The following is a 55,991-nucleotide window of genomic DNA, read 5'->3' as shown; positions in this document are numbered from 1 at the left end:
GACTTCCCTGAACCGTTGTGGCCTACGATAGCAAGCCATTCTCCTTCGTATACCTCCAGACTCACACCGTCCAGCGCCGGTCTTTCTGCATCTTTGCGGTAACGGAATAGAATGTCTTTAACGGATATAAGCTGTTTTTGATCCACGGGCGCCTGGCCTCCTCTCAGCTATAGCTCTGCTTGTCTGTCTCATGATAAAAAGTTCTGATATCTAAAAAAAGGGCATAGATCCAGTTAGAAACTGTCCCGCCCTTCTTTAGATACACAAAAATATGTGATTAAACCAATTCGATGATTGCCATTGGTGCACCGTCACCACGGCGAGGACCAAGCTTCATAATACGTGTGTATCCGCCTTGGCGCTCCTCGTAACGAGTTGCAATGTCAGAGAATAATTTTTGAAGTGCATCTTGGTTATTTTCTTCATTAGCAACCTCGTTGCGAATGTATGCAGCAGCTTGACGACGAGCATGCAAGTCACCGCGCTTACCAAGAGTGATCATCTTTTCAACAACAGAGCGAAGTTCTTTCGCACGTGTTTCAGTTGTTTCAATTCTTTCGTTGATGATCAAATCTGTTGTAAGATCACGAAGCATAGCTTTACGCTGTGAACTCGTACGTCCTAGTTTTCTGTATGACATGTGATGTCCCCTCCTTTAATGGAATGCTGTTTCTAAATAAAAAACACACGAAAATCCTAGTTCACATGGAAACTAGATCAATCGTCTTTGCGAAGGCCGAGTCCAAGTTCTTCTAGTTTCGCTTTCACTTCTTCAAGCGATTTGCGTCCCAGGTTGCGAACTTTCATCATATCTTCTTCCGTCTTGTTCGCAAGTTCTTGAACCGTGTTAATGCCCGCACGCTTCAAGCAGTTGTAAGAACGGACAGAAAGGTCAAGTTCCTCAATCGTCATTTCAAGAACTTTTTCTTTTTGGTCCTCTTCTTTTTCAACCATGATTTCAGCATGCTGAGCTTCGTCAGTTAAACCGACGAATATATTAAGGTGTTCAGTTAAAATCTTTGAACCGAGAGCAATTGCTTCCTTCGGTCCAGTGCTTCCGTCAGTCCAAACATCAAGTGTAAGTTTGTCATAGTTTGCAACCTGGCCTACACGAGTGTTTTCTACCTGATAAGATAAACGAGAAACTGGCGTAAAGATTGAATCGATCGGAATCACGCCGATAGGCTGATCGTCTCTTTTGTTCGAATCAGCAGGTGTATACCCACGTCCTCTTTGTGCAGTAAGGCGAACTCGGAAACTCGCATTCTCACCAAGAGTCGCGATATGAAGATCCGGATTAAGGATTTCAACATCGCTGTCGTGTGTAATATCAGCTGCTGTGACAGTTCCTTCGCCCTGTACATCAATTTCAAGCGTCTTCTCTTCATCAGAGTAGATTTTCAATGCAAGCTTTTTAATGTGCAAGATTATCGTTGTAACATCTTCCACAACGCCTTCGATTGTCGAGAATTCGTGCAGTACACCATCTATCTGGATCGATGTTACAGCGGCACCAGGGAGTGAGGATAAGAGGATACGACGTAAGGAGTTACCCAGAGTTGTACCATATCCACGCTCAAGCGGCTCTACGACAAACTTACCAAATTTGGCATCGTCGCTGATTTCAACCGTTTCGATTTTTGGTTTTTCAATCTCGATCATTACTTAAAACCCTCCTTCAAAACGTCGAAACCTCGAATAGAATCATATGAGATTCCATCCGAAATTCCCCATTGTTTAGTCCCGTATGTGCTCAGGCAACGAGTCGGTGCATTCGTTTCATAAATAACTGTATCATAACCCATTATTGACAGGGACACAAAATCTATACAAACAAATTACACGCGGCGACGTTTTGGTGGACGGCATCCATTATGAGGAACAGGAGTTACGTCTCTGATAGCTGTAACTTCAAGTCCGGCAGCTTGTAAAGCACGGATTGCAGCTTCACGGCCAGAACCTGGTCCTTTAACAGTTACTTCAAGAGTTTTAAGTCCGTGTTCGATTGAACCTTTAGCAGCTGTTTCAGCAGCCATTTGCGCAGCAAAAGGAGTAGATTTACGAGAACCTCTGAATCCTAGAGCTCCGGCACTAGACCAAGAAAGAGCATTACCATGAGTATCAGTGATCGTAACGATCGTGTTGTTGAAAGTTGAACGAATATGAGCGATTCCTGACTCAATATTCTTTTTCACGCGACGTTTACGCGTGTTTTGTTTACGAGCAGCAGCCATTGTTTAGGTACCTCCCTTACTTATTTTTTCTTGTTAGCTACAGTACGACGCGGACCTTTACGAGTACGCGCATTGTTTTTAGAGTTTTGTCCGCGAACAGGCAAACCTCTGCGATGGCGGATTCCGCGGTAGCTTCCGATTTCGATCAGACGCTTGATGTTAAGAGAAACTTCACGGCGAAGGTCACCTTCTACTTTCAGTTTGTCAATAACATCACGGATTTTACCAAGTTCTTCTTCAGTAAGATCACGCACACGAGTATCTTCAGAAACACCAGCCTCTTTCAAGACTTGCTGAGCCGTTGTGCGGCCAATTCCGAAGACATATGTTAAAGAAATAACAACACGTTTGTCACGTGGGATATCTACACCAGCAATACGAGCCATTCTCTGGGCACCTCCTTATTAATTATCCTTGTTTTTGTTTATGCTTTGGATTTTCACAGATCACCATTACTTTTCCTTTTCTGCGAATAACTTTACATTTCTCGCAGATTGGTTTAACTGATGGTCTCACTTTCATGTGTTTCCAACCTCCTTCAGTTTCCGGAGTGCTTTATTTGTAACGGTACGTAATCCTGCCACGAGTTAAGTCATATGGAGATAATTCTACCGTAACTTTGTCTCCAGGTAAAATGCGAATGAAGTGCATGCGGATTTTACCAGATACGTGAGCCAAAACCGTATGGCCATTTTCGAGTTCAACTTTGAACATCGCGTTTGGCAGTGTTTCGACAATCGTACCTTCCACTTCAATTACATCGTCTTTCGCCATTCAAGTGTTCTCCCTTCTTCAAATCAGTAACTTGCTCTCTGACAAATTTCAAAAGAGAAAATCTCAGTTATCCGTTTGTCACACGCCCTGTTTCGTTTATACTGTTCTGAACTTCCGGAGATACGCAATCATAAAGGGTGAATGATTGATATTCTTTTTCTAAGGAGAATGAAATGTACGCTTTTCTCCGTCTGCTTTAGTACACGATGATGAATCTTCATTCCGATGACAGCAGCTAGCCGTTTTTTCTTCCGACCAATTGTAAACCTACAATCTGCCCAGGTGCGGAATGAAAAACATATGTCATGGAATTCATTTCATCATCTAGACTTTTGTCAGTATATCAAAACCCGTTTCCGTAATCGCAATCGTATGTTCAAAATGAGCACACTTTTTCCCATCTACCGTTACAACCGTCCAGTTATCAGCCAATGTTTTCACATATCGGCTGCCAGCGTTAACCATCGGTTCTATAGCGAGAACCATACCAGGCTTCAGCCTAGGTCCTTTGTTTGGCGGACCGTAATGAGGAATTTGCGGATCCTCATGCAAGTCTTGACCAACACCATGTCCGACATACTCCCTAACAACTGAAAACTGCTCATTTTCGACATACGTTTGTATTGCGTGGGAAATATTCGACAAACGTTCACCTGGTTTTGCTTCCTTCAAGCCTTTATATAAAGACTCCTCTGTCACTTCCAGCAGTCGTTTATCATCATCACTGATGTTTCCTACCGGATATGTCCAAGCAGAGTCACCATGATAACCATTTAATTTAGCACCGATATCAATGCTGATAATGTCACCGTCACGCAAAACCCTTTTACCGGGAATTCCGTGAACGAGTTCTTCATTAACTGATACACAAATGCTCCCGCGAAACCCATTATACCCCTTAAAAGATGGGATTGCACCCTGCTTCTCAATAAAACGTTCGGCAATTTGATCCAATTCTTTTGTCGAGATTCCTGGTTTAATGTGCTTTTTCATCTCTTCATGAGTCAAAGCCACGATTCGCCCTGCTTCCCGCATGATACCAAGCTCACGAGGGGTCTTACAGATAATCATTTGCTCAATCCTCCAAGAAGCTCTTTCACATCTTTGTACACGTCGTTAATGTCCTGCTGGCCATTGACGTTGACAAGATACCCTTTCTCAGAATAAAAATCGAGTAAAGGCTGCGTCTGCTTCATGTTGACCTCAAGCCGTTTTGAGACGGTTTCCTCATTATCATCTGCCCGTTGATAAAGGTCTCCTCCGTCTTTATCACAAACACCCGGCGTTTTCGGCGGATTGAAAACCAAATGATAGGTTGTGCCGCAAACACTGCAAATTCTGCGTCCAGTCAAACGTTCCATTAAAGAGTCTTTGTCTACTTTAATGTTAATGACATAATCAATCGGCTTGCCGTATTCCTCAAGAATGTTTTCAAGAGCTTCAGCCTGAGCGACTGTTCGCGGAAATCCGTCCAGAAGAAAACCTCTTTCACAATCATCTTTGCCGAGTCTTTCTTTGACAATGCCGATTGTGACTTCGTCCGGTACGAGCTCGCCTTTATCAATATAAGACTTTGCTTCGAGTCCGAGTGGTGTTTCTTCTTTCATAGCAGCACGGAACATATCTCCCGTTGAGATATGAGGTATCCCATAATCCTCAACAATTCGTTCTCCCTGTGTGCCTTTACCGGCTCCAGGAAGTCCCATTAAGACTAAGTTCATTCGGATTTCCCCCGTCCTCTCTTATTTAGAGGAATGGTTAAAACCAGTCCTCTAATTTTTCATAAATCCTCGGTAATTACGTTTCACTAACTGGCTCTCCAGCTGCTTCATTGTCTCCAAGGCTACCCCGACGACAATTAACAATGATGTTCCGCCAATCTGTGCACTTTGAGGCAATCCAGCGAATTGAATGAAAAAGATAGGAAGAATGGAAATCACGGCTAAGAATATAGAACCCACAAACGTAAGTCGATACAAAATGCTCGTAATTCTATCTTGAGTCATTTTCCCTGGACGAACCCCCGGGATATAGCCACCCTGTTTTTTTAGGTTATCAGCCATTTGTTCAGGGTTTACCTGCACAAAAGCATAGAAGTACGTAAAGGCGATAATTAATGCGACATAAACCGCCATGCCCACCGGATGTGTATTGTCAAAGTTGGCTTGAATCCACTTTGTCACATTGTTTTCTCCGAAAAATGACGCGATAGTACGCGGCGTAATAAGAAACGCAACCGCAAAGATTACCGGAATAACCCCTGCCGGATTCACTTTAAGCGGAAGGTGAGTTGACTGGCCTCCGCCAACAGGTGAACGACCTTGCCCTTTTGCATATTGAATCGCGATTTTGCGTACGGCCTGCTGAATGAAAATAACACCAACAATAACGGCCAAAATCGCAGTCACCAGTAAAGCGATTTTTACAATATGAATAAACAGCTGATCGCTGCTGCCGACAAATTGAGTCTCATAAATCTGCCCAACAGTTTTCGGAATACTAGCCACAATCCCCGCGAAGATGATGATCGAAATTCCGTTACCTACTCCATTGGAAGTAATTTGTTCTCCCAGCCACATTAAAAAAGCAGTTCCTCCAGTGAGTACTAAAGCAATAATCAGATATGTCGATATGCCGGATTTTTCAATCAGCATACCGTTTGCCAGGTTGTTAAACCCGTAAGACATACCTAATGCCTGGATAAAACCAAGCACAATCGTAAAATATCTCGTGAACTGAGCTAATTTACGGCGGCCGACTTCACCTTGCTTAGACCACTCGGTAAACTTCGGCACAACATCCATCTGAAGCAGCTGGATGATGATTGAAGCAGTGATGTAAGGCGTAATTCCCATCGCAAAAATGGAGAACTGATAAAGCGCACCGCCGCCAAATGTATTAAGGAGATCAAAAACCCCCATCGAACTTTGTGTCTGCAACGCCTGAGCATTTACATATGGCACAGGGATAAACGCACCTATGCGAAAGACGATTAGCATGAGTAATGTAAAAATGATTTTATTCCGAATATCACTCACACGCATAAAGTTGGAGATTGTCTTAAACAAGTTAGATCACCTCAGCTGTACCGCCAGCAGCTTCAACAGCTTCTTTCGCAGAAGCAGAGAATTTATTGGCTTTTACAGTTAATTTTTTCTCTAATTTACCGTTGCCAAGAATCTTTACTCCTGCATTAAGTTTGCTAATAACACCAGTCTCAAGAAGAAGTTCAGGAGTGACTTCCGTTCCTTCCGCAAAACCGTTCAATTTGTCTACGTTCACAATAGCGTATTCCTTACGGTTGATGTTTGTAAAACCGCGTTTAGGAAGACGTTGGAATAAAGGCATTTGTCCCCCCTCGAATCCAGGGCGTACACCGCCGCCAGAACGAGCGTTTTGACCTTTGTGACCTTTACCAGCTGTTTTACCGTTACCAGAACCAATACCACGACCTACGCGATTGCGTACTTTACGTGAACCTTCTGAAGGCTTTAATTCATGAAGTTTCATTAGGACACCTCCTTAGCCTATAATTTATTTTTATTGTTCTTTAACAGAAACTAGATGAGATACTTTATTAATCATACCGCGGATCGCAGCGTTATCTTCATGAACGACAGTTTGGTTTGTTTTCTTTAAACCAAGTGTTCTTACAGTAACGCGCTGATCTTCCGGGCGACCGATTACACTGCGTTTGAGGGTAATTTCTAATTTAGCCATTAATGTTCCCTCCTTATCCTAACAGTTCTTCTACAGATTTTCCACGAAGCTTCGCAACCTCTTCGGCACGTTTAAGCTCACTTAAACCTTGAAGTGTTGCACGGATCATGTTGATCGGTGTGTTAGAACCTAAAGACTTAGAAAGGATATCAGCAACGCCAGCAAGCTCAAGTACCGCACGTACAGGGCCTCCAGCGATAACTCCAGTACCTTCAGAAGCAGGTTTCAACAAGATATTGCCTGCACCGAAACGTCCGATGATTTCGTGTGGAATCGTAGTTCCAACCATTGGTACTTCAATCAAATTCTTTTTCGCATCTTCAACAGCTTTGCGGATGGCTTCAGGTACTTCTTGTGCTTTACCAGTACCGAAACCTACGTGACCGTTTTTGTCACCGACAACGACTAGAGCTGCGAAACGGAAACGACGACCACCTTTAACAACTTTCGCTACGCGGTTAACCGTAACTAAGCGTTCTTCTAACTCTAATTTGCTTGGGTCAATACGACGCATAATCATGTGTCCCTCCTTTTTTTATTAAAATTTCAGTCCGGCTTCACGAGCTGCATCGGCCAGAGCTTTTACACGTCCATGGTATAAGTATCCGCCGCGGTCAAATACTACGTCAGAAACACCTTTCTCAGAAGCGCGTTTCGCAACGAGTTCACCGACTTTAGCAGCAGCAGCGCTGTCACCAGTGCTTTCCACGTTCAAATCTTTATCGAGAGTAGAGGCACTAGCAAGTGTAACGCCATTTACATCATCGATGATTTGAGCATAAATGTGTTTGTTTGAACGGAACACATTCAGACGAGGTCTTTCAGCTGTGCCTGAAAGTTTAGCACGAACACGGGCATGTCTTTTTTGACGAGCAGCATTTTTGCTAGTTTTCGTAATCATCCTTAGGTCACTCCTTTCTTCACTTTAAGCGGTCTTACTTAGCAGATTTACCTTCTTTACGGCGAACAACTTCACCTTCGTAGCGGATTCCTTTACCTTTGTAAGGCTCTGGAGAACGTACAGCGCGGATGTTAGCAGCGATAGCTCCTACACGCTCTTTGTCTGTACCTTTTACAACTACTTTAGTTTGAGAAGGAACTTCGATTTCGATGCCCTCTTCAGGAACGATCTCAACAGGGTGAGAGTATCCAACGTTTAAAACAAGTTTGTTTCCGGATTTAGCCGCACGATAACCGACACCGACTAATTCCAAACCTCTTTCAAATCCTTTAGATACGCCTTCAACCATGTTTCCAAGCAGACTGCGAGTCGTACCATGCAGCGCACGGTGCTCTTTGTGATCAGAAGGACGAGTAACTGTAAGCACGTTGTCCTCAATTTTGATTTCCATATCAGGATGGAAAGTACGAGTTAATTCTCCTTTTGGTCCTTTTACAGCTACAGTGTTGCCTTCGTTCAGCGTTACTGTAACTCCAGAAGGGATCTCAAGCAGTTTTTTACCTACACGAGACATACTAAAACACCTCCATTCTTGTTAAACTTCTTACCAAACGTATGCTAGAACTTCTCCACCAGCTTGTTTTGCACGGGCTTCTTTGTCCGTTAAAACACCTTGTGATGTAGAAATAATCGCGATTCCAAGACCGTTAAGTACGCGAGGTACTTCATTTGATTTAGCGTATACACGCAAACCTGGTTTGCTGATTCTTTTAAGACCAGTGATAACGCGCTCGTTGTTTTGTCCGTATTTCAAGAAAACGCGGATGATACCTTGTTTGCTGTCTTCTACGAACTCAACGTCACGAATGAAACCTTCACGCTTTAAAATGTCAGCAATTTCTCTTTTCAATTTAGAAGCAGGAATTTCAAGCTTCTCATGACGTACCATGTTTGCATTGCGAATACGAGTCAGCATATCTGCAATTGGATCTGTCATAACCATTATATAATTACCTCCTTCCCATTCTTGGGGATTACCAGCTGGCTTTTTTCACGCCAGGAATTTGTCCTTTATATGCAAGCTCACGGAAACAAATACGGCAAAGTTTAAATTTACGAATGACTGAGTGCGGACGTCCGCAGCGTTCACAGCGAGTGTACTCTTGCACTTTAAACTTTGGTGTACGTTGTTGTTTCGCAATCATTGACTTTTTAGCCACGATTTCGCCTCCCTTTCATTGATTATTTCTGGAACGGCATACCTACTTGAGTTAATAGCTCACGAGCCTCTTCGTCAGAGTTAGCAGTCGTTACGATAACGATGTCCATTCCGCGAACCTTTGTTACTTTATCGTAGTCAATTTCAGGGAAGATTAACTGTTCTTTAATACCAAGAGTGTAGTTTCCGCGACCGTCGAAAGATTTCTTAGAAATCCCGCGGAAGTCACGTACACGCGGTAAAGATACAGAAATAAGTTTATCAAGGAAATCATACATGCGCTCTCCGCGAAGAGTTACTTTCGCACCGATAGGCATTCCCTCACGAAGACGGAATCCAGCAATTGATTTCTTCGCACGAGTAACGACAGGTTTTTGACCTGCGATAAACGTTAATTCTTCAACAGCACTGTCGATTGCTTTCGCGTTTTGAACAGCATCACCGACACCCATGTTGATTACGATTTTTTCGATTTTTGGCACCTGCATAACAGAGTCGTAGTTGAACTTCGTCATTAAAGCAGGTGAAATTTCTTTATTGTACTTTTCTTTAAGGCGGTTCATGAGATAGACCTCCCTTCCTTTAAATACTATTTATCTAAGACTTGCCCAGATTTTTTTGCAACACGAACTTTTTTGCCATCTTCCACTTTGTATCCTACGCGAGTCACTTCACCTGTTTTAGGATCGAGCGGCATAACGTTTGATACATGAATTGGCGCCTCTTGATTAGAAATACCGCCTTGAGGGTTTGCTTGAGTTGGTTTAGAGTGCTTCTTCACCATGTTTACGCCCTCAACTAGAACGCGGTCCTTTTTAGGGAAAGCAGCAAGGATCGTACCTTGTTTGCCTTTATCTTTACCAGAGATAACCATTACTTTATCGCCTTTTTTCACATGCATCCTGATCGCACCTCCTTGAGTAAGGCATTTATTTCATTAGATAACTTCTGGAGCCAGAGAAACAATTTTCATGAAGTTGTTTTCACGTAATTCACGGGCAACCGGTCCGAAGATACGAGTTCCACGCGGGCTCTTGTCGTCACGGATGATAACACATGCATTCTCATCGAAGCTGATGTATGATCCGTCAGTTCTGCGTGCTCCGCTTTTTGTGCGAACGATAACAGCTCTTACGACTTCACCTTTTTTGACAACGCCTCCTGGTGTTGCTTGTTTAACCGTGCAAACAATTACATCACCAATGTTAGCCGTTTTACGTCCAGAACCGCCAAGAACTTTAATAGTAAGTACCTCACGCGCACCGGAGTTGTCAGCAACTTTTAAACGAGTCTCTTGTTGAATCATTATTTGTTACCTCCCTTCGGAAAAAGAATTCCGAACTTTATTAGATAATAACAGCTTCTTCGACAACTTCTACTAGACGAAAACGCTTAGTTGCAGATAATGGACGAGTTTCCATGATCTTTACGATGTCTCCGATTTTAGCTTGGTTATTTTCATCATGTGCTTTGAATTTCTTTGAGTATTTTACGCGTTTACCGTAAATAGGATCCTTTTTGTATGTTTCAACAACAACAGTGATGGTTTTATCCATTTTGTCAGAAACAACACGGCCTTGGTAAACTTTGCGTTGGTTACGTTCGCTCATGCTCACGACCTCCCCTCAGTGATTATTTGTTGGCAGCAATTTCTCTTTCACGAATCACAGTTTTCATGCGCGCGATAGCTTTGCGCACTTCACGAATGCGAGCAGTATTTTCAAGTTGTCCTGTCGCTAATTGAAAGCGAAGATTGAAAAGTTCTTCTTTAAGAGACTTTACTTTTTGTTCAATTTCAGCAGTGGTAAGGTCACGAATTTCATTAGCTTTCATTTGATTCACCACCAATTTCTTCACGTTTTACGAACTTCGTTTTAATTGGCAATTTGTGAGATGCAAGACGAAGAGCTTCACGAGCTACCTCTTCAGACACACCAGAAATTTCAAATAAAACTTTGCCCGGTTTTACAACAGCTACCCAGCCTTCAGGAGCCCCTTTACCGGAACCCATCCGTACCTCAAGCGGTTTAGCAGTGTAAGGTTTTGAAGGGAAAATTTTAATCCAAACTTTACCGCCACGTTTCATGTAACGAGTCATCGCAATACGTGCAGCTTCGATTTGGCGGTTCGTGATCCAAGAAGCTTCAAGAGCCTGGATACCGTACTCACCAAAATGTACTTCAGTACCGCCTTTAGCGCGACCGCGCATTTTTCCGCGATGCTCTCTGCGATATTTAACGCGTTTTGGTAATAACATATTATTTTCCTCCTTCCTCAGTTTTCTTCTTAGTAGGAAGAACCTCTCCACGATAGATCCAGACTTTTACACCAAGCTTACCGTAAGTTGTGTCAGCTTCAGATGTTGCATAGTCGATGTCAGCACGTAAAGTGTGCAATGGAACAGTTCCTTCACTGTAGTATTCAGAACGAGCAATGTCAGCTCCGCCAAGACGGCCGGAAACCATTGTTTTCACACCTTGTGCTCCAGCACGCATAGTGCGTTGGATTTGTTGTTTCTGCGCACGGCGGAAAGAAATACGGTTTTCTAGTTGACGAGCGATGTTGTCAGCTACAAGCTGAGCATCAAGATCTGCTCTTTTGATTTCAAGAATGTTAATGTGTACACGCTTGCCAGTAAGGCTGTTAAGGGCTTTACGAAGTGCTTCAACTTCAGATCCGCCTTTACCGATTACCATACCAGGCTTAGCAGTGTGGATCGTAATGTTAACGCGGTTTGCTGCGCGCTCGATTTCTACTTTAGAAACAGAAGCGTCAGAAAGGCGTTTGCTAATGAATTCACGAATTTTTAAATCTTCGTGCAGGAAGTCAGCGTAATCTTTACCAGCGTACCACTTAGATTCCCAATCACGAATGACTCCGATACGAAGACCGACTGGATTTACCTTTTGACCCACTACTTATCCCTCCTTCTTTTCTGATACAACGATTGTAATGTGGCTCGTACGTTTGTTGATTTGGCTCGCACGTCCCATAGCACGCGGGCGGAATCTTTTTAACGTTGGGCCTTCGTCAACAAATGCCTGAGAAATAACCAGATTGTTAGCGTCCATCTCGTAGTTGTGCTCAGCATTTGCGATAGCAGATTTTAAAACTTTTTCGATGATCGGAGAAGCAGCTCTCGGAGTTAAGTTCAGGATAGATACTGCTTCGCCTACTTGCTTACCTCGAATCAGGTCCATTACTAGACGTGCTTTACGAGGAGCAATACGGACTGTTCTTGCAACAGCTTTAGCTTGCATTTAAAAGCCTCCTCTCTTAGCGTCTTGTTTTTTTATCGTCACTGGCGTGGCCTTTGTAAGTACGAGTCGGTGCGAATTCGCCCAACTTGTGGCCTACCATGTCTTCAGAAATGAATACAGGCACGTGTTTACGTCCGTCATATACTGCGATAGTGTGACCGATAAATTGTGGGAAAATAGTTGAACGGCGAGACCAAGTTTTTACAACTTGTTTCTTGTCCGTTTCATTTAATTTCTCGATTTTTGTCATCAAGTGTCCATCGACAAATGGTCCTTTTTTCAAGCTGCGAGCCATTTTGGAACCTCCCTTCGTGATTGCACTACGGTCCGAAATGAACCGTAGACAACCCCGTTATTTATTTTTACGACGACGTACGATAAATTTATCAGATTTGTTCTTTTTCTTACGTGTCTTGAATCCAAGAGTCGGTTTGCCCCAAGGAGACATTGGTGATTTACGTCCGATTGGCGCGCGACCTTCACCACCACCGTGCGGGTGATCGTTAGGGTTCATTACAGAACCGCGGACTGTAGGGCGGATGCCTTTCCAGCGAGAGCGTCCTGCTTTACCAACGTTGATCAGTTCGTGCTGCTCGTTACCTACTTGACCGATAGAAGCGCGGCAAGCAGAAAGGATCATGCGAACTTCACCAGAGTTAAGACGTACAAGAACGTATTTGCCTTCTTTACCAAGAACCTGAGCAGATGTACCAGCTGAACGTACAAGCTGTCCGCCTTTACCAGGTTTTAATTCAATGTTATGCACAACTGTACCAACAGGGATGTTGATAAGCGGAAGTGCGTTACCTACTTTGATGTCAGCTTCAGGGCCGGACATGATTTCAGTACCTACTTGAATTCCTTTTGGTGCAAGAATGTAACGTTTTTCTCCGTCTACATAGTTGATTAGTGCAATGTTAGCTGAACGGTTTGGATCGTACTCAACTGTAGCAACGCGTCCAGGTATACCATCTTTATCGCGTTTGAAGTCGATAACACGGTATTGGCGTTTGTGTCCGCCACCTTGGTGACGTACAGTCAATTTACCTTGGTTGTTACGTCCGCCTTTTTTGTGAAGGGGCGCAAGCAAGGATTTTTCCGGCTGGTCAGTCGTGATTTCAGCAAAATCTGAAGTTGTCATGCCACGACGTCCGTTAGAGGTCGGTTTATACTTTTTAATCGCCATTTTGAATTTCCCTCCTTCTTTTTACAGATAATTAAGCTTCAAAAATTTCGATTTCTTTGCTGTCTGCAGTAAGTTTTACGATCGCTTTTCTGCGACGGCTAGTCATACCAGTGTAGCGGCCGACACGTTTTGATTTCCCCTTGTAGTTCATGATGTTGACTTTGTCAACTTTCACTCCAAAGATACTTTCAACTGCATCTTTCACTTCTGTTTTATTAGCTCTTACATCAACTTCAAAAGTATATTTTTTTTCAGTCATTAAATCAGCAGAACGTTCAGTAATGACGGGGCGCTTAAGAACATCACGAGGATCTTTCATTATGCAAGCACCTCCTCTACTTTTTCAACCGCAGCTTTTGTAATCAGAAGCTTCTCGTGGTTGACAACGTCTAACACGTTGATTCCGTTAGCTTGAACAACTGTAACTCCAGGGATGTTGCGTGCAGAAAGAGATACTGCTTCGTTTGCATCCGCAGTTACGATTAAAGCTTTTTTCTCAACAGATAATCCTTTAAGGATAGCTGCCATTTCTTTTGTTTTAACCGTATCAAGAGTAAGATCTTCAAGAACAATAATGTTGTTGTCGTTCACTTTAGAAGACAATACTGATTTGATTGCCAAGCGGCGAACTTTTTTAGGTAATTTGTAAGAATAGCTGCGTGGTGTTGGGCCGAATACGACACCACCCCCGCGCCATTGCGGTGAACGGATTGAACCTTGACGGGCACGACCTGTACCTTTTTGACGCCATGGTTTGCGACCTCCGCCGCGTACTTCAGAACGATTTTTTACTTTGTGAGATCCTTGACGTAAGGAAGCTCTTTGCATAAGAATAGCGTCGAATACTACGCTCTCATTTGGCTCAATTCCAAATACAGACGCGTTTAATTCGATATCACCAGCAGTAGAACCGTTTTGGTTGTATAATGCTACTTTTGGCATGATCAATTTCCTCCTTTCCTAAGAGACTTATTTAGATTTAACAGCACTTTTAACAGTGATTAAAGTTTTTCTCGCACCAGGTACGTTACCTTTAATCAAAAGAAGATTGCGCTCAGCATCTACTTTTACGATTTCAAGGTTTTGGACAGTGATTTGATCTCCGCCCATGCGTCCAGGTAATAGTTTACCTTTGAATACACGGTTAGGATCTACAGGTCCCATTGAACCAGGACGACGGTGGTAGCGTGAACCGTGAGACATAGGTCCGCGAGATTGTCCGTGGCGCTTGATTGCACCTTGGAAACCTTTACCTTTAGATACTCCTGTTACATCTACGATTTCTCCTGCAGAGAAAATTTCAACCTTGACTTCCTGACCAATTTCATACGCATCCATATCCACGCCGCGTAATTCTTTAACGAAGCGCTTAGGAGCAGTTTCCGCTTTTGCAACGTGTCCTTTTTCCGGTTTGTTTGAAAGCTTTTCACGCTTATCGTCAAAACCAAGCTGGATCGCTTCATAGCCATCATTTTCAGCTGTTTTCTTTTGAAGAACAACGTTTGGAGCTGCTTCAATAACAGTTACCGGGATAAGATCACCGTTCTCTGCGAATACTTGCGTCATACCAATTTTTCTTCCTAAGATTCCTTTGGTCATTCGTCACACCTCCTATTAAGATCATTCTATATTTTAGAATTAAAGTTTGATTTCGATATCGACACCAGATGGTAAGTCTAATCGCATGAGAGCATCAACAGTTTGTGGTGTTGGGTTCACAATGTCGATTAAACGTTTATGTGTACGCATTTCAAATTGCTCACGAGAATCTTTGTATTTGTGCACCGCACGAAGGATTGTGTAAACTGATTTTTCAGTTGGCAACGGAATCGGACCAGATACGCTGGCACCAGAACGTTTTGCCGTTTCAACAATCTTCTCTGCAGATTGATCAAGGATTCTATGATCATATGCTTTTAAACGAATACGAATTTTTTGTTTTGCCATTATTTTCCCTCCTTTTCGCCTACATCACGTTAGACAGTTCTCCGTGAGAAAAACCTGATCACCTTGCCATGGCAAAGCGGCCGGGTGTGTCAGCAACCTCTCACTTCATCGCAGTCAAAGACCAACATACACTATTATACAGAAAATAGACGTATGTTGCAAGGTTTATTTAAAGAACCTTGTGGTTTTCACACTTTGATTATTATACAGGTGATACCATGATTAATCAAGGATATGCCTGTTTTCTTTCAGAGATGGAACGATGCGAACCGGCTGACAACTTCGGCAAAGCGATCCGGTTCCTCCAAGTGAGGCGAATGGGCTGAGTTCTCAAACCAATGCCATTCTTTATACGGCGCATCAACCTTCTGATAATATTCATAAGACGTCGTCCCCGGGACCGTCAAATCGTATCTCCCTGACATAAAACAGCACGGTATTATAATAGAAGAAACTGATTCCCCGGCATCAAAGAAAATGAGATCCTCCCACAGGTGTTTCAAGCTGAACATTTGTCCCCGCGCGGCTAAGATGCTCCCTCTCACACCGTACGGTTCACCAAACAGCATTCGCCCCCCCGCTTTTAGAGCACCAATCGGATGATGGGTAAAGCCCCCTCCCCTCATCTCGATACAAAGCAGAAATAACGTTCGCTGCAGCTGTTTCTCCCATGGAGGCGCTCCGATAAAGCTCAGCGTCTTTTCCAGCAGGAAATGTTTGCGTTGCCTGCTCCATTCCATCATCAGCCGGTAAGCTTCCGTTTCTTCCTTTTGAATATTAACCACCTGACTGATACCGATATACCCATAATACAAATCAGGCCTTTCTTGAAGAACATGAAGCGCCAGAACTGAACCCCACGAATAGCCGGCGATATATATTTTTTGCCTGCTGAATTGCTTGCATAAGCGTTCGGTCAAATGAATGGTATCGTCTGTCAGCTGATCCAAAGTCATAGATGAATCCGGAATTTCCTTTGAATAAGAGAGACCCGCCCCTCTCTGATCCCAGTTCACAACGGTGAAATGCTTTTCCAGCTTATTCTGGTATTTTCTCGCATAGCCGATTTGAGGCGTGCCGGGACCGCCGTGCAAAAACAAAAGCAACGGATTACTCCTGTCATCACCATTAATCATAGTGGTTTGTTCACTGCCATTAATCAGCAATTGCTGAAGCATTGAAATACGATTGGTTTTCTTGAAGTTATCGATCATCGCTCTGCTCCTAAAATTTGTATACGTTCTATTATACATGGAATCAGCGGGGAAACAAAAAAACGAGGCCCCATAAGGGACCCCGCATTAATGAACGAGTCGATTACTCAGTGATTGTAGAAACAACGCCTGAACCAACTGTACGTCCGCCTTCACGAATAGAGAAACGAGTTCCTTCTTCGATAGCGATTGTAGAGATAAGTTCAACGATCATTTCAGTGTTATCTCCAGGCATAACCATTTCTACGCCTTCTGGAAGATTGATGATACCAGTTACGTCAGTTGTACGGAAGTAGAACTGAGGACGGTAGTTAGAGAAGAATGGAGTATGACGTCCACCCTCTTCTTTAGAAAGAACGTAAACTTCAGCTTTGAATTTGCTGTGTGGAGTGATTGTACCTGGTTTAGCAAGTACTTGTCCACGTTGGATGTCTTCACGAGCTACACCGCGAAGAAGTGCACCGATGTTGTCTCCAGCTTCAGCGTAGTCAAGAAGCTTACGGAACATTTCAACACCAGTAACAGTTGTTTTGCTGTTTTCTTCTTGAAGACCGATGATTTCAACTTCGTCACCGACTTTAACTTGTCCGCGTTCTACACGGCCAGTAGCAACTGTACCACGACCAGTGATTGAGAATACGTCCTCAACTGGCATCATGAATGGTTTGTCAGTGTCGCGTTCTGGAGTTGGGATGTACTCATCAACTGCAGCCATAAGTTCAAGAATTTTTTCTTCGTACTCAGCGTCACCTTCAAGAGCTTTAAGAGCAGAACCTTTAACAACTGGTACATCATCACCAGGGAAGTCGTATTCGCTAAGAAGATCGCGAACTTCCATTTCAACAAGCTCAAGAAGCTCTTCGTCGTCTACCATGTCGCATTTGTTAAGGAATACTACGATGTATGGTACACCAACGTTTTTAGAAAGAAGGATGTGCTCACGAGTTTGTGGCATTGGGCCATCAGCAGCAGATACTACAAGGATAGCTCCGTCCATTTGCGCAGCACCAGTGATCATGTTTTTAACATAGTCAGCGTGTCCTGGGCAGTCAACGTGTGCATAGTGACGAGTGTCAGTTTCGTACTCAACGTGTGCAGTAGAGATTGTGATACCGCGCTCACGTTCTTCTGGAGCACCATCAATTTGATCGTACGCCATAGCTGTACCTTTACCAGATTTCTTATGAAGTACTGTTGAGATAGCAGCAGTTAATGTTGTTTTACCATGGTCAACGTGTCCAATTGTACCGATATTGGCATGTGATTTGGAACGGTCGAATTTTTCTTTAGCCATTCTAAAATCCTCCTTAAGAGCTTTTAATTAGTAATGTATAGAGTGATAGAAAGTGAAAGCAAGCTCTCACTTCCTCATCTTACAATAGTAGTTATACTTGAGTTAAGTGGCAAAATCAATTATTCGCCTTTATTTTTTTTGATAATTTCTTCAGCGATGCTCTTCGGCACTTCTTCGTAGTGATCCATGAACATTGTGAACGTACCGCGTCCTTGCGTGTTAGAACGAAGGGCAGTAGCGTAACCGAACATTTCAGCAAGAGGTACCATCGCACGCACAACTTGAGCGTTACCGCGAGCTTCCATACCTTCTACGCGTCCGCGACGAGAAGTAACATCACCCATGATGTCTCCCATGTATTCTTCAGGAATAACAACTTCAACTTTCATGATTGGTTCAAGAAGAACTGGGTTACATTTGCTGACTGCATTTTTCAATGCCATAGAAGCAGCGACTTTAAACGCCATTTCGTTTGAGTCAACATCATGGTAAGATCCATCAAAAAGTTTCGCCTTGATGTCGATTAGCGGGAATCCGGCTAGGACACCATTTTCAAGAGAGTCTTCAAGACCTGCTTGTACGGCTGGGATGTATTCACGAGGAACAACACCACCGACGATTGCGTTTTCGAATTCAAAGCCAGCGCCTTCTTCGTTCGGTTCAAATTCGATCCAAACGTGACCGAACTGACCGCGTCCGCCTGATTGACGTACGAATTTACCTTCAACTTTTGCACCGGTACGGAATGTCTCACGGTACGCAACTTGAGGAGCACCAACGTTAGCTTCAACTTTGAACTCACGCTTCATACGATCAACAATGATATCAAGGTGAAGCTCACCCATACCAGAGATGATTGTTTGACCCGTTTCAGGGTTTGTTTGTGTACGGAATGTAGGATCTTCTTCAGCAAGTTTCGCTAAAGCGATACCCATTTTATCTTGGTCAGCTTTTGATTTAGGCTCAATCGCTACGTCGATAACAGGCTCTGGGAATTCCATTGATTCAAGGATTACAAGATCCTTCTCATCACATAGAGTATCTCCAGTAGAAGTATCTTTTAGACCTACAGCAGCTGCGATGTCTCCAGCGTAAACAGTAGAGATCTCTTCACGGCTGTTAGCGTGCATTTGAAGGATACGTCCTACGCGCTCACGCTTGCCTTTTGTAGAGTTCTTTACATATGAACCGGAATCAAGTGTACCGGAATATACGCGGAAGAATGTCAGCTTACCGACATAAGGGTCAGTCATAACTTTAAATGCAAGTGCAGAGAACGGCTCTTCATCAGAAGAATGACGAACGATCTCTTCATCTGTATCAGGACGTACACCTTTGATTGCAGCAACATCAGTTGGCGCAGGAAGGTAGTCAAGAACAGCATCAAGTACAAGCTGAACACCTTTGTTTTTGAAAGCAGAACCAACAAGTACAGGGTAGAATTCAACATTCAGTGTACCTTTACGGATAGCAGCTTTCAGTTCAGGGATAGTGATTTCTTCACCTTCAAGGTACTTTTCCATAAGCTCTTCATCAAGCTCAGCTACAGCTTCAATCAGGCTGCTGCGAAGCTCTTCAGCTTGCTCTTTGTACTCTTCAGGGATTTCTTTCGCATCTGAACGAGTTCCAAGGTCATCTTCGTAGAAATACGCAACGTTTTCTACTAAGTCGATGATACCTTCGAAGTTGTCTTCAGCACCGATCGGCAATTGAATTGCGTGAGCGTTAGCTTGAAGACGGTCTCTTAAAGTGCCTACAGAGTAAAGGAAGTCTGCGCCGATTTTGTCCATTTTGTTGACAAATACAACACGCGGTACTCCGTAAGTTGTTGCTTGGCGCCATACTGTTTCTGTCTGAGGCTCAACACCTGATTGAGCATCAAGTACGGCAACCGCACCATCAAGTACACGGAGTGAACGTTCAACTTCAACTGTGAAGTCTACGTGTCCCGGTGTATCGATGATGTTTACACGGTAACCTTTCCACTGTGCAGTCGTTGCTGCAGAAGTGATTGTGATACCGCGTTCTTGTTCCTGCTCCATCCAGTCCATTTGCGAAGCACCTTCGTGAGTTTCGCCAATTTTGTGGATACGGCCTGTGTAGAACAAGATCCGTTCTGTAGTAGTCGTTTTACCGGCATCGATGTGAGCCATGATCCCGATATTACGAGTTTTTTCTAAGGAGAACTCTCTTGCCATTGGGTAATTTCTCCTTCCTTATTAGGGAATTATTATTTTGATTATATGAATCCTACCAGCGGTAGTGAGCAAATGCTTTGTTCGCTTCTGCCATCTTGTGAGTGTCTTCACGTTTCTTAACGGCAGCACCAGTGTTGTTAGCTGCATCAAGAATTTCGTTAGCCAGGCGCTCTTCCATTGTTTTTTCTCCGCGAAGACGCGCATAGTTAACCAACCAGCGAAGACCAAGAGTTGTACGGCGTTCAGGACGAACTTCTACAGGCACTTGGTAGTTAGCTCCACCTACACGGCGTGCTTTTACTTCAAGTACAGGCATGATGTTTTTCAATGCTTGTTCGAAAACCTCCATTGCATCATTGCCAGTGCGTTCTTTAATGATATCGAATGACTTGTATAGGATTGTTTGAGATTTACCTTTTTTACCGTCGATCATCATTTTGTTGATCAGGCGGGATACCAGCTTAGAGTTGTAAAGCGGATCAGGTAAAACATCTCTTTTTGCTACAGGACCTTTACGTGGCATCTGAATATCCTCCCTTCATAGTTTTAATGATTTATTTGATTACTTTGCTTTAGGACGTTTCGTACCGTATTTAGAACGGCCTTGCGCACGGTTTTCAACTCCGGCAGTATCAAGCGCGCCACGAACGATGTGGTAGCGTACCCCCGGTAAGTCTTTTACACGTCCGCCGCGGATCAGTACAACGCTGTGCTCTTGCAGGTTGTGACCGATACCAGGAATGTAGGCAGTAACCTCGATTCCGTTAGTCAAACGAACACGAGCATATTTACGAAGTGCTGAGTTCGGTTTTTTCGGTGTCATTGTACCCACACGAGTACATACCCCGCGTTTTTGTGGAGAAGATACGTTAGTGTGCTCTTTTTTAAAGCTGTTGTATCCTTTGTTTAGTGCAGGTGACTTAGAGTTTTCAACTTTGCTCACGCGTCCCTTGCGAATTAGCTGATTAATTGTAGGCATGTTGTGTTCCTCCCTTCATTACGTTTTATAACCCACATACCCAGGTGGTTCATCATTAGGCAAAAAACAATGTCTTTACACAAGATTGATATCTTATATAAAAACAAAAAGTACGCTATAACATAATGGCAACAGCTGCTGCTCCCACTTCAATTCCGCAGGCTTTGCCGAGCTTTTTCATGGAATCCACCATACAGACAGCGGTATTTTGGTTCTTTGCAAGCTGGATAACGCCAGCCGTAAGAACTGAATCCGCGTCTTTTGCCACGACGACTTCCTTCACTGAACCTCGTTTTAGAGCTTTCACTGTTTGCTTCGTACCAATAATAATTGATTTGGCCTGTGATACTTTATCATAAGACATAAACATATCCTCCAAAGTAACAGGTTTTATTTCGAGCACCTTGGTTATATTATCACTCTGCGGGACGGATGTCAACAACGTATGACATTTTTTAGTGCAGTCCCCCGCCAGAATAATTGTAATACTGAGGAAAAGCTGTCGAAACAGCCTTTCCTGCAGCAGTTTCTGTTATTCAGCCGGAACCATATCTTCCGAAGGCTGAACGTTTGAAACAGGTTTTACTTTTCTGTAATTCATCATACCGGTACCGGCCGGAACCAGTTTACCGATGATAACATTCTCTTTCAGGCCGAGAAGTTCATCGCGCTTGCCTTTAATCGCAGCATCAGTAAGAACACGTGTTGTTTCTTGGAATGATGCGGCAGACAAGAATGAATCCGTCTCGAGTGAAGCTTTCGTGATACCGAGAAGGACAGGACGGCCTGTAGCAGGTCGATTGCCTTCAAGCAGCACTTTTTTGTTCGCTTCTGTGAATTGGTGAATATCAAGCAATGTGCCAGGGAGAACATCAGTATCTCCGGCATCGATCACACGGACTTTGCGAAGCATCTGGCGAACCATTACTTCTACGTGTTTATCGCCGATTTCAACGCCCTGCATACGGTAAACCTTCTGAACCTCATGCAGAAGATATTCCTGAACCGTTGTCAGGTCAGTGACTTTAAGAAGTTCTTTCGGATCGATTGAACCTTCTGTCAGCACTTGACCGCGGGTAATCTGATCACCCTCAGCCACTTTCAGGCGTGAGTTGTAAGGTGCCGTGTATGAACGAGTCTCAACAGCGCCCTGAACAACAATCTCCTGCTGTTTGTCGCGTACTTCATTGATTTCGGCAATTGTACCGTCAATTTCAGAAATCGTCGCTTGACCTTTCGGATTACGCGCTTCGAAAAGCTCCTGGATACGCGGAAGACCTTGTGTGATATCGTCTCCGGCAACCCCGCCTGTGTGGAACGTACGCATCGTTAACTGTGTTCCAGGCTCACCGATAGATTGAGCGGCGATAATACCTACTGCTTCGCCGACTTCAACATCAGTTCCGGTTGCAAGGTTACGTCCGTAGCATCGTTTACATACACCATGAGGAGTGTTACATGTGAACGCGGAACGGATCCACACTTCTTCGATTCCGGATTCAACGATTTCCAGCGCTTTATCTTCATCGATCAATTCATTTTCGTTAATGAGCACAGCACCCGTTTCAGGATGTTTGATCTGTTTTCTGGCGAAACGTCCGATCAGACGCTCTTCCAGACGCTCGATGATTTCCGTGCCTTCTTTGAGCGGTTTTGCAAGAATACCGCGGTCTGTTCCGCAATCTGTTTCACGAATGATAACATCCTGCGCAACATCAACAAGACGGCGTGTAAGGTAACCTGAGTCAGCTGTTTTCAGGGCGGTATCGGCAAGACCTTTACGCGCACCGTGAGTGGAGATAAAGTACTCCAATACTGTCAGACCTTCACGGAAACTTGATTTAATCGGCAATTCAATGATTCGTCCAGCCGGGTTGGCCATCAGACCGCGCATACCCGCAAGCTGTGTAAAGTTAGATGCGTTACCACGGGCTCCTGAGTCACTCATCATGTAGATCGGGTTGACTTCGTCTAATGATTTCATCAGTTTGCCTTGGATAACATCTTTCGCTGAACTCCAAATTGAAATGACTCTTTCATAACGTTCTTCTTCGGTGATTAAACCGCGTCTGAACTGTTTCAGGACATTATCAACTTTGCTTTGTGCTTCTTCAAGGATTTCCTGTTTGTCATCGAGAACGACGATATCAGAAACCCCTACTGTGATGCCGGCTTTCGTTGAATATCTGAAACCGAGGTTTTTCATGCGGTCAAGCATTTTAGACGTTTCCGTGATATGGAATCGTTTAAAGATTTCCGCGATGATTTTACCGAGAATACCTTTTTTAAACGGTGCGTTGATCGGCTGCTCAGCAATCACAGCTTTTACGTCAGCACCTTTATCTAAGAAGAAACGGTCAGGTGTCTTCTCTTCAATGTTGCTCTTCGTTGGTTCATTCATGTAAGGGAATGATTCCGGAAGAATTTCATTGAAGACGAGCTTACCGACAGTTGTAATTAACAATTTTGAACGCTGTTCTTCAGTAAATGTCACATTCTTAAGGGAGTTCGCTGCAACAGCTACTCTCGTATGAAGGTGAACATAACCGTTTTGATAAGCAAGAAGCGCTTCGTCCGTATTCTTGAAGACCATACCCTCGCCGACTGCTCCGGCGCGCTCAAGCGTCAGGTAGTAGTTTCCTAATACCATATCCTGAGACGGCGTAACAACCGGTTTACCATCTTTAGGGTTCAAGATGTTTTGGGCTGCAAGCATCAGAATACGTGCTTCAGCTTGAGCCTCAGCTGATAAAGGTACGTGAACCGCCATTTGGTCACCGTCAAAGTCAGCGTTATAAGCTGTACATACTAACGGGTGAAGACGGATGGCGCGTCCTTCAACAAGCGTCGGTTCGAAAGCCTGGATACCTAATCTGTGAAGAGTAGGGGCACGGTTCAGTAAGACCGGATGCTCCTTAATGACAGATTCAAGCACATCCCATACTTCAGGCTGCACGCGTTCGATTTTGCGTTTTGCGCTCTTGATATTGTGAGCAAGGCCTTTTTCAACAAGCTCTTTCATGACGAAAGGCTTGAAGAGCTCAAGCGCCATTTCCTTCGGCAAACCGCACTGATACATTTTCAGATGCGGACCTACGACGATAACGGAACGTCCTGAGTAGTCTACACGTTTACCGAGAAGGTTCTGACGGAAACGCCCTTGTTTCCCTTTCAGCATGTGAGAAAGAGATTTAAGCGGACGGTTACCCGGTCCGGTAACCGGACGGCCGCGGCGTCCGTTGTCAATCAGAGCATCGACTGCTTCCTGAAGCATACGTTTTTCGTTCTGAACGATGATGCTTGGCGCGCCGAGGTCTAACAGACGTTTTAAACGGTTATTACGGTTGATGACACGACGGTAAAGGTCGTTCAGGTCAGACGTTGCGAAACGTCCGCCGTCAAGCTGAACCATCGGTCTTAATTCAGGCGGAATAACCGGAAGCACGTCGAGGATCATCCAAGACGGCTTGTTTCCTGAATTACGGAAGGCTTCAAGCACTTCAAGGCGTTTGATCGCACGTGTACGGCGCTGTCCTTGAGAAGTCTTCAGCTCTTCTTTTAACATATCAACTTCTTTGACAAGGTCGATGTCCTGCAGAAGTTTATTAATGGCTTCCGCACCCATAGAGGCTTGGAATTTGTTTCCGTACTTATCCAGATACGCACGGTATTCCTTTTCAGATAAAAGCTGTTTCTTTTCGAGCGGTGTATTGGCCGGGTCAGTTACGACGTAAGAAGCAAAGTAAATAACTTCTTCCAGCGCACGCGGTGACATATCCAATACAAGACCCATACGGCTCGGAATACCTTTGAAATACCAAATGTGAGAAACCGGGGCAGCCAGTTCAATATGCCCCATTCTCTCACGACGGACTTTAGCCCGCGTTACTTCAACTCCGCAACGGTCACAAACTACGCCTTTATAACGAACCCGCTTGTACTTGCCGCAATGACATTCCCAGTCCTTAGTCGGTCCGAAAATGCGTTCGCAGAACAGGCCGTCCTTTTCAGGTTTCAATGTACGATAGTTTATCGTTTCAGGCTTTTTCACTTCACCAAAAGACCATGAACGGATTTTATCCGGTGAAGCAAGACCGATGTTCATATACTCAAAATTGTTCACATCTAGCAAGGGGCCTACCTCCCTTTTTATCTTCGGATTAACCGATGTCACTTGCCTTTATCAATCAGAGACTATTCTTTCGTTACTGCGTCACGTTCAACGTCTGGAGATGCTGTTTCTTCCGGCGCTTCATCACCTGATAATGCAAGGCCGTCAGCCTGTTTCGCATCTTCCTCGTCTTCTAGATCTCTCATTTCTATTTCTTCTTCATCGCCTGAAAGGATTTTTACGTCCATACCTAAGCTTTGAAGCTCTTTGATCAATACTTTGAATGATTCCGGAACACCAGGCTCTGGAACATTGTCGCCTTTGACGATGGCTTCATATGTTTTCACACGTCCGACCACGTCATCGGACTTCACAGTCAGGATTTCTTGAAGCGTGTAAGCTGCGCCGTAAGCTTCAAGCGCCCAAACCTCCATCTCACCGAAACGCTGTCCGCCGAATTGGGCTTTACCGCCGAGAGGCTGCTGCGTAACAAGTGAGTAAGGACCTGTAGAACGGGCATGAAGTTTATCATCAACCATGTGCGCCAGTTTGATCATGTACATGATTCCGACTGATACACGGTTGTCGAACGGTTCTCCCGTACGGCCGTCATAAAGAACTGTTTTAGCGTCTCTTGACATGCCTGCTTCTTCAAGTGTTTCCCACACATCTTCTTCACGCGCGCCGTCAAATACAGGTGACGCGATGTGAATGCCGAGGTAGCGGGCAGCCATACCCATGTGAAGTTCTAATACCTGACCGATATTCATACGTGATGGTACACCCAGCGGGTTAAGCATGATATCGATCGGCGTGCCGTCAGGAAGGTAAGGCATATCTTCTTCAGGAAGAATCTTCGAGATAACCCCTTTGTTTCCGTGACGTCCGGCCATTTTATCACCTTCAGAAATCTTACGTTTCTGAACGATATATACGCGTACAAGCTGGTTCACTCCCGGAGGAAGTTCGTCGCCGTCTTCACGGTTGAAGACTTTTACATCGTGGATAATTCCGCCGCCGCCGTGAGGCACACGGAGAGAAGTATCACGGACTTCACGCGCTTTTTCTCCAAAGATCGCATGCAGAAGGCGTTCTTCAGCCGTAAGCTCAGTTACACCTTTAGGCGTTACTTTACCTACGAGAAGGTCTCCGTCGTTGACTTCCGCACCGATACGGATAATTCCGCGGTCATCAAGATTGCGAAGCGCGTCTTCCCCTACGTTTGGAATATCGCGGGTGATCTCTTCCGGCCCAAGCTTTGTATCACGTGCTTCTGATTCATATTCTTCAATGTGAATAGATGTGTATACATCATCTTTCACAAGGCGTTCACTCATGATGATGGCATCCTCATAGTTGTAACCATCCCATGTCATGAAGCCGACCATTACGTTGCGGCCGAGAGCAAGTTCACCAAGCTCCATTGAAGGTCCGTCAGCAAGGATTTCTCCTTTGACTACTTCATCGCCTACACTGACGATCGGACGCTGGTTGTAGCACGTACCTTGGTTGGAGCGGACAAATTTCAGCAAGCTGTACTTATCCAGGTTGCCTTTTACTTTTTGGCCGTCAATTTCTTCATAGCGGCGCACCCATACGTTTTTCGCTTCGACCCGTTCAACGATACCAGGGTGTTTACAAATAACGGCTGCACCGGAGTCTTTACCGGATACATATTCCATACCCGTTCCGACGATCGGAGCTTCCGGCTGCATCAAAGGCACAGCCTGACGCTGCATGTTCGCTCCCATGAGGGCGCGGTTCGAGTCATCGTTTTCCAAGAACGGAATACATGCTGTCGCAGCAGAAACAACCTGTTTAGGAGATACGTCCATGTAATCCACGCGGTTGCGGGCTACAACGGTGTTTTCCCCTCTGAAACGCGCTACGATGCTGTCATCCAAGAAAGAACCGTCATCGCTCAGCTTAGCATTCGCTTGGGCTACGACATAGTTATCCTCTTCATCAGCAGTCAGGTAGTCGATTCTAGGCGTTACTTTTCCTGTTTCAGGATCAACGCGGCGGTATGGCGTCTCAATGAAACCAAAGCGGTTTACTTTCGCAAATGATGACAATGAGTTGATCAAACCGATGTTCGGGCCCTCAGGCGTTTCAATCGGACACATACGGCCATAGTGAGAGTAGTGAACGTCACGTACTTCCATACCTGCGCGCTCACGTGTCAAACCGCCCGGTCCGAGAGCTGACAGACGGCGTTTGTGCGTCAATTCAGCAAGCGGGTTCGTCTGATCCATGAATTGAGAAAGCTGTGAGCTTCCGAAGAACTCTTTAATAGACGCAATAACAGGTCTGATGTTAATCAGCTGCTGCGGCGTGATTGTATTTGTGTCTTGAATAGACATTCTTTCACGTACGACACGTTCCATCCGGCTTAAACCGATACGGAATTGGTTTTGCAGGAGCTCACCTACAGAACGCAGACGGCGGTTTCCGAGATGGTCGATATCATCAGTGTCGCCCACTCCGTGCAGGAGGTTGAAGAAGTAGCTGATAGAAGAAATAATATCAGCAGGCGTAATGTTTTTAATCGCCTCTTCGATGTAAGCATTGCCGATCACATTGATCGTCTGCTCTCCTTCTGCATCGGTAGGAGCATAGATTTTAATGGATTGAAGCATCACTTCATCCTCGACGACGCCGCCGTTAGGATAAAGTTTTCTGAAGCCGATTCCATTTTCTAAGTATGGCAGTACTTTATCAAGTGTTCTTCTGTCAAGAATCTGCCCTTTTTCAGCGAGAATTTCACCGGTTTCCGGATCCACCAGTGTTTCTGCAAGTCGCTGGTTAAACAGGCGGTTCTTGATATGAAGCTTTTTATTAATTTTATAGCGTCCTACATTCGCAAGGTCGTATCGCTTCGGATCGAAGAAACGGGAATCCAGCAAGCTTTTTGCGTTTTCTACTGTAGGCGGCTCTCCGGGACGAAGGCGCTCATAGATTTCAAGAAGCGCTTTGTCACTGTTTTCAGTGTTGTCCTTATCCAGTGTATTGCGGAGATATTCGTTCTCACCAATGAGATCGAGAATCTCTTGGTCGGAACCGAAGCCGAGAGCACGCAAAAGAACCGTAACCGGCAACTTACGTGTGCGATCAATGCGGACATACACAACATCTTTCGCATCAGTTTCGTATTCTAACCATGCGCCACGGTTTGGAATGACAGTCGCGGTAAAACCTTTTTTACCGTTTTTGTCTACTTTACCACTGAAATATACACTTGGAGACCGAACAAGCTGAGATACGATAACACGTTCTGCACCGTTGATGATAAAAGTACCGGTATCTGTCATAATAGGGAAATCACCCATGAAGACATCCTGGTCTTTTACCTCTCCAGTTTCTTTGTTAATTAAACGAACCTTCACTCTCAGCGGAGCTGAGTAAGTCACATCACGTTCTTTTGACTCTTCAACGGGATACTTAGGATCTCCTAAACTGTAGTCAATGAACTCAAGAGAGAGGTTACCAGTGAAATCCTCAATTGGTGATATGTCTTGAAACATCTCTCTAAGACCCTCATCAAGAAACCACTGATAAGAAGAGGTTTGAATTTCAATGAGATTTGGTAATTCTAACACTTCGCTAATGCGAGCATAGCTTCTGCGCTGGCGGTGTCGTCCATACTGAACTAGTTGACCTGTCAACTGATTCACCCCTCAAATCATGCGTATTATATGTGTAATAAGCATCTCTTACGATAAAGAAATACTTTTACAAGACAAAAGAAAAAAGGGTTTCTAATTAAGAAAACCACATCCAAAAACAAATACCGATTTTATTAGCATTTCCATGTTTGTATAATTTATACATGCACTATGATTATTTCAGCATATCATGCAAAATATATACATTGGCATTTTACAATATTAACATAGCTGAAAATTCAAGTCAAACTTTTTTTGCTTTTATGATATAATAGCCTTTCTTTTTTTGAACCACAGAAACTTCGTCAAAAAGCTCCTTCAGTTTTTCAATGGCAGAAGGCCCGCCCTGTTTTTTCTGTATAACGATCCACAATTCACCTGAAGCCCTTAAATGCTCAGCGCTTTTTTCAAAAATGGCATGGACAACTTTTTTTCCGGCGCGGATTGGGGGGTTTGTAATAATAGAAGCAAATGTTTGAGCAGAATCAATATTTGAAAATAAATCACTCTGATAAATCCGAACGTTTTTTATTCCGTTTTTTTCTGCATTTTCATTTGACAGCTCTACGGCTCTTCCATTCACGTCAATCATGTGCACGGTCCGGTCTGTAAATGCACCGGCGAGTGACAGACCGATCGGGCCGTAACCGCAGCCTGCATCCAGGAAGTCACCATCAATCTCCGGCTCTTCAAACGCTTCAATTAAGACACGCGAACCGAAATCAACTTCCTTTTTCGAGAAAACGCCGCTGTCACTTGTGAATGTATAAGATCTGTTCCGCAGTGTAAATGACCATGTCTGTTTATCGCTTTTAACTGAAGGTTTTTCTGAATAATAGTGTTCACTCATTATTAGAACCTCCTTTTATAATGGCACTTAAAGAAAAGCAAAGAAAAAGCCCGCCTCATAAAAGCGAGCTTCCCCTACAGGCAAGTGAAGATTACTTAACTTCTACAGAAGCGCCAACTTCTTCAAGTTTAGCTTTAAGCTCTTCAGCTTCTTCTTTCGCAATACCTTCTTTAAGTGGTTTTGGAGTGTTGTCAACAAGTTCTTTAGCTTCTTTCAAGCCAAGACCAGTGATTTCACGAACAACTTTGATAACTTTGATTTTCTGAGAACCTGCACCAGCAAGGATAAGGTCGAATTCGCTTTGCTCTTCAGCAGCGCCGCCAGCAGCAGCTCCGCCAGCTACAGCTACAGGAGCAGCAGCAGTTACGCCAAATTCTTCTTCGATTGCTTTTACTAGGTCGTTCAATTCAAGTACAGTTGCTTCTTTAACGGAAGCAATGATTTCTTCGATATTTAAAGCCATTTGAAATTCCTCCATTTGTTTTATTTTAGGGTAAAATCAGATTAAGCGCCTTGTTCTTCCTTTTGTTCTGCAACTGCTTTAGCTGCAAGTGCAAGGTTGCGAACTGGAGCTTGAAGTACGCTAAGCAACATAGAAAGTAAGCCATCGCGTGAAGGAAGTTCAGCAAGAGCTTTCACTTCTTCAACAGAAGATACTTTTCCTTCGATAACGCCCGCTTTGATTTCCAGAGCTTCGTGATTCTTCGCGAACTCGTTAAGAACTTTTGCCGGAGCGACAACATCTTCAGTACTGAATGCGATCGCATTCGGTCCAGTTAAGACATCATTCAAACCATCAAGTTCAGCTTGTTCAACCGCACGGCGAGTCATTGTGTTTTTGTACACTTTGAACTCTACGTTAGCTTCGCGAAGCTGTTTACGGAGTTCAGTTACTTCAGAAACGTTAAGTCCGCGGTAGTCAACGATGATCGTTGATTTGCTTTCTTTCAGTTTAGAAGCAATCTCTTCAACAACAACTTTTTTTGTATCAATTGCGCTGCTCATGGTTACACCTCCTGTAGATTTTGTGTAACACTTATACCGCTAGGTGATCACGACTGTGACGACGATTTCATATAAAAAGCCTCCATGTGGACATGGAGGCTGTATATACAAGCATACGTAACGTAATAGCTGTGATATATATACACCTCGGCAGGATATTAAGCCTCAACGGCCCCTGCTGTCTACGGTATAAATGACATATTATATTTTACAACATTTTGAATCATATCAGAATGCTGATCTAAAGTCAAATATTATTTTACGTTGAAAGTAGAAGCGTCTACTTTGACACCAGGGCCCATAGTAGAAGTAACGGCAACGTTTTTCACGTAAACACCTTTAGCCGCAGCCGGTTTTGCTTTCAGGATTGTATCATACATTGTTGTGAAGTTCTCAACAAGTTTTTCATCCTCGAAAGAAACTTTTCCGATCGGAACATGGATGTTACCAGCTTTGTCAACGCGGTATTCTACTTTACCAGCTTTGATTTCGCCGATTGCTTTTTCCACTTCGAATGTAACAGTTCCTGTTTTAGGGTTTGGCATAAGACCTTTTGGTCCAAGCACACGGCCGATTTTACCGACTTCACCCATCATGTCAGGAGTCGCAACGATTACATCGAATTCGAACCAGCCTTGCTGGATTTTCGCGATGTAATCAGAATCGCCTACGTAGTCTGCACCGGCAGCTTCAGCTTCTTTTGCTTTTTCGCCTTTAGCGAATACAAGCACGCGCTGAGTTTTACCAGTTCCGTTAGGAAGTACAACTGCACCGCGGATTTGCTGATCGTTTTTACGAGGGTCAACCCCTAAACGAAAAGCAACTTCAACTGTAGCGTCGAATTTAGCTGTGTTTGTTTTTTTAGTAAGCGCCACTGCTTCAGCGACGTCGTAAGCTTTCGCACGGTCTACAAGCTTCGCAGCTTCAACGTACTTTTTACCTTTTTTAGCCATTTTAAAATTTCCTCCTTATGTGGTTATAGCGGAATAACCTCCCACGAATAAGGGTTGCGAACTTGTGAAAACTCGCAACCCGACAAGAAACAAATTAATCCTCGATAACGATACCCATACTGCGGGCAGTACCTTCAACCATGCGCATTGCCGCTTCAACGTCTGCTGCGTTTAAGTCAGGCATTTTCGTTTCAGCGATTTCGCGAACCTTATCGCGCTTAACGGTTGCCACTTTATTACGGTTTGGTTCACCAGAACCAGACTCAATTCCAGCTGCTTTTTTAAGCAATACTGCAGCAGGCGGAGTTTTTGTAATAAATGTAAATGAACGGTCTTCGTAAACCGAAATTTCAACAGGAATGATTAAACCAGCTTGGTCAGCTGTACGAGCGTTAAACTCCTTACAGAATCCCATGATATTTACACCGGCTTGACCTAGTGCAGGTCCAACTGGCGGCGCTGGGTTAGCTTTTCCAGCAGGAATTTGCAATTTTACAACTTTTACTACTTTTTTAGCCACGAGACACACCTCCTTAAGTCCGTGATGTGGTAATAGGGTAAACCCTCCCACTCAAGGTTTCATTCTTTATATGAATGACGAAATATCAAGCTAGCTGCCTTGGATTAGTCCAAGACGTACCTTTGCTATATTATCATTAATATATAGCAATTTCAAGTTTTTTCACATTACAATTTGTCGATCTGGGTAAATTCCAGTTCAACCGGCGTTTCACGGCCGAACATGTTAACGAATACTTTCACTTTGCTCTTATCATAATCAATCTCTTCAATTGATCCTGTAAAGTTGGCGAAAGGTCCGTCTATGACTTTGACTGTCTCATTCAATTCAAAATCAATGTCGGTTTTCCGCTCATCCATGCCCATCCGCTTTAAGATGGTTTCTGCTTCGCCAGGAAGAAGCGGAGTCGGCTTTGAGCCTGAACCGGCTGATCCGACGAATCCGGTAACGCCCGGCGTGTTGCGGACCACATACCAGGAATCATCAGTCATGACGATTTCTACAAGCACATAACCCGGGAACACTTTCTTTTTGACTACTTTTTTCTTGCCGTTCTTAATATCAGTCTCTTCTTCTTCAGGGACGACAACGCGGAAAATTTTATCCTGCATTCCCATTGATTCCACACGTTTTTCAAGGTTCGCTTTTACTTTGTTTTCATAACCGGAATACGTATGAACAACATACCAATTCTTTTCCATTCTATCAGGACTCTGCAGTCCTTCCCTCCCCGCATTTAAAAATGAAGTGTAAAACAAAAAATAGGCTCAGGGCCTATGAATCCTTTTTTCAACAACACAATAAAAAACCCGCTGAACGGGTTTTGGCAAACGATATTATGATCTATTATAGCACGTATTGCTGATCATTATTCAACTATTAAACGAATTAATTGAGAAATTCCTGTATCAAGGAGGGCAAAAAAGATAACAAAAAAGATAACCGTTGAAATCACCGTGATCGTATAGCGCGTTAACTCTTTGCCTTTAGGCCAGCTAACCTTTTTCATTTCTTTCCCAACATCTTTAAAGAAACTCATCATGCGCATGTAAAAGACCTCCACAATTTAAAAAGCGAACACTATTTTGTTTCTAAATGAGCTGTATGTGAATTGCAAGTGCTGCAGTACTTCTTAACTTCTAACCGCTCAGCCGCTGATGCAGAGCTTTTCATTGTCGTATAATTACGATTTCCGCATGTTTTGCATGCCAGCGTAATCTTTTTTCTCATGTCGTTACACCTTTTCCTAAACATTCATTTATCTTAATAAAATAGCACAGTCAGAAAAATTCTGTCAATATGACACAGAAACCTGCTACAGGCTGATCTCTCTTATTTCTAAATACTTTTCAAGCTTGCGCTTCACGCGCTGCAGGGCATTATCGATCGATTTTACGTGTCGGTTTAAGTCATCTGAAATCTCTTGGTAACTTCTTCCGTCCAAGTACAGAACAAGCACCTTTCTCTCCAGATCGCTCAGCAGTTCTCCCATTTTCATTTCGATATCATCAAATTCTTCCTGATTAATAATCATCTCTTCAGGATTTAACGTTTTAGCGCCTGAAATGACATCAAGCAGTGTTCTGTCAGATTCTTCATCAAAAATAGGTTTGTCTAAAGAAACATAGGAATTTAAAGGAATGTGTTTCTGACGGGTAGCTGTCTTTATTGCGGTAATAATCTGGCGGGTAATGCATAATTCTGCAAAAGCTTTAAATGAAGTGAGCTTGTCCTCTCTAAAGTCTCGGATAGACTTATATAAGCCTATCATCCCTTCCTGTACAATATCTTCTCTGTCGGCCCCTATTAAAAAATAAGACCTTGCTTTCGCCCGTACAAAATTACGGTACTTCGTAATCAAGTAATCTAACGCATCACTGTCCCCAACATGAACCTTTTCAATGACCTGCTCGTCCTCCAACTGGCAAAATTGCACTTTGTTGAACTTTCCCTTGCTGTTCTGTAGATTCACTGCGATCCCCCCGGCGCACGTAGATAGAAATATTATACATTAATGGGCGAAAAAGCGTCAACCTAATCCAGACCGCCTCGGCGCCACTTTTCAAACGTTTTCAAAACCTCTTCGGACAGCTCGATTTTACCCGGTGGTTTTTCAGAAGTGATCTTTGAAACCCGCCTTTGAATCCGGCGTTCTATCGTATCCACTTCCCTCAGGAGCTCCCGGGCGGATTTGCGGAGAGCCCCTTGTCCGAAAATCGCCCACTGCTCCGTATAATCGGAGGTTGCGACATGAATCTGTGTCGCAATATTATTCAGCGCCTGGGCAAGCTTCTCGATCCGCTCATCCGCCGTCTCATTCTCCCGTGTGAAAATCACTTCGACTCTGTGATTCGTTTGTTTTTTCTCTATGCCTTTTACCAGGTGTGCGTCAAACACCACAATGACTCTGATTCCCGTGTAGGACTGATATTCCGCCATCTTCTGGATCAGTACATCTCTCGCTTCTTCAAAACTGTTCGCTTTTAAATCCTTTAGCTGCGGCCAAGCTCCAATCATGTTGTATCCGTCTACTAACAGGATGTCCATCTGTCTTCATTCCCCTAAAGGATTGCGCTTCCGGTAGACTTCATACATGAGAAGGCCGGCCGCTATCGACGCATTCAGAGACGTGACTTTTCCGGCCATCGGAAGCTTAATGAGAAAATCACATTTCTCTTTCACAAGCCGGCCCATTCCTCTGCCTTCGCTTCCGATAACGAGCGCCAAAGGCATCTTGCCGTCCATAGAGCGGTAGTCTTCCCGGGCGGATGCATCCGTTCCGACGACCCAAATCCCCCGCTCCTTCATTTCATCAAGTGTCCGGGCAAGGTTGGTCACCTTCACGACGGGAATGTGTTCAATCGCACCAGTCGAAGCTTTTGCGACCGTCGAAGTCAGTCCGACCGCTCTGCGTTTCGGAATCACGATGCCGTGTGCACCGACAGCGTCAGCCGTTCTCATGATGGAACCGAGATTATGAGGGTCTTCCAGCTCGTCCAATATGAGAAAGAAAGGCTGTTCGTTTCTCTCTTCCGCTCTTTTATATAATTCGTCTAATTGTGCATATTCATATGCCGCCACCTGGGCGACAACACCCTGATGCTGCCCCTCCACCATCTGATCGAGTTTTTTCCTCGGTACAAATTGAATGGTGACGCCGCGCTTTTTAGCAAGCTCCATAACTTGCTGCGCCTGTCCTTTTACTGTGTTTTCCGCCATCCATAACTTATACAGCTTGCGATCTGACTTTAACGTCTCAATCACAGCGTTTTTTCCTATGACGTAATCATGTTGCTGACTCATTTGTTTTCCTCCCTGACGTCCCGACTTGTATAGCCTCAGCAATCAGCTGATTCAGTCTTTCTTCTCTTTTCTCAAGAAAAAGGTATCCGAGTAAAGCCTCAAAAGCTGTACTATGGCGGTACGTCTGTACATCTGTGTTTTTAGGCGTCGTCCCTGATTTTGCGTTTCTGCCTCTTCTCAGCACGGCTTCCTCTTCCTCCGTGAAAAAGGATTCGTCCTGAAGGCGGAACAATATGTCTGCCTGTGATTTTGCCGATACAATCCGGCTCGCCTTCTTATGAAGGTCATTCGGTTTCGTAAAGCCCTGCTTAAGCAGGTGATGCCGGACGTATATTTCAAAAATGGCATCACCCATATAAGCAAGCGCAAGACCGTTTAACTGCTTTGAATCTTTGATTTGTTCAAATTGAAGCATCCGCTTACTCTCCCCGCTTCCAGCGAGTTCCCTGGGCCGTATCTTCAAGAATGATATTCATGCTTTTCAGCTGATCGCGAATCTGGTCTGACAAAGCAAAATCGCGATTGCGGCGGGCTTCATTTCTCTTCTCAATCAACTCTTCAATCTCTTCGTCGACAAGCTCTTCTTCGCCGAGCGTAAGTCCGAGAACAGATCCGATTCTGTCAAACATGCTGATAAAGGCTTTAATGACGTGATCCGCCGTATTGTCTTCCTGCATGTAGTAATTGGCGAGCTTCGCCAGATCAAACCAAACGGAAATCGCATTCGCCGTATTAAAATCATCATCCATTGCTTCTTCAAACGCAGTGCGGTGCTCTTCAATTTTAGCGAGCCATTCCTCATCATTGTCAGTCAGATTCGTGCTGCTAATCAAACGATGGTTTAAATTACTGTAGGCCGTCTTCAGGCGGTTAAACGCGTTTTTTGTTTTCTCAAGCAGCTCTTCCGAATAGTTGATCGGGTGGCGGTAATGAACGGACAGCATGAAAAATCTCAAAAGCTGCGGGTCATATTGCTTAATGATATCGTGCACCAAAACAAAGTTGCCGAGAGATTTTGACATTTTCTCATTATCGATATTGATATATCCGTTGTGAAGCCAGTATTTTGCGAATGTCTTGCCTGTTAATGCTTCAGATTGGGCGATTTCGTTTTCATGGTGCGGGAATGTCAGGTCCTGACCGCCGGCATGAATATCGATTTCGTCACCCAAATACTTTTTCACCATTGCGGAGCATTCAATATGCCAGCCCGGGCGGCCTTTTCCCCAAGGGCTATCCCATGAAATTTCTCCGTCCTTAGCAGCTTTCCAAAGAGCAAAGTCCAGCGCATCCTCTTTCTTCTCGCCGACACGGATACGCGCGCCTGATCTGAGTTCATCAATTGATTGCTGAGATAGCTTGCCGTAGCCTTCGAAGGCCCTTGTTTTGAAATAGACGTCGCCTTCTGATTCATAAGCGTAGCCTTTTTTAATCAGCTCGCTGACAAATTCAATAATGGCGTCCATGTTTTCCATGACCCGGGGATGAAGATCCGCTTTCCGGCATCCGAGGGCGCCCACGTCTTCAAAATACGCTTTAATGAACCGCTCAGAAACGGTCGGGACGTCCTCGCCGAGCTCGTTGGCCGCCTTAATCAGTTTGTCGTCAACATCGGTGAAATTCGATACGTATTGAACATCGTATCCTTTATACTCCAAATAGTTGCGTACGGTATCATACACAATCGCCGGACGGGCGTTTCCGATATGAATATAGTTGTATACAGTCGGTCCGCACACGTACATTTTTACTTTGCCTTCCTCAAGAGGAACGAATGTTTCCTTTTTCCGTGTCAATGTATTATAAAGTGTAATGGTCATTTTTGGTTGATCCTTTCTTTTTTATCTTCCAGTTCAGCCTGCAGTTCAAAAATCTGCTGCTCCAATGCTCTAAACCGGTCAGCAACCGGATCGGGCAAGTCTTGGTGATTGAGATCGCGTTTGATTTTTCTTCCGTTCCGAATGACGACTTTCCCCGGTATGCCGACAACGGTCGAAAAGTCGGGAACATCACGAAGCACAACGGAGCCGGCCCCTACTTTAGAACCCTGCCCGACCGTAATAGAGCCGAGCACCTTCGCTCCGGTTGCAATTAAAGCATCATCTTTTATGGTCGGATGCCGCTTCCCCTTTTCTTTTCCCGTTCCCCCGAGAGTGACACCTTGGAATACCGTCACGTTATTGCCGATTTCACATGTTTCCCCTATGACGACCCCCATACCGTGGTCAATGAAAAACCTTCTCCCGATGGTCGCGCCGGGATGGATTTCAATTCCGGTAAAGAAACGGGCAATCTGTGATATCAGGCGCGCCAGGAAGAAAAATCTCCGTTTATATAAAGCATGTGCAATCCGATGCGCCCATATAGCATGTAAACCAGAATAAGTTAAAACAACTTCGAAATAGCTTCTTGCTGCCGGATCTTGATCGAACACTGTATCTATGTCTTCTTTTAGCATTTTAAAAAACACATGCTTCCCCCCATTCTCTCCCCGCTCCAGTCTGTTTTTCCGCCTATAAAAAAAGCGCCTCTGCATGTAAACATGACAGAGACGCTTTTACCGCGCGGTTCCACTCTGTTTGAAAAACAAGTCACTGTTTTCCCAACTTAAAAGCCGGTAACGGCGGCGGCCGCCTTTAAATACTGATTTCCGCAGAAATGTTCTTCAAAGGTCTTAAGGGCGCACTTCTAAAACATGACGCATGAATCTCTCTCAGCCGATGAAGATTCTTTCTGTAATGGTCATTGTTTTATACTCTTCCCTGTCAACAATCGTATATTTAAATGCTTTTCAGGCGTCTTACGGCTGTTTCTCTGCCGATCAGCTCAATGGCCTGCGGAAGCTCCGGACCGTGTGTCTGACCGGTAACCGCTACACGAATCGGCATGAACAGCTTTTTGCCTTTATGGCCTGTTTCTTTCTGAACAGCCTTGATTGAGGCTTTGATCAGCTCAGGCGTAAATTCTTCAAGCTCTTCAAGCTTCGCAGCAAATACGCTGAGCACTTCAGGCACCTGTTCTTCTTCCAGAACGGCTTTTGCCTCTTGATTATACTCGATCTCATCTTTAAAGAACAAATCAGTCAGCTCGACAATTTCAGCGCCGTAGCTCAATTGCTCATGGTAAAGAGAGATTAATTTACGAACCCATTCCTGCTCTTCGGCAGAAAGCTCAGTGCCGACTTTACCTGCTTTTTGCAGGTGCGGCAGGGTCAGCTCAACAACTTGATCAAGATCCAGCGCTTTGACGTATTGGTTGTTGACCCATTTCAGTTTATGCATATCAAACAGAGCCGGTGACTTAGACAAACGATTTACATCAAAAATGTCAATGAATTGTTCTCTTGTGAAAAGCTCTTCTTCACCGACGGGAGACCAGCCGAGAAGTCCGATAAAGTTAAACAGCGCTTCAGGCAGGTAACCCAGCTCTTCATACTGCTCAATAAACTGGATAATTGATTCATCACGTTTACTTAATTTTTTGCGGCTTTCGTTCACGATAAGCGTCATATGTCCGAAGACAGGAACATCCCAGCCGAATGCCTGAAAAATCATGATCTGTTTCGGTGTATTTGAAATGTGATCCTCACCGCGGAGCACGTGCGTCATTTTCATTAAGTAATCGTCAATCGCGACGGCAAAGTTATACGTCGGTGTTCCGTCTTTTTTGACGATGACAAAGTCGCCGATGCCGTCTGATTCAAAAGAAATCTCGCCTTTTACGATATCGTTAAATGCGATGATTTTCCCTTCCGGCACGCGGAAACGGATGCTCGGCTGTCTGCCTTCGGCTAAAAACTGCTCCTGCTCTTTTTGAGTCAGGTTTCTGTGTTTGCCGGAATAGCGCGGCATTTCCCCGCGGGCGATTTGCTCTTCACGTTCTTTCTCAAGTTCTTCTTCCGTACAGAAACATTTATAAGCTAGCCCTTTTTCAAGAAGCTCTTCATAGTACTCTTTGTAAATGTCGTTACGCTCAGACTGGCGGTACGGGCCGTATTCTCCGCCGACATCCACACTTTCATCCCAGTCCATGCCGAGCCATTTCAAATAGTTGAGCTGGCTTTGCTCTCCGCCTTCAATATTTCGCTTTTTGTCCGTATCCTCAATCCGGATAATAAACTTTCCGCCTTGGCTGCGGGCAAATAAATAGTTAAAAAGCGCCGTTCTGGCGTTACCGATATGCAAATGTCCGGTCGGACTCGGTGCATAACGAACGCGTACTTCATTTCCCATGTTCAAATACTTCCTTTCATCTCGTCTGTAGCCTCTAGCCGAATATATGTATCTATTCTACCACCAAATAGACCGGGCATCAAAACAATGATCAGGCTTTTTGGATCAGAACGGTTGCCTGAGCGGCAATTCCTTCGGCTCTTCCGGTAAACCCGAGCTTTTCTGTCGTCGTTGCTTTTACGTTTACTTGAGAAACGTCCGCCTCAAGGCCTTCCGCTATCCGTTTTCTCATAGCATCAATATGCGGCGCCATTTTCGGCTTTTGCGCAATAATCGTGCAGTCTATATTTCCGAGTACGTATCCTTTTTCTTTAACAATGTTCCAGACATGCTGAAGCAGCTTAAAAGAATCCGCATCTTTGAATTCCGGATCAGTATCCGGGAAATGCTTGCCGATATCTCCTTCACCTGCCGCTCCGAGACACGCGTCTGCGACTGTATGCAGCAATACATCAGCATCTGAATGTCCGAGCAGCCCTTTTTCATAAGGAATTTCAATTCCGCCGATGATGAGAGGACGGCCTTCCGTTAATTGATGCACATCAAATCCTTGTCCGATTCTAAACATTATGATTCCCACTTTCCGCTTTCATGATTGCTTCCGCGGATATCAGATCATCCGGCGTTGTCAGCTTAATATTGGTATAGCTGCCTTCAACGATACTCACCTGATATCCATCAAGACGCTCGACGAGGCTGGCGTCATCCGTCCCTAAGAAGCCTTTGTTTTCCGCTTCCATATGCGCCGTTTTCAATAAAGAAAGACGAAAAGCCTGCGGCGTTTGAACGGCCCACAAGCTTGAACGGTCAAAGGTCTCCGCAACCCGGGAGCCTTCCGCCCGTTTTATCGTGTCTTTCACAGGAACAGCCAGGACAGCCGCTCCCGCCTCCTCTGCTGTTTCAACGAGCTTATCGATATGCTGATGTGTGACAAACGGGCGCGCTCCGTCATGAACAAGGACGACCGATTCCTTATCAATCACTTTCAGTCCTTCGTACACACTGTGCTGACGCTCCGCACCTCCGGTAACAAGCTCAATTTCCGTCTGAATCGGAAATTGGGCCAGCAGCTGGTGAAAATCTTCCCGTTCACTCTCGTTTATCACCAGGATTATTTTCTGACAGGGTGCGTGGCTTTCAAAAACCCGCAGTGTGTGTATAATAACAGGCGCACCTTTTAAGCTGATGAACAGCTTATTTTTCCCGGCCTTCATCCGTTTTCCTTGTCCGGCAGCCGGAATAACGACAACATACTCCATATTAACTCCCTCTTAAAGAGCTTTCTCAAGCAGCTTGGGCTTGGCAAAAATCATTCGTCCCGCCGCTGTCTGCAGTACGCTGGTTACGAGCACATCAATATGCTTCCCTATATAATTGCGGCCTTCTTCCACAACAATCATCGTCCCGTCATCCAAGTAAGCCACACCTTGATTATGCTCTTTCCCGTCCTTAATCACCTGCACATTCATCTCTTCGCCCGGAAGCACAACCGGCTTCACCGCGTTTGCAAGGTCATTAATATTCAGTACCGCAACCTTCTGAAGCTCACATACTTTATTTAAATTAAAATCATTCGTCACAACGACGCCGGATGTCAGCTTCGCAAGTTTGACAAGCTTGCTGTCAACCTCCTGAATGTCTTCGAAGTCGCCTTCATAAATTTCAACCGTAATATCCAGTTCCTTTTGAATGCGATTCAAGATATCCAGTCCGCGGCGTCCTCTGTTACGTTTTAAAACATCTGAAGAATCAGCGATATGCTGTAATTCCTCCAGCACAAATTGAGGAATGACAATGACGCCTTCTAAAAAGCCCGTCTGACAAATATCTGCAATTCTCCCATCAATAATAACACTTGTATCCAAGATTTTCAGCCTTTTATCCTGTTCCTCCTGCTCCTCATCAGCACTTCCCTTTTTCTTCTGCATTCTTGCAGAAATGGAGAAAAGACTGATCAGTTCATCCTTTTTCTTAAATCCGACTTGGAAGCCCAGGTAACCGAGAAAGAAAGCCAGAAAGACCGGAATGATGGTGCTGAATATACGGTACGGAATATTGTCCAGCGGAATCACGTTTACAATGAGATATGCGATGATAAGTCCAAAAACCAATCCGAGACTCCCGAATAACAGATCCGGCACCGGAGCTCTCAGCAAAGAATCTTCAATCCATTTTACCCAATTAATCACATATTCTGTCGTCCATATACTGATGAGAAAAAAGATAATAGCACCAATTGCAGCAGACGTATATGCGTTTGTTATTAAAGGTATGTCCTGTATATTTGACAGCACAAACAATTCAGGTATTAAAAAGATACCGACAACGCCGCCCACAATAATGAAGAACGCCTGAACTATTCGTTTTAACATACCTCCACCTCCTTTTAAGTAGCATTTTTTCAGCAGACTGTCAGAGCCTACAAATTCAGAATAAACAAAAACTAACAATAATATACCCGGATTCCGACAGGTTTAAGCGATTCTTAAAGCTGTCTATCTATATAGTGTTTTTCCTGAAGGCGTTTTAAGCCTTTTTTGATTTTTTGGGCGCGCACTTCTCCGATACCCTCGACATCATCAAGCTCTTCCACAGTGGCTTCCGTTATGCTTGGCAAAAATCCGAACGCCTCAACCACATTTTCAACAATCGGCATCGGCAGACGCGGAATTTTGTTCAGCAGCCTGTATCCTCTCGGGAGCACATAATCATCAAGATTCGTAGAAGCCGGATATCCAAGCAGCTTAAACAGAATGGAATCATCAAGCAGATCATAGCTGGACATATCCTGAAGCTCTTTTAACAGCACGAACGGATCTTTGATTTTTTCTTTGACATAGTCTTTGATGAAAAGTGCCGCCTCTTCTTCCATGTCCGTAATCAGTTCAATCACCTGCAGACGGATTAAGTGGCCTTCCGTTCCGAGTTCTTTAATATACATATTGATTTCATTTTTTATTCGGAGCACCATTTCATACCGATGCATGACGGACAGCACGTCACTGAATGTCACAAGCTCCTCAAACTCTAATGCGTTTAAAGCCGTAATCGTTTTGTCTAAAATGGTTTTATACTTCTCAAGCGTTTGAATGGCCTGATTTGCCTTTGTTAAAATAAATCCTATGTCCTTTAGTGTGTACTTCATGCTGTCCTGATATAACGTAATGACATTTCTGCGCTCAGAAATGGCAATGACGAGACAGCCGGTCTGCTTCGCCACCCGTTCCGCCGTACGGTGCCTCATTCCCGTTTCTGAAGAAGAAATGGTCGCCTCCGGCATAAGCTGCGTATTCGCATAAAGAATTTTCTGGCCGGAATCACTTAAAATAATGGCACCGTCCATTTTGGCCAGCTCGTATAAGTGAGCGGGCGCAAATGATGTATTAATATGAAAACCGCCATCGACGACTTGCTTTACCTTATCATTGTATCCGACAACAATCAGGCCGCCTGTATTTGCCCGAAGTACATTCTCTATCCCGGCTCTGAGCGGGGTGCCCGGTGCAACGAACTGCAGAATTGCAGACAGGTCAAGCTCTTGTTTCGCCCCTTTTTTCTCTTTTTCCATCTATTATGATCCTCCTAATGAAGTACGAAGCGCTTCTGCAACATTTGCTACTCCGACAACCTCAATCCCTTTTGGTATTGTCCACCCGTCTGCATTCGCCTCAGGTATGATCATGCGCTTGAAGCCGAGTTTCGCCGCTTCTTTTACGCGCTGTTCGATTCTTGACACCCTGCGGACTTCTCCTGTCAGACCCACTTCACCGATAAAGCAATCTGCGGGATTCGGCGGTGTATCTCTGAAGCTTGAGGCAATGCTGACGGCTACTGCCAAATCAATCGCCGGTTCATCCAGTTTGACCCCGCCGGCGACCTTTAAATACGCATCTTGATTTTGAAGCAAAAGACCCACCCGCTTCTCAAGCACAGCCATAATTAACGACACCCTGTTGTGGTCAATGCCTGTAGCCATGCGGCGCGGGTTTCCAAAACTGGTCGGTGATATGAGCGCCTGAATTTCAACCAGGATCGGTCTCGTTCCTTCCATTGACGCAACGATACTCGAACCTGATGCCCCGGCAGAACGCTCTTCCAAGAATATTTCAGAAGGGTTCAGCACCTCCGTAAGCCCCTCTTCCCGCATTTCAAAGATGCCCATTTCATTTGTGGAGCCGAAACGGTTTTTTACGGCCCGCAAAATACGGAATGTATGGTGCCGCTCTCCTTCAAAGTATAGAACGGTATCGACCATGTGCTCAAGCAATCTCGGCCCTGCGATCGATCCTTCTTTTGTGACGTGTCCGACGATAAAAATAGGTATGCCGTTTGTTTTCGCGATTTTCATCAATTCGGCCGTACACTCTCTTACTTGTGATACACTGCCGGGAGCTGAGGTTATATCACTTTGGTACACGGTCTGAATGGAGTCTACGACAACAAATGCGGGTTTCATCTCTTGTATAGCAGACGAAATATACTCCATATCGGTTTCAGATAAAACATGTAACATTTGGCTGTTGATTCCAAGTCTGTCGGCACGCAGCTTCGTTTGCTTCACGGATTCTTCCCCTGAAATGTAAAGCACGCTGCCGGCCGTATCTGCTAATTGTGCGGATACTTGGAGAAGGAGCGTTGATTTTCCGATCCCGGGATCGCCGCCGATTAATACTAACGAGCCCTTCACAACGCCGCCGCCAAGCACTCTGTTGAATTCTTCGAGCTTTGTGTGAACGCGGGGTTCTTCCGATGTTTCAATTGATGTAATGGGTGATGGTTTCTGGACGGTTTGAACGGAGTGGGAGAAAGCCGCCCGCCGATTCGCCGGCGCTTTTTTTATGGTTTCTTCCACCATTGTATTCCAAGCCCCGCAGCCCGGGCACTTTCCCATCCATTTTGCGGATTCATAACCGCATGAGTGGCAGATGAATTTTGTTTTTGATTTAGCCATATATGTTGTAAGACCTCTTCCTTATCGAATATTTCTCTATATAACAAAGTGAGGCATACACTCGCTTACGTATGCCTCATGTTTGTCACTATATTAGTTCGTTTTAGCAGTTGTTTTTACGACAAATTCGCCGTCCTCAACATCAAGAACAATGTGCTGGCCTTTATCAATATTGCCTCTGAGGAGTTCTTCTGATAATCGGTCCTCCACATGCTTTTGAATCGCTCTTCTTAACGGACGTGCGCCGTATTCCAAATCGACGCCCTCTTCTGCTACTTTTGCTTTTGCAGCATCCGTCAGCTCGATAGAGAGATCTTGTTCTTTCAGACGTTTTGTTAACTGATCAGACATAAGCGACACGATGTCTGTAAGATGTTTTTTCTCAAGGGAGTGGAAGACGATAATTTCGTCAATCCGGTTGATAAACTCAGGCCTGAAGGCACGCTTCAGCTCTCCCATGACTTTGTCTTTCATGTCTTTATGGTTTTGTGATTCATCCTGCACATTGAAGCCCACATATTTGTTGCGTTTCAGCTCGCTCGCTCCGACGTTTGACGTCATAATCAGGATCGTGTTGCGGAAATCCACAGTGCGTCCTTTTGAATCAGTCAAGCGTCCGTCTTCAAGCACTTGCAGGAGAATGTTAAACACATCAGGGTGCGCTTTTTCAATTTCATCAAGCAATACGACAGAGTATGGTTTTCTTCTCACTTTTTCTGTCAGCTGGCCGCCTTCATCATAGCCGACATATCCCGGAGGAGAACCGACAAGACGTGAAGTCGAGTGTTTCTCCATGTATTCGGACATATCCACTCTGATCATCGCTTCCTCATCACCGAAAATGGATTCCGCCAGCGCTCGTGCCAGCTCTGTCTTCCCAACGCCTGTAGGGCCTAAGAAGATGAATGAACCAATCGGGCGTTTCGGGTCCTTCAGACCGGCTCTTGCACGTCTGACAGCCTTTGCAACGGCTACAACAGCTTCATCCTGGCCGATGACGCGGGAGTGCAGAATGCTTTCCATATTGAGAAGCTTATCTGTCTCCGTTTGGGCAATTTTAGATACGGGCACCCCGGTCCAGCTGGATACAACCATCGCAATATCCTCTACAGAAACTTCGGAGTTCTCCTGGCCTTGTTTTTCTTTCCACGTTTTTTTCGTGTCTTCCACCTGTTCTCTCAAGCGCTGCTCCGTATCACGAAGGGAAGCCGCTTTTTCAAACTCCTGGCTCTGAACGGCAGCGTCTTTTTCCTTGCGAACTTCATCGAGTTTCTGCTCCAGCTCTTTTAAGTTCGGAGGCGTTGTGAAAGAACGGAGACGCACTTTTGAACCGGCTTCATCAATTAAATCGATCGCTTTATCCGGAAGGAAGCGGTCAGAAATATAACGGTCGGACAATTTTACCGCCGCTTCAATCGCTTCATCGGTAATGGATACGCGGTGATGCGCTTCATAGCGGTCACGGAGCCCTTTTAAAATTTGAATGCTTTCATCGGCTGACGGCTGATCCACCTGAATCGGCTGGAAACGGCGCTCCAGAGCCGCGTCTTTTTCGATATATTTACGGTATTCATCAAGCGTTGTCGCACCGATGCATTGAAGCTCTCCGCGGGCCAGTGAAGGTTTTAAGATATTCGATGCGTCAATCGCACCTTCTGCTCCCCCCGCTCCGATCAGTGTATGCAGTTCGTCAATGAATAAAATAATATTGCCGGCCTGACGTATTTCATCCATTACTTTTTTCAAACGATCTTCAAATTCTCCTCGGTATTTCGTACCGGCTACAACCGTACCCATGTCTAATGTCATTACGCGTTTATCACGTAAAATTTCCGGCACTTCATTATTGATGATCTGCTGTGCGAGGCCTTCAGCAATCGCAGTTTTACCGACACCCGGTTCTCCGATAAGAACGGGGTTATTCTTCGTTCTGCGGCTTAATACCTCAATAACACGCTGAATTTCTTTGCTTCGGCCGATAACCGGATCAAGACTGTCTTCCTTCGCAATCGCAGTTAAATCACGAGCCAAGCTGTCAAGCGTCGGCGTGTTTGCATTGCTGTTCGTACCAGATGCAGAAGATCCCGTCTCATTGCTTCCCAGAAGCTGCAGCACTTGCTGTCTCGCCTTATTCAAGCTGACACCGAGATTATTCAGAACTCTCGCGGCCACGCCTTCTCCTTCACGAATCAGTCCGAGAAGTATGTGTTCTGTTCCCACATAAGAATGTCCTAGCTTTCTGGCTTCATCCATGCTGAGCTCAATGACTTTTTTTGCTCTTGGCGTATAATGAATCGTTTGAGACATTTCCTGTCCCCGTCCGATTAAGCTCTCCACTTCTTTCTGAATTTTATCCGAACCGAGTCCGAGTGCTTGGAGTGCTTTAGCCGCAATCCCTTCTCCTTCACGAACCAGACCTAATAAGATATGTTCAGTTCCAATATTGTTATGGCCTAAGCGCAGTGCTTCTTCCTGTGCCAGTGCCAATACCTTTTGAGCTCGCTCTGTAAACCTTCCAAACATCATATCGAATCATCCTCCTGTCTATTTGCACTCATTTCTAAATGCAGCCTTTCCCTGATAAGAGCCGCTCTTCTCGCGTCTCTTTCGTTCGGCCGTAATGCACCGCCCGAATATTGCTGGAGAAAACCCGGCTGTGTCAAAATCATCAGTTCATTAAGTATATTGCTTGATAGCCCTTTGATGATCCCCAGGTCTATCCCCAGCCGAACGTCAGAAAGGCATTTCGCCGTTTCCTTTGATTCAATCATACGGCAGTTGGATAAAACACCGTAAGATCTGAATACCCGGTCCTCCAATTCAATTTTCGAGGTTTGGTAAAGCGCTTCTCGGGCTGAACGTTCCTGCTCAATCAGCTGGGCAGCCACACTGTTTAAATCATCTACAATGTCCTGTTCTGATTTTCCGAGTGTGATTTGATTTGAAATTTGAAAGATATTTCCTAATGCTTCGCTGCCTTCACCGTAAATTCCTCTAACAACTAAGCCTAATTGGTTAATTGCCGGTATAATTCGATTCATTTGCCTAGTTAATACAAGGCCCGGCAAATGCATCATGACTGAAGCCCTTAGTCCCGTCCCTACATTTGTAGGACAGCTTGTTAAGTACCCTCTCTTCTCTCCAAAGGCGTAATCCACTTTCTCCTCAATCCAGTCATCAACCTGGTTTGCCGCTTTTATGGCGTTGAGAAGCTGGAAGCCGGGGAAGAGGCATTGAATTCTGATATGATCTTCTTCATTTAACATAATGCTGACTTCTTCATTTTCAGAAAGCAGACAGCCGCCAAAAGGAGATTCCGTTAAATTCGGGCTGATGAGATGTTTCTCCATCAGCACCCGTTTTTCCAAAGGCTGAGCTTCACTCATTCTGATTAAATGAAATTGACCGATATCAGGCAGTTCTTTTCCTGAAAAATGATCTTCGAATTGCTGAATGATGGATGAGGCTTCTTCATTCGTATACCTGGCAGGAAACTTTATATTTTCAAAGTTTCGGGCCAACCGTATACGGCTGCTGAGTACAATGTCACTTTCAGGTCCCTCTTGCTTCATCCAATTGCTTAGTGCGTCCTGAATAAAATGCTTGAGCGACATTACCCTTGTTCCCCCTCACTGTCTGTACTTTTTAATTCCTGCTCTAACGATCGGATCTGATCCCTGACCTCCGCTGCCCTTTCAAACTCTTCGTGGTGTATTAAAGATTCAAGTTCTTTTTTTAACATTTCCATTTGCCGTCTTACATGCAGGTTTCCGCCTATTCGTTTTGGAATTTTCCCGGCATGCACCGTATTCCCGCTGTGAACTTTTCGCAAGATCGGCGTAATTTGGCTGTAGAACGTATCGTAACATTCCGCACAGCCGAAACGCCCTGTTTTTCTCAGCTGCTGAAACGTCATACCGCATTTCTTACAAGCTGTCCCTTGCTCTGAATAGCCGAACATTTGAGAACCGGTGTTTTGAAATGAAGACTCCATATTCAGCAGCCCTGATAATAAATTATGAATCGAGAACCCTTGGTTTCCACTTATACTGTATGAATCGCTATTTTCTTTTGCACATTGTTCACAAATATGAACTTCTTGTTTTTCTCCATTAACAACTTTCGTAAAGTGAAAAGTGGCCGGTCTCTCATTGCATTCTTGACAAATCAATCTTTTCACCCGCTTACTTTAGTTTTAAAGATGTGAGCATTGCTTTCATCATTCTGGCTCTTAGTTCATCCCGTTCGGGCAAATCAATATATAGAACTGAACGATCCATTACACTCACCATCATTTTAGCTTCTCTTTCCGAAATAACTCCGTCCTCTAACAGTCTGAGAATAATGTCATCAGAGGCTGCCTGGGACAAGTGGGTATGAATCTGCGAAATAATATTGTTGATGAGGACGACTTCGTTATTCATTTTAATTTTGATAATACGAATATAACCGCCGCCTCCCCGTTTACTTTCAACAATATATCCTCTTTCACTTGTAAACCTGGTGTTGATGACATAATTTATTTGGGAAGGAACACATTGAAATTTATCAGCGATTTCACTGCGTTTGATCTCTAAAATTTCTTTGCCATTTTGATCTAATACTTGTTTCAAGTACTGTTCAATGATGTCAGAAATATTATGTCCCACTCAACCCCCTCCTTTATTGACTTTGACTATATTTGACTTTAATCTTACTATAAGGTGTTTCGCAAAATTTTTCAACTGTATCGCTCTATCTCTATTATTTCCACTTTGCACAAGCATAAAACCTGCTTTTGCAAAAAGGCATATCGTTACGTTTCTCATATTATATAACGTATGCAAAAAAACACAAAAAAGGCAGCTCATGATGAGCTGCCTTTACCGTAATGATAGCTTGGCGGCGTCCTACTCTCACAGGGGGAAACCCCCGACTACCATCGGCGCTGAAGAGCTTAACTTCCGTGTTCGGCATGGGAACGGGTGTGACCTCTTCGCTATCGCCACCAAACCATTGAGAGTGTTCTCTCAAAACTAGATAACAGTAAGCATACATTCAAATTGGTTAAGTCCTCGATCGATTAGTATCTGTCAGCTCCATGTGTCGCCACACTTCCACCTCAGACCTATCAACCTGATCATCTTTCAGGGATCTTACTTCCTTGCGGAATGGGAAATCTCATCTTGAGGGGGGCTTCATGCTTAGATGCTTTCAGCACTTATCCCGTCCGCACATAGCTACCCAGCGATGCCCTTGGCAGAACAACTGGTACACCAGCGGTGCGTCCATCCCGGTCCTCTCGTACTAAGGACAGCTCCTCTCAAATTTCCTGCGCCCGCGACGGATAGGGACCGAACTGTCTCACGACGTTCTGAACCCAGCTCGCGTACCGCTTTAATGGGCGAACAGCCCAACCCTTGGGACCGACTACAGCCCCAGGATGCGATGAGCCGACATCGAGGTGCCAAACCTCCCCGTCGATGTGGACTCTTGGGGGAGATAAGCCTGTTATCCCCGGGGTAGCTTTTATCCGTTGAGCGATGGCCCTTCCATGCGGAACCACCGGATCACTAAGCCCGACTTTCGTCCCTGCTCGACTTGTAGGTCTCGCAGTCAAGCTCCCTTGTGCCTTTACACTCTGCGAATGATTTCCAACCATTCTGAGGGAACCTTTGGGCGCCTCCGTTACCTTTTAGGAGGCGACCGCCCCAGTCAAACTGCCCACCTGACACTGTCTCCCCGCCCGATAAGGGCGGCGGGTTAGAAGGTCAATACAGCCAGGGTAGTATCCCACCGATGCCTCCACCGAAGCTGGCGCTCCGGTTTCCAAGGCTCCTACCTATCCTGTACAAGCTGTACCAACATTCAATATCAGGCTGCAGTAAAGCTCCACGGGGTCTTTCCGTCCTGTCGCGGGTAACCTGCATCTTCACAGGTACTATAATTTCACCGAGTCTCTCGTTGAGACAGTGCCCAGATCGTTGCGCCTTTCGTGCGGGTCGGAACTTACCCGACAAGGAATTTCGCTACCTTAGGACCGTTATAGTTACGGCCGCCGTTTACTGGGGCTTCAATTCGCACCTTCGCTTACGCTAAGCGCTCCTCTTAACCTTCCAGCACCGGGCAGGCGTCAGCCCCTATACTTCGCCTTGCGGCTTCGCAGAGACCTGTGTTTTTGCTAAACAGTCGCCTGGGCCTATTCACTGCGGCTCTCTCGGGCTTGCACCCTAACAGAGCACCCCTTCTCCCGAAGTTACGGGGTCATTTTGCCGAGTTCCTTAACGAGAGTTCTCTCGATCACCTTAGGATTCTCTCCTCGCCTACCTGTGTCGGTTTGCGGTACGGGCACCTCTCACCTCGCTAGAGGCTTTTCTTGGCAGTGTGGAATCAGGAACTTCGCTACTATAATTCGCTCGCCATCACAGCTCAGCCTTCACGGGAAACGGATTTGCCTATTTCCCAGCCTAACTGCTTGGACGCGGATATCCAATACCGCGCTTACCCTATCCTCCTGCGTCCCCCCATTGCTCAAATGGTGAGGAGGTGGTACAGGAATATCAACCTGTTATCCATCGCCTACGCCTTTCGGCCTCGGCTTAGGTCCCGACTAACCCTGAGCGGACGAGCCTTCCTCAGGAAACCTTAGGCATTCGGTGGAGGGGATTCTCACCCCTCTTTCGCTACTCATACCGGCATTCTCACTTCTAAGCGCTCCACAAGTCCTTCCGGTCTTGCTTCACAGCCCTTAGAACGCTCTCCTACCACTGTTCGAAGAACAGTCCGCAGCTTCGGTGATACGTTTAGCCCCGGTACATTTTCGGCGCAGAGTCACTCGACCAGTGAGCTATTACGCACTCTTTAAATGGTGGCTGCTTCTAAGCCAACATCCTGGTTGTCTAAGCAACTCCACATCCTTTTCCACTTAACGTATACTTTGGGACCTTAGCTGGCGGTCTGGGCTGTTTCCCTTTCGACTACGGATCTTATCACTCGCAGTCTGACTCCCAAGGATAAGTCATCGGCATTCGGAGTTTGACTGAATTCGGTAACCCGGTAGGGGCCCCTAGTCCAATCAGTGCTCTACCTCCGAGACTCTTACCTTGAGGCTAGCCCTAAAGCTATTTCGGAGAGAACCAGCTATCTCCAGGTTCGATTGGCATTTCACCCCTACCCACACCTCATCCCCGCACTTTTCAACGTGCGTGGGTTCGGGCCTCCATTCAGTGTTACCTGAACTTCACCCTGGACATGGGTAGATCACCTGGTTTCGGGTCTACGACCACGTACTCAATTCGCCCTATTCAGACTCGCTTTCGCTGCGGCTCCGCATCTTCTGCTTAACCTTGCACGGGATCGTAACTCGCCGGTTCATTCTACAAAAGGCACGCCATCACCCGTTAACGGGCTCTGACTACTTGTAGGCACACGGTTTCAGGATCTCTTTCACTCCCCTTCCGGGGTGCTTTTCACCTTTCCCTCACGGTACTGGTTCACTATCGGTCACTAGGGAGTATTTAGCCTTGGGAGATGGTCCTCCCGGATTCCGACGGAATTTCACGTGTTCCGCCGTACTCAGGATCCACTCAGGAGAGAACGAAGTTTTGACTACAGGGCTGTTACCTCCTATGGCGGGCCTTTCCAGACCTCTTCATCTACCTCGTTCCTTTGTAACTCCGTACAGAGTGTCCTACAACCCCAAGAGGCAAGCCTCTTGGTTTGGGCTGGTCCCGTTTCGCTCGCCGCTACTCAGGGAATCGCATTTGCTTTCTCTTCCTCCGGGTACTTAGATGTTTCAGTTCCCCGGGTCTGCCTTCTCATATCCTATGTATTCAGATATGGATACCACTCCATTACGAGTGGTGGGTTTCCCCATTCGGAAATCTCCGGATCAAAGCTTGCTTACAGCTCCCCGAAGCATATCGGTGTTCGTCCCGTCCTTCATCGGCTCCTAGTGCCAAGGCATCCACCGTGCGCCCTTTCTAACTTAACCGTTAAAAAGAATCACTACGTGATATCTTGCATTACTAATTGAATGTGAATTACTTCTGTTATCTAGTTTTCAAAGAACAACATCTCGAAGAATCGAATGATCCTTCAAAACTAAACAAGACAGGGAACGTTCTGTTTATAAGACCCAAGGTCTTATATTCCGTTAAAATCCTTAGAAAGGAGGTGATCCAGCCGCACCTTCCGATACGGCTACCTTGTTACGACTTCACCCCAATCATCTGTCCCACCTTCGGCGGCTGGCTCCTAAAAGGTTACCTCACCGACTTCGGGTGTTACAAACTCTCGTGGTGTGACGGGCGGTGTGTACAAGGCCCGGGAACGTATTCACCGCGGCATGCTGATCCGCGATTACTAGCGATTCCAGCTTCACGCAGTCGAGTTGCAGACTGCGATCCGAACTGAGAACAGATTTGTGGGATTGGCTTAACCTCGCGGTTTCGCTGCCCTTTGTTCTGCCCATTGTAGCACGTGTGTAGCCCAGGTCATAAGGGGCATGATGATTTGACGTCATCCCCACCTTCCTCCGGTTTGTCACCGGCAGTCACCTTAGAGTGCCCAACTGAATGCTGGCAACTAAGATCAAGGGTTGCGCTCGTTGCGGGACTTAACCCAACATCTCACGACACGAGCTGACGACAACCATGCACCACCTGTCACTCTGCCCCCGAAGGGGACGTCCTATCTCTAGGATTGTCAGAGGATGTCAAGACCTGGTAAGGTTCTTCGCGTTGCTTCGAATTAAACCACATGCTCCACCGCTTGTGCGGGCCCCCGTCAATTCCTTTGAGTTTCAGTCTTGCGACCGTACTCCCCAGGCGGAGTGCTTAATGCGTTAGCTGCAGCACTAAGGGGCGGAAACCCCCTAACACTTAGCACTCATCGTTTACGGCGTGGACTACCAGGGTATCTAATCCTGTTCGCTCCCCACGCTTTCGCTCCTCAGCGTCAGTTACAGACCAGAGAGTCGCCTTCGCCACTGGTGTTCCTCCACATCTCTACGCATTTCACCGCTACACGTGGAATTCCACTCTCCTCTTCTGCACTCAAGTTCCCCAGTTTCCAATGACCCTCCCCGGTTGAGCCGGGGGCTTTCACATCAGACTTAAGAAACCGCCTGCGAGCCCTTTACGCCCAATAATTCCGGACAACGCTTGCCACCTACGTATTACCGCGGCTGCTGGCACGTAGTTAGCCGTGGCTTTCTGGTTAGGTACCGTCAAGGTGCCGCCCTATTTGAACGGCACTTGTTCTTCCCTAACAACAGAGCTTTACGATCCGAAAACCTTCATCACTCACGCGGCGTTGCTCCGTCAGACTTTCGTCCATTGCGGAAGATTCCCTACTGCTGCCTCCCGTAGGAGTCTGGGCCGTGTCTCAGTCCCAGTGTGGCCGATCACCCTCTCAGGTCGGCTACGCATCGTCGCCTTGGTGAGCCGTTACCTCACCAACTAGCTAATGCGCCGCGGGTCCATCTGTAAGTGGTAGCCGAAGCCACCTTTTATGTCTGAACCATGCGGTTCAAACAAGCATCCGGTATTAGCCCCGGTTTCCCGGAGTTATCCCAGTCTTACAGGCAGGTTACCCACGTGTTACTCACCCGTCCGCCGCTAACATCAGGGAGCAAGCTCCCATCTGTCCGCTCGACTTGCATGTATTAGGCACGCCGCCAGCGTTCGTCCTGAGCCAGGATCAAACTCTCCGATAAAGTAGTTTGACTGACTACGCACATCGCTGTGCGATTTATTTAAAACTTTGAATTAACAGGTACGTTTTGTCTTGTTTAGTTTTCAAAGATCATTTTGTTCACTTTCTCAAGCAACTTTTTAAGTATATAATAAGTTTCTCTTAAAGTCAACATGTTTTTTATAAATGGTGGAGCCTAGCGGGATCGAACCGCTGACCTCCTGCGTGCAAAGCAGGCGCTCTCCCAGCTGAGCTAAGGCCCCGAAGTGGTCGGGAAGACAGGATTCGAACCTGCGACCCCATGGTCCCAAACCATGTGCTCTACCAAGCTGAGCTACTTCCCGATTTTAAAAATATTATGGCGCGCCCGAGAGGAGTCGAACCCCTAACCTTTTGATCCGTAGTCAAACGCTCTATCCAATTGAGCTACGGGCGCATAATAATGAATGCCGAGGGCCGGACTTGAACCGGCACGGTAGTCACCTACCGCAGGATTTTAAGTCCTGTGTGTCTGCCAATTCCACCACCCCGGCGTGGATGGTATAGTTGGAGCGGAAGACGGGATTCGAACCCGCGACCCCCACCTTGGCAAGGTGGTGTTCTACCACTGAACTACTTCCGCATACAGGATATCTATCCTGTATAATGCGGGTGAAGGGACTTGAACCCCCACGTCATAAGACACTAGATCCTAAGTCTAGCGCGTCTGCCAATTCCGCCACACCCGCGTAACATGGTGAGCCATGAAGGACTCGAACCTTCGACCCTCTGATTAAAAGTCAGATGCTCTACCAACTGAGCTAATGGCTCTTTTTAAAAGACTTATGTTATTATCTTGTCCAAAAATGGTGCCGGCCAGAGGACTTGAACCCCCAACCTACTGATTACAAGTCAGTTGCTCTACCAATTGAGCTAGGCCGGCAAATATGGTGGAGGATGACGGGCTCGAACCGCCGACCCTCTGCTTGTAAGGCAGATGCTCTCCCAGCTGAGCTAATCCTCCATATATTACACTTACGTGTAATGGCTTGGCGGCGTCCTACTCTCACAGGGGGAAACCCCCGACTACCATCGGCGCTGAAGAGCTTAACTTCCGTGTTCGGCATGGGAACGGGTGTGACCTCTTCGCTATCGCCACCAAACCATTGAGAGTGTTCTCTCAAAACTAGATAACAGTAAGCATACATTCAAATTGGTTAAGTCCTCGATCGATTAGTATCTGTCAGCTCCATGTGTCGCCACACTTCCACCTCAGACCTATCAACCTGATCATCTTTCAGGGATCTTACTTCCTTGCGGAATGGGAAATCTCATCTTGAGGGGGGCTTCATGCTTAGATGCTTTCAGCACTTATCCCGTCCGCACATAGCTACCCAGCGATGCCCTTGGCAGAACAACTGGTACACCAGCGGTGCGTCCATCCCGGTCCTCTCGTACTAAGGACAGCTCCTCTCAAATTTCCTGCGCCCGCGACGGATAGGGACCGAACTGTCTCACGACGTTCTGAACCCAGCTCGCGTACCGCTTTAATGGGCGAACAGCCCAACCCTTGGGACCGACTACAGCCCCAGGATGCGATGAGCCGACATCGAGGTGCCAAACCTCCCCGTCGATGTGGACTCTTGGGGGAGATAAGCCTGTTATCCCCGGGGTAGCTTTTATCCGTTGAGCGATGGCCCTTCCATGCGGAACCACCGGATCACTAAGCCCGACTTTCGTCCCTGCTCGACTTGTAGGTCTCGCAGTCAAGCTCCCTTGTGCCTTTACACTCTGCGAATGATTTCCAACCATTCTGAGGGA

63 protein-coding genes, 9 tRNA genes, 5 rRNA genes, 1 pseudogene and 2 other annotated features (2 of these 80 cut by a window edge) are annotated in these 55,991 nt (G+C 45.5%); all 78 genes and pseudogenes read right to left on the bottom strand.

Annotated elements, in window-relative coordinates; all coding sequences use genetic code 11:
- Positions 1–146 carry the 5' portion of an energy-coupling factor ABC transporter ATP-binding protein gene (locus U2H13_RS00880; RefSeq protein WP_007615256.1) on the bottom strand. The gene continues 700 nt to the left of window position 1, outside the view, so the window shows 146 of its 846 coding nt (coding positions 1–146); it begins with the start codon at positions 144–146; its stop codon lies beyond the left edge, outside the window.
- 131 nt (positions 147–277) lie between these two features.
- Entirely contained in the window at positions 278–640 is a 363-nt protein-coding gene (gene rplQ / locus U2H13_RS00875; RefSeq protein WP_003156550.1) for a 50S ribosomal protein L17, read from the bottom strand.
- Between the two features lie 77 nt (positions 641–717).
- Positions 718–1,662, bottom strand: coding sequence for a DNA-directed RNA polymerase subunit alpha (locus U2H13_RS00870; RefSeq protein ID WP_003156549.1), 945 nt, complete (start codon positions 1,660–1,662; stop codon positions 718–720).
- Positions 1,663–1,838: 176 nt separating this feature from the next.
- Entirely contained in the window at positions 1,839–2,234 is a 396-nt protein-coding gene (gene rpsK / locus U2H13_RS00865; RefSeq protein WP_007410409.1) for a 30S ribosomal protein S11, read from the bottom strand.
- A 20-nt stretch (positions 2,235–2,254) separates the two neighbouring features.
- Positions 2,255–2,620 carry a 30S ribosomal protein S13 gene (gene rpsM / locus U2H13_RS00860; RefSeq protein ID WP_003156545.1) on the bottom strand — a complete coding sequence of 122 codons (366 nt, stop codon included), beginning with the start codon at positions 2,618–2,620 and terminating at the stop codon, positions 2,255–2,257.
- Between the two features lie 22 nt (positions 2,621–2,642).
- On the bottom strand, positions 2,643–2,756 hold the full coding sequence (gene rpmJ / locus U2H13_RS00855) for a 50S ribosomal protein L36 (protein ID WP_003156543.1): 114 nt from the start codon (positions 2,754–2,756) through the stop codon (positions 2,643–2,645).
- A 33-nt stretch (positions 2,757–2,789) separates the two neighbouring features.
- Positions 2,790–3,008, bottom strand: coding sequence for a translation initiation factor IF-1 (infA, locus tag U2H13_RS00850; protein WP_003156508.1), 219 nt, complete (start codon positions 3,006–3,008; stop codon positions 2,790–2,792).
- Positions 2,986–3,220, bottom strand: a pseudogene (locus U2H13_RS00845) (RNA-binding protein); the annotation flags it as partial. The pseudogene U2H13_RS00845 and the gene infA, both read right to left, overlap by 23 nt.
- A 112-nt stretch (positions 3,221–3,332) precedes the next feature.
- Positions 3,333–4,079, bottom strand: coding sequence for a type I methionyl aminopeptidase (map, locus tag U2H13_RS00840; RefSeq protein ID WP_007410408.1), 747 nt, complete (start codon positions 4,077–4,079; stop codon positions 3,333–3,335).
- A complete protein-coding gene (locus U2H13_RS00835) occupies positions 4,076–4,729 on the bottom strand; it encodes an adenylate kinase (protein ID WP_007410407.1) in 654 nt (217 codons plus the stop codon). Before U2H13_RS00835 ends, map begins: the two co-directional genes overlap by 4 nt.
- Before the next feature lie 51 nt (positions 4,730–4,780).
- Complete coding sequence (gene secY / locus U2H13_RS00830) at positions 4,781–6,076, bottom strand: preprotein translocase subunit SecY (RefSeq protein ID WP_376700621.1); 1,296 nt, start codon at positions 6,074–6,076, stop codon at positions 4,781–4,783.
- 1 nt (position 6,077) lies between these two features.
- Positions 6,078–6,518 (bottom strand): 50S ribosomal protein L15, encoded by a 441-nt coding sequence (gene rplO, locus U2H13_RS00825; RefSeq protein WP_003156499.1) that lies wholly within the window; start codon positions 6,516–6,518, stop codon positions 6,078–6,080.
- 30 nt (positions 6,519–6,548) lie between these two features.
- Positions 6,549–6,728, bottom strand: coding sequence for a 50S ribosomal protein L30 (rpmD, locus tag U2H13_RS00820; protein ID WP_003156497.1), 180 nt, complete (start codon positions 6,726–6,728; stop codon positions 6,549–6,551).
- Between the two features lie 13 nt (positions 6,729–6,741).
- Positions 6,742–7,242: a 30S ribosomal protein S5 gene (gene rpsE, locus U2H13_RS00815; RefSeq protein WP_003156493.1), complete on the bottom strand. Its 501-nt coding sequence runs from the start codon at positions 7,240–7,242 to the stop codon at positions 6,742–6,744.
- A 24-nt stretch (positions 7,243–7,266) separates the two neighbouring features.
- Positions 7,267–7,629 (bottom strand): 50S ribosomal protein L18, encoded by a 363-nt coding sequence (rplR, locus tag U2H13_RS00810; protein WP_003156492.1) that lies wholly within the window; start codon positions 7,627–7,629, stop codon positions 7,267–7,269.
- Between the two features lie 34 nt (positions 7,630–7,663).
- Positions 7,664–8,203 carry a 50S ribosomal protein L6 gene (gene rplF / locus U2H13_RS00805; RefSeq protein ID WP_003156490.1) on the bottom strand — a complete coding sequence of 180 codons (540 nt, stop codon included), beginning with the start codon at positions 8,201–8,203 and terminating at the stop codon, positions 7,664–7,666.
- 30 nt (positions 8,204–8,233) lie between these two features.
- Positions 8,234–8,632 (bottom strand): 30S ribosomal protein S8, encoded by a 399-nt coding sequence (gene rpsH, locus U2H13_RS00800; protein WP_003156489.1) that lies wholly within the window; start codon positions 8,630–8,632, stop codon positions 8,234–8,236.
- 31 nt (positions 8,633–8,663) lie between these two features.
- Positions 8,664–8,849, bottom strand: a complete 186-nt coding sequence (gene rpsN / locus U2H13_RS00795; protein ID WP_003156488.1) for a 30S ribosomal protein S14 — start codon at positions 8,847–8,849, stop codon at positions 8,664–8,666.
- 22 nt (positions 8,850–8,871) lie between these two features.
- Positions 8,872–9,411, bottom strand: a complete 540-nt coding sequence (gene rplE, locus U2H13_RS00790) for a 50S ribosomal protein L5 (protein ID WP_003156487.1) — start codon at positions 9,409–9,411, stop codon at positions 8,872–8,874.
- A gap of 26 nt (positions 9,412–9,437) precedes the next feature.
- On the bottom strand, positions 9,438–9,749 hold the full coding sequence (rplX, locus tag U2H13_RS00785; RefSeq protein WP_003156486.1) for a 50S ribosomal protein L24: 312 nt from the start codon (positions 9,747–9,749) through the stop codon (positions 9,438–9,440).
- Positions 9,750–9,785: 36 nt separating this feature from the next.
- Positions 9,786–10,154: a 50S ribosomal protein L14 gene (gene rplN, locus U2H13_RS00780; RefSeq protein ID WP_007410404.1), complete on the bottom strand. Its 369-nt coding sequence runs from the start codon at positions 10,152–10,154 to the stop codon at positions 9,786–9,788.
- Positions 10,155–10,194: 40 nt separating this feature from the next.
- Positions 10,195–10,458 carry a 30S ribosomal protein S17 gene (gene rpsQ, locus U2H13_RS00775; RefSeq protein WP_003156484.1) on the bottom strand — a complete coding sequence of 88 codons (264 nt, stop codon included), beginning with the start codon at positions 10,456–10,458 and terminating at the stop codon, positions 10,195–10,197.
- A gap of 22 nt (positions 10,459–10,480) precedes the next feature.
- The gene (rpmC, locus tag U2H13_RS00770) at positions 10,481–10,681 is read right to left on the bottom strand and encodes a 50S ribosomal protein L29 (RefSeq protein WP_003156482.1); all 201 of its coding nucleotides are present in this window, start codon (positions 10,679–10,681) and stop codon (positions 10,481–10,483) included.
- Entirely contained in the window at positions 10,671–11,105 is a 435-nt protein-coding gene (gene rplP / locus U2H13_RS00765; protein WP_003156478.1) for a 50S ribosomal protein L16, read from the bottom strand. Before rplP ends, rpmC begins: the two co-directional genes overlap by 11 nt.
- Position 11,106: 1 nt before the next feature.
- Complete coding sequence (rpsC, locus tag U2H13_RS00760) at positions 11,107–11,763, bottom strand: 30S ribosomal protein S3 (protein ID WP_003156476.1); 657 nt, start codon at positions 11,761–11,763, stop codon at positions 11,107–11,109.
- Positions 11,764–11,766: 3 nt separating this feature from the next.
- A complete protein-coding gene (gene rplV, locus U2H13_RS00755; protein WP_003156475.1) occupies positions 11,767–12,108 on the bottom strand; it encodes a 50S ribosomal protein L22 in 342 nt (113 codons plus the stop codon).
- A gap of 16 nt (positions 12,109–12,124) precedes the next feature.
- Positions 12,125–12,403 carry a 30S ribosomal protein S19 gene (gene rpsS / locus U2H13_RS00750; protein ID WP_003156472.1) on the bottom strand — a complete coding sequence of 93 codons (279 nt, stop codon included), beginning with the start codon at positions 12,401–12,403 and terminating at the stop codon, positions 12,125–12,127.
- A 57-nt stretch (positions 12,404–12,460) separates the two neighbouring features.
- Positions 12,461–13,294, bottom strand: a complete 834-nt coding sequence (gene rplB, locus U2H13_RS00745) for a 50S ribosomal protein L2 (protein WP_003156470.1) — start codon at positions 13,292–13,294, stop codon at positions 12,461–12,463.
- 31 nt (positions 13,295–13,325) lie between these two features.
- Positions 13,326–13,613, bottom strand: coding sequence for a 50S ribosomal protein L23 (rplW, locus tag U2H13_RS00740; protein ID WP_003156467.1), 288 nt, complete (start codon positions 13,611–13,613; stop codon positions 13,326–13,328).
- Positions 13,613–14,236: a 50S ribosomal protein L4 gene (gene rplD, locus U2H13_RS00735; protein ID WP_007615239.1), complete on the bottom strand. Its 624-nt coding sequence runs from the start codon at positions 14,234–14,236 to the stop codon at positions 13,613–13,615. The genes rplW and rplD overlap by 1 nt, the downstream gene beginning before the upstream one ends.
- 27 nt (positions 14,237–14,263) lie before the next feature.
- Entirely contained in the window at positions 14,264–14,893 is a 630-nt protein-coding gene (gene rplC, locus U2H13_RS00730; protein WP_007410402.1) for a 50S ribosomal protein L3, read from the bottom strand.
- Between the two features lie 39 nt (positions 14,894–14,932).
- Positions 14,933–15,241, bottom strand: a complete 309-nt coding sequence (rpsJ, locus tag U2H13_RS00725; RefSeq protein ID WP_003156464.1) for a 30S ribosomal protein S10 — start codon at positions 15,239–15,241, stop codon at positions 14,933–14,935.
- Between the two features lie 248 nt (positions 15,242–15,489).
- Positions 15,490–16,455, bottom strand: coding sequence for an alpha/beta fold hydrolase (locus tag U2H13_RS00720; protein ID WP_021494148.1), 966 nt, complete (start codon positions 16,453–16,455; stop codon positions 15,490–15,492).
- A 103-nt stretch (positions 16,456–16,558) separates the two neighbouring features.
- A complete protein-coding gene (gene tuf / locus U2H13_RS00715) occupies positions 16,559–17,749 on the bottom strand; it encodes an elongation factor Tu (protein ID WP_007410400.1) in 1,191 nt (396 codons plus the stop codon).
- A gap of 119 nt (positions 17,750–17,868) precedes the next feature.
- A complete protein-coding gene (fusA, locus tag U2H13_RS00710; RefSeq protein WP_007410399.1) occupies positions 17,869–19,947 on the bottom strand; it encodes an elongation factor G in 2,079 nt (692 codons plus the stop codon).
- A 52-nt stretch (positions 19,948–19,999) separates the two neighbouring features.
- Positions 20,000–20,470: a 30S ribosomal protein S7 gene (gene rpsG / locus U2H13_RS00705; RefSeq protein WP_003156447.1), complete on the bottom strand. Its 471-nt coding sequence runs from the start codon at positions 20,468–20,470 to the stop codon at positions 20,000–20,002.
- Positions 20,471–20,509: 39 nt separating this feature from the next.
- The gene (rpsL, locus tag U2H13_RS00700) at positions 20,510–20,926 is read right to left on the bottom strand and encodes a 30S ribosomal protein S12 (RefSeq protein WP_003156445.1); all 417 of its coding nucleotides are present in this window, start codon (positions 20,924–20,926) and stop codon (positions 20,510–20,512) included.
- A gap of 115 nt (positions 20,927–21,041) precedes the next feature.
- Positions 21,042–21,290, bottom strand: a complete 249-nt coding sequence (locus U2H13_RS00695; protein WP_003156443.1) for a 50S ribosomal protein L7ae-like protein — start codon at positions 21,288–21,290, stop codon at positions 21,042–21,044.
- A 168-nt stretch (positions 21,291–21,458) separates the two neighbouring features.
- Entirely contained in the window at positions 21,459–25,058 is a 3,600-nt protein-coding gene (gene rpoC, locus U2H13_RS00690) for a DNA-directed RNA polymerase subunit beta' (protein WP_022552485.1), read from the bottom strand.
- Positions 25,059–25,120: 62 nt separating this feature from the next.
- Positions 25,121–28,702 carry a DNA-directed RNA polymerase subunit beta gene (gene rpoB / locus U2H13_RS00685; RefSeq protein WP_003156440.1) on the bottom strand — a complete coding sequence of 1,194 codons (3,582 nt, stop codon included), beginning with the start codon at positions 28,700–28,702 and terminating at the stop codon, positions 25,121–25,123.
- A gap of 244 nt (positions 28,703–28,946) precedes the next feature.
- Complete coding sequence (locus tag U2H13_RS00680; protein ID WP_021494149.1) at positions 28,947–29,552, bottom strand: class I SAM-dependent methyltransferase; 606 nt, start codon at positions 29,550–29,552, stop codon at positions 28,947–28,949.
- A gap of 91 nt (positions 29,553–29,643) precedes the next feature.
- Positions 29,644–30,015, bottom strand: coding sequence for a 50S ribosomal protein L7/L12 (rplL, locus tag U2H13_RS00675; RefSeq protein ID WP_003156436.1), 372 nt, complete (start codon positions 30,013–30,015; stop codon positions 29,644–29,646).
- Positions 30,016–30,056: 41 nt separating this feature from the next.
- Complete coding sequence (gene rplJ / locus U2H13_RS00670; protein WP_014416746.1) at positions 30,057–30,557, bottom strand: 50S ribosomal protein L10; 501 nt, start codon at positions 30,555–30,557, stop codon at positions 30,057–30,059.
- 63 nt (positions 30,558–30,620) lie between these two features.
- Positions 30,621–30,763 (bottom strand) — a sequence feature (ribosomal protein L10 leader region).
- A 48-nt stretch (positions 30,764–30,811) separates the two neighbouring features.
- The gene (gene rplA / locus U2H13_RS00665; protein ID WP_003156431.1) at positions 30,812–31,510 is read right to left on the bottom strand and encodes a 50S ribosomal protein L1; all 699 of its coding nucleotides are present in this window, start codon (positions 31,508–31,510) and stop codon (positions 30,812–30,814) included.
- 94 nt (positions 31,511–31,604) lie between these two features.
- Positions 31,605–32,030, bottom strand: a complete 426-nt coding sequence (gene rplK / locus U2H13_RS00660; protein ID WP_003156430.1) for a 50S ribosomal protein L11 — start codon at positions 32,028–32,030, stop codon at positions 31,605–31,607.
- Positions 32,031–32,197: 167 nt separating this feature from the next.
- Positions 32,198–32,731 carry a transcription termination/antitermination protein NusG gene (nusG, locus tag U2H13_RS00655; RefSeq protein WP_003156423.1) on the bottom strand — a complete coding sequence of 178 codons (534 nt, stop codon included), beginning with the start codon at positions 32,729–32,731 and terminating at the stop codon, positions 32,198–32,200.
- A gap of 167 nt (positions 32,732–32,898) precedes the next feature.
- Positions 32,899–33,078 carry a preprotein translocase subunit SecE gene (secE, locus tag U2H13_RS00650; RefSeq protein ID WP_003156422.1) on the bottom strand — a complete coding sequence of 60 codons (180 nt, stop codon included), beginning with the start codon at positions 33,076–33,078 and terminating at the stop codon, positions 32,899–32,901.
- Between the two features lie 32 nt (positions 33,079–33,110).
- On the bottom strand, positions 33,111–33,260 hold the full coding sequence (rpmG, locus tag U2H13_RS00645) for a 50S ribosomal protein L33 (protein WP_003156421.1): 150 nt from the start codon (positions 33,258–33,260) through the stop codon (positions 33,111–33,113).
- Positions 33,261–33,345: 85 nt separating this feature from the next.
- Complete coding sequence (gene sigH, locus U2H13_RS00640) at positions 33,346–34,002, bottom strand: RNA polymerase sporulation sigma factor SigH (protein ID WP_003156415.1); 657 nt, start codon at positions 34,000–34,002, stop codon at positions 33,346–33,348.
- Positions 34,003–34,064: 62 nt separating this feature from the next.
- On the bottom strand, positions 34,065–34,577 hold the full coding sequence (gene rae1, locus U2H13_RS00635) for a ribosome-dependent mRNA decay endonuclease Rae1/YacP (RefSeq protein ID WP_003156414.1): 513 nt from the start codon (positions 34,575–34,577) through the stop codon (positions 34,065–34,067).
- A gap of 6 nt (positions 34,578–34,583) precedes the next feature.
- Complete coding sequence (gene rlmB / locus U2H13_RS00630; RefSeq protein WP_376700619.1) at positions 34,584–35,333, bottom strand: 23S rRNA (guanosine(2251)-2'-O)-methyltransferase RlmB; 750 nt, start codon at positions 35,331–35,333, stop codon at positions 34,584–34,586.
- Positions 35,317–35,748: a Mini-ribonuclease 3 gene (locus tag U2H13_RS00625; RefSeq protein ID WP_003156412.1), complete on the bottom strand. Its 432-nt coding sequence runs from the start codon at positions 35,746–35,748 to the stop codon at positions 35,317–35,319. Before U2H13_RS00625 ends, rlmB begins: the two co-directional genes overlap by 17 nt.
- 4 nt (positions 35,749–35,752) lie before the next feature.
- Positions 35,753–37,153 carry a cysteine--tRNA ligase gene (gene cysS / locus U2H13_RS00620; RefSeq protein WP_003156411.1) on the bottom strand — a complete coding sequence of 467 codons (1,401 nt, stop codon included), beginning with the start codon at positions 37,151–37,153 and terminating at the stop codon, positions 35,753–35,755.
- A complete protein-coding gene (cysE, locus tag U2H13_RS00615) occupies positions 37,150–37,803 on the bottom strand; it encodes a serine O-acetyltransferase (protein ID WP_014416745.1) in 654 nt (217 codons plus the stop codon). Before cysE ends, cysS begins: the two co-directional genes overlap by 4 nt.
- A 74-nt stretch (positions 37,804–37,877) precedes the next feature.
- Positions 37,878–38,111: a binding site (T-box leader), on the bottom strand.
- Positions 38,112–38,113: 2 nt separating this feature from the next.
- Positions 38,114–39,565, bottom strand: a complete 1,452-nt coding sequence (gene gltX / locus U2H13_RS00610) for a glutamate--tRNA ligase (protein WP_376700618.1) — start codon at positions 39,563–39,565, stop codon at positions 38,114–38,116.
- 91 nt (positions 39,566–39,656) lie between these two features.
- Positions 39,657–40,133, bottom strand: a complete 477-nt coding sequence (ispF, locus tag U2H13_RS00605) for a 2-C-methyl-D-erythritol 2,4-cyclodiphosphate synthase (RefSeq protein ID WP_003156407.1) — start codon at positions 40,131–40,133, stop codon at positions 39,657–39,659.
- Entirely contained in the window at positions 40,126–40,824 is a 699-nt protein-coding gene (gene ispD / locus U2H13_RS00600; RefSeq protein ID WP_053285121.1) for a 2-C-methyl-D-erythritol 4-phosphate cytidylyltransferase, read from the bottom strand. The genes ispF and ispD overlap by 8 nt, the downstream gene beginning before the upstream one ends.
- Positions 40,825–40,836: 12 nt before the next feature.
- A complete protein-coding gene (locus U2H13_RS00595) occupies positions 40,837–41,937 on the bottom strand; it encodes a PIN/TRAM domain-containing protein (protein WP_003156403.1) in 1,101 nt (366 codons plus the stop codon).
- Between the two features lie 113 nt (positions 41,938–42,050).
- On the bottom strand, positions 42,051–43,133 hold the full coding sequence (disA, locus tag U2H13_RS00590) for a DNA integrity scanning diadenylate cyclase DisA (protein WP_003156401.1): 1,083 nt from the start codon (positions 43,131–43,133) through the stop codon (positions 42,051–42,053).
- Between the two features lie 3 nt (positions 43,134–43,136).
- A complete protein-coding gene (gene radA, locus U2H13_RS00585) occupies positions 43,137–44,516 on the bottom strand; it encodes a DNA repair protein RadA (RefSeq protein ID WP_014416742.1) in 1,380 nt (459 codons plus the stop codon).
- A gap of 93 nt (positions 44,517–44,609) precedes the next feature.
- Positions 44,610–47,042 carry an ATP-dependent protease ATP-binding subunit ClpC gene (clpC, locus tag U2H13_RS00580; protein WP_007410388.1) on the bottom strand — a complete coding sequence of 811 codons (2,433 nt, stop codon included), beginning with the start codon at positions 47,040–47,042 and terminating at the stop codon, positions 44,610–44,612.
- Positions 47,039–48,130, bottom strand: coding sequence for a protein arginine kinase (locus U2H13_RS00575; RefSeq protein ID WP_014416741.1), 1,092 nt, complete (start codon positions 48,128–48,130; stop codon positions 47,039–47,041). The genes clpC and U2H13_RS00575 overlap by 4 nt, the downstream gene beginning before the upstream one ends.
- The gene (locus U2H13_RS00570; RefSeq protein ID WP_003156397.1) at positions 48,130–48,687 is read right to left on the bottom strand and encodes a UvrB/UvrC motif-containing protein; all 558 of its coding nucleotides are present in this window, start codon (positions 48,685–48,687) and stop codon (positions 48,130–48,132) included. Before U2H13_RS00570 ends, U2H13_RS00575 begins: the two co-directional genes overlap by 1 nt.
- 13 nt (positions 48,688–48,700) lie before the next feature.
- On the bottom strand, positions 48,701–49,165 hold the full coding sequence (gene ctsR, locus U2H13_RS00565; protein WP_003156396.1) for a transcriptional regulator CtsR: 465 nt from the start codon (positions 49,163–49,165) through the stop codon (positions 48,701–48,703).
- A 227-nt stretch (positions 49,166–49,392) separates the two neighbouring features.
- Positions 49,393–49,508: ribosomal RNA gene (rrf, locus tag U2H13_RS00560) — 5S ribosomal RNA — on the bottom strand.
- 50 nt (positions 49,509–49,558) lie between these two features.
- Positions 49,559–52,488, bottom strand: a 23S ribosomal RNA gene (locus U2H13_RS00555).
- Positions 52,489–52,663: 175 nt separating this feature from the next.
- A 16S ribosomal RNA gene (locus U2H13_RS00550) occupies positions 52,664–54,213 on the bottom strand.
- Between the two features lie 165 nt (positions 54,214–54,378).
- Positions 54,379–54,454: transfer RNA gene (locus U2H13_RS00545), tRNA-Ala, on the bottom strand.
- A 4-nt stretch (positions 54,455–54,458) separates the two neighbouring features.
- Positions 54,459–54,535: transfer RNA gene (locus tag U2H13_RS00540), tRNA-Pro, on the bottom strand.
- A gap of 15 nt (positions 54,536–54,550) precedes the next feature.
- A tRNA-Arg gene (locus tag U2H13_RS00535) sits at positions 54,551–54,627 on the bottom strand.
- Positions 54,628–54,638: 11 nt separating this feature from the next.
- A tRNA-Leu gene (locus U2H13_RS00530) sits at positions 54,639–54,724 on the bottom strand.
- A 14-nt stretch (positions 54,725–54,738) separates the two neighbouring features.
- Positions 54,739–54,813, bottom strand: a tRNA-Gly gene (locus U2H13_RS00525).
- Positions 54,814–54,837: 24 nt separating this feature from the next.
- A tRNA-Leu gene (locus tag U2H13_RS00520) sits at positions 54,838–54,919 on the bottom strand.
- Positions 54,920–54,925: 6 nt separating this feature from the next.
- Positions 54,926–55,001: transfer RNA gene (locus U2H13_RS00515), tRNA-Lys, on the bottom strand.
- Between the two features lie 36 nt (positions 55,002–55,037).
- A tRNA-Thr gene (locus U2H13_RS00510) sits at positions 55,038–55,113 on the bottom strand.
- A 5-nt stretch (positions 55,114–55,118) separates the two neighbouring features.
- Positions 55,119–55,194: transfer RNA gene (locus U2H13_RS00505), tRNA-Val, on the bottom strand.
- Positions 55,195–55,217: 23 nt separating this feature from the next.
- Positions 55,218–55,333 (bottom strand): 5S ribosomal RNA (gene rrf, locus U2H13_RS00500).
- 50 nt (positions 55,334–55,383) lie between these two features.
- Positions 55,384–55,991 (bottom strand): 23S ribosomal RNA (locus U2H13_RS00495) (it continues 2,322 nt past the right edge of the window).
- The 16S, 23S and 5S rRNA genes sit together here with 9 tRNA genes alongside, the layout of an rRNA operon.

Source organism: Bacillus sp. A1 (genome assembly GCF_042296235.1).
In the GTDB taxonomy this organism is placed as follows: domain Bacteria; phylum Bacillota; class Bacilli; order Bacillales; family Bacillaceae; genus Bacillus; species Bacillus velezensis.
This window is presented reverse-complemented; position numbering and strand designations above follow the sequence as displayed.

What these genes read in the sequence shown, in the direction of transcription:
- rplQ (WP_003156550.1), bottom strand. Translation starts at nt 640, where the DNA reads ATGTCATACAGAAAACTAGGACGTACGAGTTCACAGCGTAAAGCTATG.
- U2H13_RS00870 (WP_003156549.1), bottom strand. Translation starts at nt 1,662, where the DNA reads ATGATCGAGATTGAAAAACCAAAAATCGAAACGGTTGAAATCAGCGAC.
- rpsK (WP_007410409.1), bottom strand. Translation starts at nt 2,234, where the DNA reads ATGGCTGCTGCTCGTAAACAAAACACGCGTAAACGTCGCGTGAAAAAG.
- rpsM (WP_003156545.1), bottom strand. Translation starts at nt 2,620, where the DNA reads ATGGCTCGTATTGCTGGTGTAGATATCCCACGTGACAAACGTGTTGTT.
- rpmJ (WP_003156543.1), bottom strand. Translation starts at nt 2,756, where the DNA reads ATGAAAGTGAGACCATCAGTTAAACCAATCTGCGAGAAATGTAAAGTT.
- infA (WP_003156508.1), bottom strand. Translation starts at nt 3,008, where the DNA reads ATGGCGAAAGACGATGTAATTGAAGTGGAAGGTACGATTGTCGAAACA.
- map (WP_007410408.1), bottom strand. Translation starts at nt 4,079, where the DNA reads ATGATTATCTGTAAGACCCCTCGTGAGCTTGGTATCATGCGGGAAGCA.
- U2H13_RS00835 (WP_007410407.1), bottom strand. Translation starts at nt 4,729, where the DNA reads ATGAACTTAGTCTTAATGGGACTTCCTGGAGCCGGTAAAGGCACACAG.
- rplO (WP_003156499.1), bottom strand. Translation starts at nt 6,518, where the DNA reads ATGAAACTTCATGAATTAAAGCCTTCAGAAGGTTCACGTAAAGTACGC.
- rpmD (WP_003156497.1), bottom strand. Translation starts at nt 6,728, where the DNA reads ATGGCTAAATTAGAAATTACCCTCAAACGCAGTGTAATCGGTCGCCCG.
- rpsE (WP_003156493.1), bottom strand. Translation starts at nt 7,242, where the DNA reads ATGCGTCGTATTGACCCAAGCAAATTAGAGTTAGAAGAACGCTTAGTT.
- rplR (WP_003156492.1), bottom strand. Translation starts at nt 7,629, where the DNA reads ATGATTACGAAAACTAGCAAAAATGCTGCTCGTCAAAAAAGACATGCC.
- rplF (WP_003156490.1), bottom strand. Translation starts at nt 8,203, where the DNA reads ATGTCTCGTGTAGGTAAAAAACTGCTTGAGATCCCTTCTGGAGTTACA.
- rpsH (WP_003156489.1), bottom strand. Translation starts at nt 8,632, where the DNA reads ATGGTTATGACAGATCCAATTGCAGATATGCTGACTCGTATTCGCAAT.
- rplE (WP_003156487.1), bottom strand. Translation starts at nt 9,411, where the DNA reads ATGAACCGCCTTAAAGAAAAGTACAATAAAGAAATTTCACCTGCTTTA.
- rplX (WP_003156486.1), bottom strand. Translation starts at nt 9,749, where the DNA reads ATGCATGTGAAAAAAGGCGATAAAGTAATGGTTATCTCTGGTAAAGAT.
- rplN (WP_007410404.1), bottom strand. Translation starts at nt 10,154, where the DNA reads ATGATTCAACAAGAGACTCGTTTAAAAGTTGCTGACAACTCCGGTGCG.
- rpsQ (WP_003156484.1), bottom strand. Translation starts at nt 10,458, where the DNA reads ATGAGCGAACGTAACCAACGCAAAGTTTACCAAGGCCGTGTTGTTTCT.
- rpmC (WP_003156482.1), bottom strand. Translation starts at nt 10,681, where the DNA reads ATGAAAGCTAATGAAATTCGTGACCTTACCACTGCTGAAATTGAACAA.
- rplP (WP_003156478.1), bottom strand. Translation starts at nt 11,105, where the DNA reads ATGTTATTACCAAAACGCGTTAAATATCGCAGAGAGCATCGCGGAAAA.
- rplV (WP_003156475.1), bottom strand. Translation starts at nt 12,108, where the DNA reads ATGCAAGCTAAAGCTGTTGCAAGAACAGTCCGTATTGCTCCTCGTAAA.
- rpsS (WP_003156472.1), bottom strand. Translation starts at nt 12,403, where the DNA reads ATGGCTCGCAGCTTGAAAAAAGGACCATTTGTCGATGGACACTTGATG.
- rplB (WP_003156470.1), bottom strand. Translation starts at nt 13,294, where the DNA reads ATGGCGATTAAAAAGTATAAACCGACCTCTAACGGACGTCGTGGCATG.
- rplW (WP_003156467.1), bottom strand. Translation starts at nt 13,613, where the DNA reads ATGAAAGATCCTCGTGATGTTCTTAAGCGCCCCGTCATTACTGAACGT.
- rplD (WP_007615239.1), bottom strand. Translation starts at nt 14,236, where the DNA reads ATGCCAAAAGTAGCATTATACAACCAAAACGGTTCTACTGCTGGTGAT.
- rplC (WP_007410402.1), bottom strand. Translation starts at nt 14,893, where the DNA reads ATGACCAAAGGAATCTTAGGAAGAAAAATTGGTATGACGCAAGTATTC.
- rpsJ (WP_003156464.1), bottom strand. Translation starts at nt 15,241, where the DNA reads ATGGCAAAACAAAAAATTCGTATTCGTTTAAAAGCATATGATCATAGA.
- U2H13_RS00720 (WP_021494148.1), bottom strand. Translation starts at nt 16,455, where the DNA reads ATGATCGATAACTTCAAGAAAACCAATCGTATTTCAATGCTTCAGCAA.
- tuf (WP_007410400.1), bottom strand. Translation starts at nt 17,749, where the DNA reads ATGGCTAAAGAAAAATTCGACCGTTCCAAATCACATGCCAATATCGGT.
- fusA (WP_007410399.1), bottom strand. Translation starts at nt 19,947, where the DNA reads ATGGCAAGAGAGTTCTCCTTAGAAAAAACTCGTAATATCGGGATCATG.
- rpsG (WP_003156447.1), bottom strand. Translation starts at nt 20,470, where the DNA reads ATGCCACGTAAAGGTCCTGTAGCAAAAAGAGATGTTTTACCTGATCCG.
- rpsL (WP_003156445.1), bottom strand. Translation starts at nt 20,926, where the DNA reads ATGCCTACAATTAATCAGCTAATTCGCAAGGGACGCGTGAGCAAAGTT.
- U2H13_RS00695 (WP_003156443.1), bottom strand. Translation starts at nt 21,290, where the DNA reads ATGTCTTATGATAAAGTATCACAGGCCAAATCAATTATTATTGGTACG.
- U2H13_RS00680 (WP_021494149.1), bottom strand. Translation starts at nt 29,552, where the DNA reads ATGAGTGAACACTATTATTCAGAAAAACCTTCAGTTAAAAGCGATAAA.
- rplL (WP_003156436.1), bottom strand. Translation starts at nt 30,015, where the DNA reads ATGGCTTTAAATATCGAAGAAATCATTGCTTCCGTTAAAGAAGCAACT.
- rplJ (WP_014416746.1), bottom strand. Translation starts at nt 30,557, where the DNA reads ATGAGCAGCGCAATTGATACAAAAAAAGTTGTTGTTGAAGAGATTGCT.
- rplA (WP_003156431.1), bottom strand. Translation starts at nt 31,510, where the DNA reads ATGGCTAAAAAAGGTAAAAAGTACGTTGAAGCTGCGAAGCTTGTAGAC.
- nusG (WP_003156423.1), bottom strand. Translation starts at nt 32,731, where the DNA reads ATGGAAAAGAATTGGTATGTTGTTCATACGTATTCCGGTTATGAAAAC.
- secE (WP_003156422.1), bottom strand. Translation starts at nt 33,078, where the DNA reads ATGCGCATGATGAGTTTCTTTAAAGATGTTGGGAAAGAAATGAAAAAG.
- rpmG (WP_003156421.1), bottom strand. Translation starts at nt 33,260, where the DNA reads ATGAGAAAAAAGATTACGCTGGCATGCAAAACATGCGGAAATCGTAAT.
- rae1 (WP_003156414.1), bottom strand. Translation starts at nt 34,577, where the DNA reads ATGGACATCCTGTTAGTAGACGGATACAACATGATTGGAGCTTGGCCG.
- rlmB (WP_376700619.1), bottom strand. Translation starts at nt 35,333, where the DNA reads ATGAGTCAGCAACATGATTACGTCATAGGAAAAAACGCTGTGATTGAG.
- U2H13_RS00625 (WP_003156412.1), bottom strand. Translation starts at nt 35,748, where the DNA reads ATGCTTCAATTTGAACAAATCAAAGATTCAAAGCAGTTAAACGGTCTT.
- cysS (WP_003156411.1), bottom strand. Translation starts at nt 37,153, where the DNA reads ATGACCATTACACTTTATAATACATTGACACGGAAAAAGGAAACATTC.
- gltX (WP_376700618.1), bottom strand. Translation starts at nt 39,565, where the DNA reads ATGGGAAATGAAGTACGCGTTCGTTATGCACCGAGTCCGACCGGACAT.
- ispF (WP_003156407.1), bottom strand. Translation starts at nt 40,133, where the DNA reads ATGTTTAGAATCGGACAAGGATTTGATGTGCATCAATTAACGGAAGGC.
- ispD (WP_053285121.1), bottom strand. Translation starts at nt 40,824, where the DNA reads ATGGAGTATGTTGTCGTTATTCCGGCTGCCGGACAAGGAAAACGGATG.
- U2H13_RS00595 (WP_003156403.1), bottom strand. Translation starts at nt 41,937, where the DNA reads ATGTTAAAACGAATAGTTCAGGCGTTCTTCATTATTGTGGGCGGCGTT.
- disA (WP_003156401.1), bottom strand. Translation starts at nt 43,133, where the DNA reads ATGGAAAAAGAGAAAAAAGGGGCGAAACAAGAGCTTGACCTGTCTGCA.
- radA (WP_014416742.1), bottom strand. Translation starts at nt 44,516, where the DNA reads ATGGCTAAATCAAAAACAAAATTCATCTGCCACTCATGCGGTTATGAA.
- clpC (WP_007410388.1), bottom strand. Translation starts at nt 47,042, where the DNA reads ATGATGTTTGGAAGGTTTACAGAGCGAGCTCAAAAGGTATTGGCACTG.
- U2H13_RS00575 (WP_014416741.1), bottom strand. Translation starts at nt 48,130, where the DNA reads ATGTCGCTCAAGCATTTTATTCAGGACGCACTAAGCAATTGGATGAAG.